43 protein-coding genes and 2 pseudogenes (2 of these 45 cut by a window edge) are annotated in these 57,671 nt (G+C 64.2%); 27 read left to right on the top strand and 18 right to left on the bottom strand.

Annotated features, from left to right (window positions below):
* The 5 genes from ACTRWB_RS02535 to ACTRWB_RS02515 form a co-directional block, all read left to right on the top strand.
* Window positions 1–893: the final stretch of an APC family permease gene (locus ACTRWB_RS02535; RefSeq protein ID WP_048248239.1), read on the top strand. The gene continues 1,078 nt to the left of window position 1, outside the view; the window shows 893 of its 1,971 coding nt (coding positions 1,079–1,971); its start codon lies off the left edge, out of view; the stop codon is at window positions 891–893.
* A gap of 158 nt (window positions 894–1,051) precedes the next feature.
* Entirely contained in the window at window positions 1,052–2,053 is a 1,002-nt protein-coding gene (locus ACTRWB_RS02530; protein ID WP_446900816.1) for a DUF4892 domain-containing protein, read from the top strand.
* A 61-nt stretch (window positions 2,054–2,114) separates the two neighbouring features.
* Entirely contained in the window at window positions 2,115–2,546 is a 432-nt protein-coding gene (locus ACTRWB_RS02525; protein WP_412025232.1) for a DUF3617 domain-containing protein, read from the top strand.
* Between the two features lie 191 nt (window positions 2,547–2,737).
* Window positions 2,738–4,636 (top strand): DUF3857 domain-containing transglutaminase family protein, encoded by a 1,899-nt coding sequence (locus tag ACTRWB_RS02520; protein ID WP_446900815.1) that lies wholly within the window; start codon window positions 2,738–2,740, stop codon window positions 4,634–4,636.
* A 56-nt stretch (window positions 4,637–4,692) separates the two neighbouring features.
* A complete protein-coding gene (locus ACTRWB_RS02515; protein ID WP_164992085.1) occupies window positions 4,693–4,860 on the top strand; it encodes a hypothetical protein in 168 nt (55 codons plus the stop codon).
* Between the two features lie 215 nt (window positions 4,861–5,075).
* Here the strand turns inward: ACTRWB_RS02515 and ACTRWB_RS02510 are convergent, their stop codons facing one another.
* Window positions 5,076–6,125: an AraC family transcriptional regulator gene (locus ACTRWB_RS02510; protein ID WP_446900814.1), complete on the bottom strand. Its 1,050-nt coding sequence runs from the start codon at window positions 6,123–6,125 to the stop codon at window positions 5,076–5,078.
* Window positions 6,126–6,197: 72 nt separating this feature from the next.
* On the opposite strand from ACTRWB_RS02510, the gene ACTRWB_RS02505 reads away from it, so the two are divergent.
* The 8 genes and pseudogenes from ACTRWB_RS02505 to ACTRWB_RS02470 all read left to right on the top strand — a co-directional run.
* A complete protein-coding gene (locus tag ACTRWB_RS02505) occupies window positions 6,198–7,400 on the top strand; it encodes an MFS transporter (RefSeq protein ID WP_446900813.1) in 1,203 nt (400 codons plus the stop codon).
* Between the two features lie 60 nt (window positions 7,401–7,460).
* A complete protein-coding gene (locus tag ACTRWB_RS02500) occupies window positions 7,461–7,607 on the top strand; it encodes a hypothetical protein (protein WP_446900812.1) in 147 nt (48 codons plus the stop codon).
* An 865-nt stretch (window positions 7,608–8,472) separates the two neighbouring features.
* Window positions 8,473–8,562 (top strand): annotated as a pseudogene (locus ACTRWB_RS02495) (transposase); the annotation flags it as partial.
* A gap of 292 nt (window positions 8,563–8,854) precedes the next feature.
* The gene (locus ACTRWB_RS02490) at window positions 8,855–10,057 is read left to right on the top strand and encodes a restriction endonuclease-related protein (RefSeq protein ID WP_446900811.1); all 1,203 of its coding nucleotides are present in this window, start codon (window positions 8,855–8,857) and stop codon (window positions 10,055–10,057) included.
* Window positions 10,050–13,385, top strand: a complete 3,336-nt coding sequence (locus ACTRWB_RS02485) for an ATP-binding protein (RefSeq protein ID WP_446900810.1) — start codon at window positions 10,050–10,052, stop codon at window positions 13,383–13,385. The genes ACTRWB_RS02490 and ACTRWB_RS02485 overlap by 8 nt, the downstream gene beginning before the upstream one ends.
* 1 nt (window position 13,386) lies before the next feature.
* Window positions 13,387–22,872, top strand: a complete 9,486-nt coding sequence (locus tag ACTRWB_RS02480) for an RNaseH domain-containing protein (protein WP_446900809.1) — start codon at window positions 13,387–13,389, stop codon at window positions 22,870–22,872.
* 100 nt (window positions 22,873–22,972) lie between these two features.
* Window positions 22,973–24,076 carry a hypothetical protein gene (locus tag ACTRWB_RS02475; RefSeq protein WP_446900808.1) on the top strand — a complete coding sequence of 368 codons (1,104 nt, stop codon included), beginning with the start codon at window positions 22,973–22,975 and terminating at the stop codon, window positions 24,074–24,076.
* A 110-nt stretch (window positions 24,077–24,186) separates the two neighbouring features.
* Window positions 24,187–24,285 (top strand): annotated as a pseudogene (locus ACTRWB_RS02470) (LysR family transcriptional regulator); the annotation flags it as partial.
* A 45-nt stretch (window positions 24,286–24,330) separates the two neighbouring features.
* Here the strand turns inward: ACTRWB_RS02470 and ACTRWB_RS02465 are convergent.
* The 4 genes from ACTRWB_RS02465 to ACTRWB_RS02450 form a co-directional block, all read right to left on the bottom strand.
* On the bottom strand, window positions 24,331–25,176 hold the full coding sequence (locus tag ACTRWB_RS02465) for a helix-turn-helix domain-containing protein (RefSeq protein WP_446900807.1): 846 nt from the start codon (window positions 25,174–25,176) through the stop codon (window positions 24,331–24,333).
* 48 nt (window positions 25,177–25,224) lie between these two features.
* Entirely contained in the window at window positions 25,225–25,782 is a 558-nt protein-coding gene (locus ACTRWB_RS02460) for a carboxymuconolactone decarboxylase family protein (RefSeq protein WP_193101279.1), read from the bottom strand.
* A 136-nt stretch (window positions 25,783–25,918) separates the two neighbouring features.
* Window positions 25,919–26,680: an isocitrate lyase/PEP mutase family protein gene (locus ACTRWB_RS02455; RefSeq protein WP_446900806.1), complete on the bottom strand. Its 762-nt coding sequence runs from the start codon at window positions 26,678–26,680 to the stop codon at window positions 25,919–25,921.
* Window positions 26,667–27,725: a saccharopine dehydrogenase family protein gene (locus ACTRWB_RS02450; RefSeq protein WP_446900805.1), complete on the bottom strand. Its 1,059-nt coding sequence runs from the start codon at window positions 27,723–27,725 to the stop codon at window positions 26,667–26,669. The genes ACTRWB_RS02455 and ACTRWB_RS02450 overlap by 14 nt, the downstream gene beginning before the upstream one ends.
* A 119-nt stretch (window positions 27,726–27,844) precedes the next feature.
* Here ACTRWB_RS02450 and ACTRWB_RS02445 point away from each other — a divergent pair, with 119 nt between their 5' ends.
* Window positions 27,845–28,438: a TetR/AcrR family transcriptional regulator gene (locus tag ACTRWB_RS02445; RefSeq protein ID WP_048248227.1), complete on the top strand. Its 594-nt coding sequence runs from the start codon at window positions 27,845–27,847 to the stop codon at window positions 28,436–28,438.
* Between the two features lie 31 nt (window positions 28,439–28,469).
* On the opposite strand, the gene ACTRWB_RS02440 is transcribed toward ACTRWB_RS02445, so the two are convergent.
* On the bottom strand, window positions 28,470–28,937 hold the full coding sequence (locus tag ACTRWB_RS02440) for a MarR family winged helix-turn-helix transcriptional regulator (protein WP_343490707.1): 468 nt from the start codon (window positions 28,935–28,937) through the stop codon (window positions 28,470–28,472).
* A gap of 81 nt (window positions 28,938–29,018) precedes the next feature.
* Here ACTRWB_RS02440 and ACTRWB_RS02435 point away from each other — a divergent pair, with 81 nt between their 5' ends.
* Together ACTRWB_RS02435 and ACTRWB_RS02430 are read left to right on the top strand one after the other, a co-directional pair.
* The gene (locus ACTRWB_RS02435) at window positions 29,019–29,387 is read left to right on the top strand and encodes a hypothetical protein (RefSeq protein WP_446900804.1); all 369 of its coding nucleotides are present in this window, start codon (window positions 29,019–29,021) and stop codon (window positions 29,385–29,387) included.
* Window positions 29,388–29,485: 98 nt separating this feature from the next.
* Window positions 29,486–30,103, top strand: a complete 618-nt coding sequence (locus ACTRWB_RS02430; RefSeq protein WP_193101273.1) for a glutathione S-transferase family protein — start codon at window positions 29,486–29,488, stop codon at window positions 30,101–30,103.
* A gap of 60 nt (window positions 30,104–30,163) precedes the next feature.
* On the opposite strand, the gene ACTRWB_RS02425 is transcribed toward ACTRWB_RS02430, so the two are convergent.
* The 5 genes from ACTRWB_RS02425 to ACTRWB_RS02405 form a co-directional block, all read right to left on the bottom strand.
* Complete coding sequence (locus tag ACTRWB_RS02425) at window positions 30,164–30,886, bottom strand: HAD family hydrolase (RefSeq protein WP_446901402.1); 723 nt, start codon at window positions 30,884–30,886, stop codon at window positions 30,164–30,166.
* A gap of 23 nt (window positions 30,887–30,909) precedes the next feature.
* Complete coding sequence (locus tag ACTRWB_RS02420) at window positions 30,910–31,881, bottom strand: ornithine cyclodeaminase family protein (protein ID WP_446900803.1); 972 nt, start codon at window positions 31,879–31,881, stop codon at window positions 30,910–30,912.
* A gap of 107 nt (window positions 31,882–31,988) precedes the next feature.
* Complete coding sequence (locus ACTRWB_RS02415; RefSeq protein ID WP_446900802.1) at window positions 31,989–33,119, bottom strand: DSD1 family PLP-dependent enzyme; 1,131 nt, start codon at window positions 33,117–33,119, stop codon at window positions 31,989–31,991.
* Between the two features lie 130 nt (window positions 33,120–33,249).
* Window positions 33,250–34,176 (bottom strand): LysR family transcriptional regulator, encoded by a 927-nt coding sequence (locus ACTRWB_RS02410; RefSeq protein ID WP_446900801.1) that lies wholly within the window; start codon window positions 34,174–34,176, stop codon window positions 33,250–33,252.
* An 87-nt stretch (window positions 34,177–34,263) separates the two neighbouring features.
* Window positions 34,264–35,178 carry an NAD(P)/FAD-dependent oxidoreductase gene (locus ACTRWB_RS02405; protein WP_446900800.1) on the bottom strand — a complete coding sequence of 305 codons (915 nt, stop codon included), beginning with the start codon at window positions 35,176–35,178 and terminating at the stop codon, window positions 34,264–34,266.
* Between the two features lie 140 nt (window positions 35,179–35,318).
* On the opposite strand from ACTRWB_RS02405, the gene ACTRWB_RS02400 reads away from it, so the two are divergent.
* The 7 genes from ACTRWB_RS02400 to ACTRWB_RS02370 all read left to right on the top strand — a co-directional run bounded on the left by ACTRWB_RS02400 (window position 35,319) and on the right by ACTRWB_RS02370 (window position 46,214).
* Window positions 35,319–35,759 (top strand): Rrf2 family transcriptional regulator, encoded by a 441-nt coding sequence (locus ACTRWB_RS02400; protein WP_048248218.1) that lies wholly within the window; start codon window positions 35,319–35,321, stop codon window positions 35,757–35,759.
* 260 nt (window positions 35,760–36,019) lie between these two features.
* The gene (locus tag ACTRWB_RS02395; protein WP_446900799.1) at window positions 36,020–36,598 is read left to right on the top strand and encodes a DUF2760 domain-containing protein; all 579 of its coding nucleotides are present in this window, start codon (window positions 36,020–36,022) and stop codon (window positions 36,596–36,598) included.
* Window positions 36,595–38,436: an Hsp70 family protein gene (locus ACTRWB_RS02390; RefSeq protein WP_446900798.1), complete on the top strand. Its 1,842-nt coding sequence runs from the start codon at window positions 36,595–36,597 to the stop codon at window positions 38,434–38,436. Before ACTRWB_RS02395 ends, ACTRWB_RS02390 begins: the two co-directional genes overlap by 4 nt.
* A gap of 5 nt (window positions 38,437–38,441) precedes the next feature.
* The gene (locus ACTRWB_RS02385) at window positions 38,442–41,198 is read left to right on the top strand and encodes an Hsp70 family protein (protein WP_446900797.1); all 2,757 of its coding nucleotides are present in this window, start codon (window positions 38,442–38,444) and stop codon (window positions 41,196–41,198) included.
* A 422-nt stretch (window positions 41,199–41,620) separates the two neighbouring features.
* Window positions 41,621–41,899 (top strand): hypothetical protein, encoded by a 279-nt coding sequence (locus tag ACTRWB_RS02380; RefSeq protein ID WP_446900796.1) that lies wholly within the window; start codon window positions 41,621–41,623, stop codon window positions 41,897–41,899.
* A gap of 455 nt (window positions 41,900–42,354) precedes the next feature.
* A complete protein-coding gene (locus tag ACTRWB_RS02375; RefSeq protein ID WP_446900795.1) occupies window positions 42,355–45,315 on the top strand; it encodes a KAP family NTPase in 2,961 nt (986 codons plus the stop codon).
* A gap of 83 nt (window positions 45,316–45,398) precedes the next feature.
* Window positions 45,399–46,214: a hypothetical protein gene (locus ACTRWB_RS02370; RefSeq protein ID WP_446900794.1), complete on the top strand. Its 816-nt coding sequence runs from the start codon at window positions 45,399–45,401 to the stop codon at window positions 46,212–46,214.
* Between the two features lie 102 nt (window positions 46,215–46,316).
* Here ACTRWB_RS02370 and ctlX read toward each other — a convergent pair whose 3' ends face one another.
* Together ctlX and ACTRWB_RS02360 are read right to left on the bottom strand one after the other, a co-directional pair.
* Entirely contained in the window at window positions 46,317–47,345 is a 1,029-nt protein-coding gene (gene ctlX / locus ACTRWB_RS02365; protein ID WP_446900793.1) for a citrulline utilization hydrolase CtlX, read from the bottom strand.
* Window positions 47,346–47,404: 59 nt separating this feature from the next.
* Entirely contained in the window at window positions 47,405–48,484 is a 1,080-nt protein-coding gene (locus tag ACTRWB_RS02360; RefSeq protein ID WP_446900792.1) for an ornithine cyclodeaminase, read from the bottom strand.
* A 294-nt stretch (window positions 48,485–48,778) separates the two neighbouring features.
* Here ACTRWB_RS02360 and ACTRWB_RS02355 point away from each other — a divergent pair, with 294 nt between their 5' ends.
* Window positions 48,779–49,210: an Lrp/AsnC family transcriptional regulator gene (locus tag ACTRWB_RS02355; protein ID WP_048248212.1), complete on the top strand. Its 432-nt coding sequence runs from the start codon at window positions 48,779–48,781 to the stop codon at window positions 49,208–49,210.
* Between the two features lie 46 nt (window positions 49,211–49,256).
* Here ACTRWB_RS02355 and ACTRWB_RS02350 read toward each other — a convergent pair whose 3' ends face one another.
* Window positions 49,257–50,180 (bottom strand): LysR family transcriptional regulator, encoded by a 924-nt coding sequence (locus ACTRWB_RS02350; RefSeq protein WP_446900791.1) that lies wholly within the window; start codon window positions 50,178–50,180, stop codon window positions 49,257–49,259.
* A gap of 146 nt (window positions 50,181–50,326) precedes the next feature.
* Here ACTRWB_RS02350 and ACTRWB_RS02345 point away from each other — a divergent pair, with 146 nt between their 5' ends.
* The gene (locus ACTRWB_RS02345; protein ID WP_446900790.1) at window positions 50,327–51,178 is read left to right on the top strand and encodes an NmrA family NAD(P)-binding protein; all 852 of its coding nucleotides are present in this window, start codon (window positions 50,327–50,329) and stop codon (window positions 51,176–51,178) included.
* Between the two features lie 149 nt (window positions 51,179–51,327).
* Here ACTRWB_RS02345 and ACTRWB_RS02340 read toward each other — a convergent pair whose 3' ends face one another.
* The 4 genes from ACTRWB_RS02340 to ACTRWB_RS02325 are packed head-to-tail and all read right to left on the bottom strand — an operon-like array spanning window position 51,328 to window position 54,936.
* Complete coding sequence (locus ACTRWB_RS02340; RefSeq protein WP_446900789.1) at window positions 51,328–51,921, bottom strand: peroxidase-related enzyme; 594 nt, start codon at window positions 51,919–51,921, stop codon at window positions 51,328–51,330.
* Complete coding sequence (locus ACTRWB_RS02335) at window positions 51,918–52,448, bottom strand: CMD domain-containing protein (RefSeq protein WP_446900788.1); 531 nt, start codon at window positions 52,446–52,448, stop codon at window positions 51,918–51,920. The genes ACTRWB_RS02340 and ACTRWB_RS02335 overlap by 4 nt, the downstream gene beginning before the upstream one ends.
* A gap of 44 nt (window positions 52,449–52,492) precedes the next feature.
* Window positions 52,493–53,935 carry an NAD(P)-binding domain-containing protein gene (locus ACTRWB_RS02330; RefSeq protein WP_446900787.1) on the bottom strand — a complete coding sequence of 481 codons (1,443 nt, stop codon included), beginning with the start codon at window positions 53,933–53,935 and terminating at the stop codon, window positions 52,493–52,495.
* Window positions 53,932–54,936: a LysR substrate-binding domain-containing protein gene (locus ACTRWB_RS02325; RefSeq protein ID WP_446900786.1), complete on the bottom strand. Its 1,005-nt coding sequence runs from the start codon at window positions 54,934–54,936 to the stop codon at window positions 53,932–53,934. The genes ACTRWB_RS02330 and ACTRWB_RS02325 overlap by 4 nt, the downstream gene beginning before the upstream one ends.
* A gap of 355 nt (window positions 54,937–55,291) precedes the next feature.
* On the opposite strand from ACTRWB_RS02325, the gene ACTRWB_RS02320 reads away from it, so the two are divergent.
* Entirely contained in the window at window positions 55,292–56,485 is a 1,194-nt protein-coding gene (locus ACTRWB_RS02320) for an ABC transporter substrate-binding protein (protein ID WP_446900785.1), read from the top strand.
* 22 nt (window positions 56,486–56,507) lie between these two features.
* Window positions 56,508–57,671 carry the 5' portion of an ABC transporter permease gene (locus ACTRWB_RS02315; protein WP_446901401.1) on the top strand. 648 nt of this gene lie beyond the right edge of the window, so 1,164 of the gene's 1,812 nt are visible here — the first part of the coding sequence; its start codon is at window positions 56,508–56,510; the stop codon falls past the right edge of the window.

Raw genomic sequence — 57,671 nt, 5'->3', positions numbered from 1 at the left:
CGCGTCTCGTGCGGCAGAACGGCATCATCGTCGTCGGCCTGTCGAGCCTGCTGATCCTGCTGTGGACGCACGGCAACGTCGACGTGCTCGTCGTGCTGTACAGCATCAACGTGTTCCTCACGTTCAGCATGTCGCTGCTCGGGCTGTGCACGTACTGGTGGCGCCATCGCAGCGAGAGCGGCTGGTTCAAGCACTTCTTCCTGTCCGCGCTCGGGCTGAGCGTGACGGCGACCGTGCTCGTCATCACGCTGATCGAGAAGTTCACGGCGGGCGGCTGGCTCACGGTGCTCGTGACGAGCGCGGTGATTGCGCTGTGCTTCATGATCAACCGCCACTACGCGTACACGCGCGCGCAGCTCGCGAAAGAGGATGCGCTGTTCTCGGGGCAGCCGCCCGTGGTCGACGAGGCTACCGCGCCGGGCAAGCCCGATCCGTCGCAGCCGACGGCCGTGCTGCTGGTCGGCAAGCATCGCGGCGCGAGCATGCATGCGCTGCTGTGGGTCAACCGGCTGTTCCCCGGGCACTTCCGCAACGTGATCTTCCTCGCGGTCGGCGAGGTCGACGCGAAGGCGTACGACGGGCACGAACATCTCGAACGGCTGCGTCACTCGATCACCGAAGCGCTCGACTACTATGTCGCGCACTGCCGCCGCAACGGCATCGCGGCCGACTACCGGATCGCGTTCGGCACGAATCCCGTCGTGGAGTTCATGAACCTCGCGTCGTCGACGCTCGACGTTTATCCGAACGCGGTGTGCTTCGCGAGCAAGCTGATCTTCCGGCGCGTGAATTTCCTGACCGCGTGGCTGCACAACCAGACGCCCGTCGAGCTGCAGGCGCGCCTGCATGTCGAGGGCAAGCAGATGGTGCTGCTGCCGATGAACGTCGGCTGACGGACGGGCGAAACGGCTCGCCCGCGCGATGAAAACGATTCAACCTGACGTGTCGCGTCAGATCTTAAGCAATAGAAAACAAATCGCTGGTTTACTCGGAAAGATTTGGTAAGATTCGCGCGCTTCGAATCAACAACAAATCCCTTCCGAGAGACTTCATGACGATCGCAGCCACGACCGCCACCCGTTTCCTGCGCCACGGCGCGCTCGCGCTGTCCGCCGCCGCGCTACTGTCGCTTTCCGCGCTCGCGTGTGCCGCCGGCGACGTGCCCGGCGCCAAGGACCATCCGCTGGTCTCGCGCTTTTCCGGCGCGACGATCAAGGCCTATTCGCAGACCGCATTCGACGAGGCATTCCTGCCGAACCAGCCGATCGACGACGAGAAGACCGCGAAGGGGTTGAACCTCGAAGGCAAGATCACGCGCGTCAGCTATACGATCGGCGGCGACAAGTCGACGCTCGAAGTCGAGCGCAACTATCTCGATGCGCTGCAGAAGGGCGGCTTCCAGATCCTGTTTCGTTGCGCGGCGGAACAGTGCGGCAAGAGCGGCGGCAGCGATTTCCAGAGTGTCGTGATCAACTCCGGGCGGGTGCGCAAGGCCGGTTTCGGTGACACGAATTTCGGCGACAAACACCGGACGATCCTTGCGAAGCTGCCGCGCGCGTCGGGCGATGCGTACGTGTTCTTGCACGTGATGGACGATTCGGCGTCGAACAAGCGCACGCTCGTCTACGAGGAGGTCGTCGAGGTGAAGCCGATGCAGACGGGGCAGGTGAAGGTGGTCGACGCCGGCGCGCTGCAGAAGGGGCTGGCCGCGACGGGCAAGATCGCGCTGTACGGCATCTACTTCGACACCGACAAGGCGCAGGTGAAGCCCGAGTCGAAGGCGCAGCTCGACGAGATGGCGAAGCTGCTGACGGCCAACCCGGCGCTGAAGGTCTACATCGTCGGACATACCGACAACCAGGGGCAGCTCGCGCACAACGTCGACCTGTCGCAGAAGCGTGCGGAGGCTGTCACGCAGGCGCTCGCGACGACGTACCGGATCGCGCCGGCACGCCTGGTCGCGAAGGGTGTCGCATCGCTGTCGCCGGTCGCGTCCAACGCCGACGACGCGGGCCGCGCGCAGAATCGCCGCGTCGAGCTCGTGCAGCAGTAATTCCATTCCAACCGGGCGCCCGCGTGACTACGCGGGCGTCGTCCACTCGAAGATCGATCTCATGAAACTGCTGATTGCCACCGTGCTTGCCGGCGCCGCCGCCTCGTCCTTTGCACAGACCGTATCGCCGGGCATCTGGCACGACGACACCGCGTACACGCTGAACGGCAAGCCGCTGCCGCAGGCGTCCGGCTCAATGCCGGACCAGTGCCTGACCGACGCGGATGCGAAGGACCTGCGCAAGACGATGGCGGCGCGCATGCAGCGCGACAACGTCAACTGCACGATCACCCACTGGGACTATGCGGGCACGACGCTGAAGGTCGCGCTGTCCTGCGCGAACGAACAGGGGCACGGCAACGGTACGGTGACGGGCGCGGTCACGCCGACGAGCTACGACCTGAAGGGGCAATTGCGCGGGCAGCATGCGCAGGCCGGCGCGTATACGCTCGCATGGACGTGGCGCGGCAAGCGTGTGGGAGACTGCAAGTAACGGGGCGCATCCGCCCGCATCGCGCGCAGGCTGGCTGCCGCGCGGCTTGACGCTCGCCGGCACGTCGCCCACACTGGTTTGCACGACGGGCACGCGGCGTGTGAGCCGTCATGTGCGCTTCATGCGGATCGAACCGTCCGCGCCGGCGCGCCGCCCTGGCGCCCGGCAACGAACGCGCGGAGAGTGTCGACGTGGTGCTTTTTCCTTCCGGACGGACCAGCCGCCTGCTCGCCTGCGCCATCGCGCTCGGCGCTGGTGCGGCCATGGCCGATGTGCGCGCCACCGGTGACACCGGCGACGAAGCGCCCGTCACGCTCGTCAGCGATGTCCACGAATTCGTGATCCAGCACGACGGTTCGCTCGACGAGCACGACGATTCGACGCTGCGCGCGAACAACGCGAACGGCATCGACGCGGTCGCGCAGCGCTACGTGTGGTTCGACAAGAATCTCGAGCAGGTCGACCTGCTCGCGGCCGAGACGATCGACCGCGACGGCGTCGCGCATCCGGTCGGCGCGGACGGTATCCGCGACGTGCAGGAGCCGCGCTCGGCCGGCGCGCCGACGTTCCAGGACGGGCTGTTGCGCACCGTCGTGTTTCCCGGCGTCGAAGCCGGGTCGAGCACGCGCGTGGCGTTCCGCAAGACGCGCACGAAGCCCGTCAATCGCGGCTACTTCGGCTATACCGTCGAGCCGTCGCGCGAGCCCGTCGACAGCCAGCGGCTGATCTTCGACGTGCCGGCCGACCTGCCGCTGTACGCGGACGCGCGCGGCTACGTCGCGCTGCCGCCGGTGACGGCGAACGGCCGCACGCGCTACGAGTTCGATTACCGGCACGGCCCGTACGACCGCATCGAGAACGGCTCGGTCGGCTACCCGACCTACGGCGACCGGCTCGTCGTGTCGACGCTGCCCGACTACGCGGCGTTCGCCGCGCGCTACCGCGACGCGGCCGTCGACCCGGGCGTGAACGATCCGGCCGTCGTGCAGCTGGCCCGCGCGCTCACCGCGGATGCCGCCGATCCGCGCGACAAGGCGCGCATCCTGTACGACTGGGTGCAGGCGAACATACGCTACGTCGGGTTGTTTCTGGGCGAAACGGCCGCCGCGCCGCACCGCGCGACGGACATCCTGCGCAACCGCTACGGCGACTGCAAGGACCATGTCGCGCTGTTCGGCGCGCTGCTCGCGGCGGTCGGCATCCGCAGCGAACCGGTGCTGATCAATCTCGGCGCCGTGTACACGCTGCCGTCGGTGCCCGGTTACGGCGGCGGCGCGATCAATCACGCGATCACGTGGCTGCCCGATCTCGCGCTCTACGCGGATACGACGACGGCCGGCATCGCGTTCGGCTACCTGCCGCCGATCGTGATGGATCGCCCCGCGCTGCTCGTCGACACGGGCGTGCTGTCTCGCACGCCGGCCACGCAGCCGCGCGGCCGTGTCGCGCGGGTCGAGATCGATGCCGCGCAGCCCGGCGCCGCGCGTTTTCATGCCTACGTCGAGGACGAAGGCTGGACGGCGGAGCTCGAACGCAACCTGTTTCGCCGCGCGACGCACGACGGCATCGAGCAGCTCGCGACCGCGCGCCTGCGACAAAGCGGCTTGCGCGGCCGCGCGCAACTGTCGACCAGCGACCGGCGCGCGACGGACGGGCCGTTCGACGTGACGCTGTCGGGCACGCTCGATCATTTCGTGTGGCCCGACGGCACGACCGCGTTGCCCGCGCTGTCGAGCCTCACGGGCGGCATCGCGACGCAGGTCGAAAGCTGGCTGGCCGAACCGGTGCGCACACAACCGTGGGGCTGCATCGGCGGCACGTTCGACGAGACTGGCCAGATTGTGCTGCCGGCCGACGTCGTCGTGACCGACCTGCCGACCGACGCGACCGTGCATACGCGCTTCGTCGATTTCACGTCGCATTACGTGTTCGATGCGGCCGCGCGCGTCGTGCAGGTCACGCGGCGCATGACGGCGGATTTCGGCCGGCAGGTGTGCACGCCCGACGAATTCGCGGCGCTGCGCGCGTCGCTCGAACGCATCGAACGCGACACGCAGGCGCAGATCGTCGTGCGGGCGAAAGGGCGTTGAACGGGCAGGGGCAGTGAACGCGTCGCCGCCAGCGGTCGATGCGCAGGAGAGACATCATGACGGAACGGGACTACGAGATCGCCGATCTCTCGAAGGAATTGCTGGGCCGGATCGTGCAGGGCACCGTCGCGAGCGGCGCGGCCGTGGATGCCGAGCAGTGCGCGGCGCTCGCTGTGCAGTGCGCGACGGCGCTGGTCGATAAGCTCGGGGCGCGTAGCGGTTGAACGCGGAAGGGCGTCACGCAGGGGGGCGGTGGCTTGAGCGACACCGGCGAGCGAGTTCGCGGCCGGCGTGCTGTGCGTGCGCGACGGCGCCCCGGCACCGGTCGCGGCGCCTGTGGCACCCGCACCCGTGAAGGCGCCGGCGAGCAAGCAAGCGACCCCGGAGCGACGCATAGCGGCCCCGACCCCGATCGGCGTCGCACGTCACGCGTCAGGCGTTACGCTTCGACGCGCGCGTCGCCGTCCGCGCGCACGGCCCCCGGCGGCTTCCCCACCACCCGCTTGAACGCGCGGCTGAACGCCGCCAGCGAGCCATAACCGAGCCGGTACGCCACCGCTTCGATGGCCTCGCGGTCGCGCGCGATCCACTGCGCGGCGAGCCGCATCCGCAGCTCGGTCAGGTAGCGCACGGGCGTCATCCCGGTTGCCGCGAGAAAGCGCTCGGCGAACACCGAGCGCGACACGCCCGCTTCGGCGGCCAGTTCCGCGACGCTCCAGTTGCGGCCCGGGTCGCGATGCAGCGCGACGATCGCGCGGCCGAGCTTCGGCTCGCGCAGCGCCTGCACCCAGCCCGTCGCGTCGCCGCATCCGCACTCGACCCAGCCGCGCACGATGAACGCCGCGACCACATCCGCGAGCCGCGCGAGGATGCCCGCGAAACCCGCGCGCGCCGAGCAGGCCTCGCGCTCCATCGCGTCGAGCATCGGGCGGATTTCCGGGTAGCGCGAGAGCAGCGTGCCGACGTGCATGAACTCGGGCATCGTGCCGACCAGCGGCTGCATGCCGCCGAGATCGAGCTCCATGCACGCGCTGAAGATCAGCGCATCGCCGGCACCGGGCTCCGTCGCCGCGCAGGCCGCCGGCGACGCGCCGGCCGATGCCACCGACGCGACCGTATCGCAGATCTTCGCGGCCTCGAAGCCGTGGATCTCGCGGCACGGTGCATCCGGATCGGACACCAGCGCATGCATGCCGCCATGCGGCAGCAGGATCGCGTCGCCGGCCTCGAGCCGCATCGTCGCGCCGGCCGCGTCGCGCAGCAGCACGGGCCCGCGCCCGACGAAATGGAACTGCGCGCGGCCCGGCGCCTCGCCGAAGCTCAGCCCGAACGGCCGCGCGACCTGGATGCGGCGGTACTGGACACCGCTCAGCCGCATCCCCAGCAGCAACTCGCTGACGAGGTCGTGCACGTCGGGGACGGGGGGAAGCAGGGGCTCGGACATATCGAGATTCGGACGATCGATCAACAAGAACGGATTGTATGTCATAGACCGTCCTGTTGCCGTTCCTTACGATACGCCGTCATTGGTACTTTTCCCTATACGGACACGGAACGACGCATGAATCCCGGAATTTCCCCGGCCGCCTCGATGGCGGCCCCCCGCGAACCGGCCTGGGGCGCGGTATTCGCGATGACGCTCGGCGTCTTCGGGCTCGTCACGGCCGAATTTCTTCCCGCCAGCCTGCTCACGCCGATGGCCGACAGCCTCGGCGTGACCGAAGGCGTGGCCGGGCAGGCCGTCACGGCCACCGCGACGGTGGCCCTCGTCACGAGCCTGCTGATCTCCGCGTTGACGCGCACGATCGACCGGCGGCGCGTGCTGCTCGTGTTCTCGGTGCTGCTCGTCGGATCGAATCTCGCGGTCGCGTTCGCGCCCAACCTGACGACGCTACTGATCGGCCGCGTGGTGCTCGGCATCGCGCTCGGCGGCTTCTGGACGATGGCGACGGCCACCGCGATGCGGCTCGTGCCGACGTCGATGGTGCCGCGTGCGCTGTCGATCATCTTCAGCGGCGTGGCGGTCGCGACGATCGCGTCCGCGCCGATGGGCAGCTACTTCGGCCACCTGATCGGCTGGCGCAATGTGTTCCTGATCGCGGCCGTGCTTGGCGGTGTCGCGTTCGTGTCGCAGGTGATGACGCTGCCGTCGATGCCGCCGAGCGGCACGACGCGGCTGCGCACGCTGATCGACGTGCTGCGCCGTCCGACTGTCGGCCTCGGCATGTTCGCGACGATCCTCGTGTTCACCGGGCACTTCGCGTTCTTCACGTATCTGCGGCCGTTCCTCGAACAGGTCGCGGGCGTCGGCGTGAACGGGCTGTCGGCGATCCTGCTCGGTTACGGCATCGCCAACTTCGTTGGCACGTCGCTCGCGGGCCGCGTGCTCGAACACCGGTTGCGGCCGATGCTGATCGCAATGCCCGCGCTGATGGTCGTGCTCGGCATCGCGCTCGTCGCGCTCGGCCGCGCGCCGATGATCGACGCTGTGCTCGTCGCGTTGTGGGGGATGGCGTTCGGCGGCGTGCCTGTTGCCTGGTCGACGTGGGTCACGCGCACCGTGCCCGACGAGGCCGAGAGCGCGGGCGGGCTGATCGTCGCGGCGATCCAGCTCGCGATTGCGACGGGTGCGGCGGCCGGTGGCGTCGTGTTCGATGCGAACGGCGCGGCTGGCGTGTTCGTGGGCGCAGCCATCGTGCTGGCGGTCGCGGTCGCGACGATCGTGACCGGCGTGCCGAAGCGGGTCGGTGTGGCGGTGTCCTGACCGGCCGGGCAGGGCCCGCGCTTCGCGGGCCTGCCGGCGGTCGTCGGTCCGTCAGGCGGCGTGGGTGTCCGCGATGCGGTCGAGTTCCGCGAGCGCATCTTCCGGCAGGTCGAGGTCGGCCGCCGCGAGAACATGACCGCGAAGACACTCGCCCTCTTCGTGGAGGTGCTGGCGCAGCTCGACGCGATTGGTCAAGCGCAGAAGTGAGCGTCTAGGCGGAGGTGCTGGAAATACGCCCGCGCGCGGGGATCCGCACAGTGGCCGCTGCTCACCAGCCTCCTGTGTTCCCTCCAGCTGATGGCTCCGTACCGAAGCCACCAGCGAGGGCGTCCCGCGAGCTTGATTTCCCGAGCCACCGCAGGTATTCCGTTTGACGCAGGGTCCAGCAGTTTGCCCCGATTGCCATATCGCTCTTTTTGAGCTTCTCTCGACGGTTCACGTCGGACGTTGCAAATATCCCAATGGCGACGGGAATCGCGACCTTCGGGTAGCGGTGGAAATGCCGCCCTTCCGCGGGGCACGGTCGCAGGAGAGGAGCGGGGAATAGGGTAGTGACGGCAATGGCTGCCCTCGCGCTGGCGGCAGGCAAACAGAGCGTACCGGAGCCAGTCGGGGAAGCTTGGCACGAGGGGTGTCAGAGCTCAAGGCCTTCAAGGTGAGACCTCGATGCGGAGCGCACGCGAGCTCATACGGTGCGACAACGGTGAGGGGGCATGCAATGGGACGGGCAGCATGGTATCGCGTTGAACTACATCCAGCCGTGCAAGCCGCCGCAGAATGCCTGCGTGGAGTGCTTCGACCGCACGGTACACTATGAATAGCTGTCACAGTACTACTGGGATGACCTGGGGCACATTCGCCACGGAATGGAGGTGACAATACAATCGCGAGCGCCTCAACATGGGCCTTGGTGGTGTAACGCCGAAACAGCGGCTGGCGATGGCCGCTTAGCCTCTACCTCTGACTCGCGTAAATGCGGGGATTACCATTCATAAACTGGCCCAGAAAACCGTTCCGTTTGAAACTGGAAAATTCCGGCATGTTGTTGACACCTCGACCAGGAGGTCGTGCCGTGAAGAAGACCAGATACACCGACGAACAGATCGCGTATGCGCTGAAGCAGGCAGAGCTAGGCACATCGGTTGCGCGAGTAGGACGCGAAGAACCGAAAACGAAATATATGCTGATTGCATATATTTAGATGCAGTGCAGAAAGCAGAGATTTCATGCAGAACGGGAGAGCGGGAGCATTGAAATTCGAACCAAAGACTTCGAGGCTGGGGGCGTGGGCCACGGAGGTCAGTAAACTAGATTCTTAGAAAAAACACGTCCTTGACTCGCTCGTTAGAGTCGGTATATTGATCGAGCAGAAAGCATCGACTGCTCAATGAACTATACGCGTGCCGTGTTTGCGTGCTGATATTTGTCAGGCACAAAACCACTGGCGCGTCTACATGACCATGCGCGAAGTCTCCGGGAGTGCTGCGAATGAGCAGCAGGCAATGCGTGAAAACGATTCAGAAGACGACAATTCCACGGAACTCAGAGATCCCGTAAGCGGCGATCTACTAATCCCAAGTTTGGCCGCGCTAGTGGTACGGTTGGCCAGAATGTCGCTGTTCGAAGGCAAGATGGTGTCGGGTACCACCCGCACTCACGGGTCGCCAGTCGGCTTGGGGCCCGATGATCGTCGTGCAATGAGTGCGATTTCGCGAGCCTGCCTTGTTCATGGTCTTCCCGATTACGGTGCGGAAGTTCACGAACTCCTTTCCCTTTGCACCCGTCCGTTGGGGGACTGGCTGCCAATTCCGGCGGTGAACCGCGCTGGTCTCGGGTACACCGTGCTGATTCATGCCGAAGACGGTATTCCAAGTGCCGAAGCCGAAGAGCTGGCAGCTGGATTCACAGGCATGACGGCGGCGATTGAGGAGCAGTTGTTTGCAAAATTTGTGGACGTTCTCAATAGACACCCGGAACCGCACGCGAGCACCTACTATACGAAGGTTCGCGAGTTCGTCATTCGCCGTCCAGTTTGCGACCTTGATGATTTCAAGGCGGGACTGACAGAGGAGGTGCCTGCTCGAGTGTGGATGCTGATCCAGCGCGAATTCTACGAAGCAATGCCTACAGGATGGTGCATCGACGGAGCGGTGGCGATATGCGACCACTGTGGCAACGCGATGAAGAAGGGGCGCGCCGGTTTGGTGTGCCGTACATTGGCTTGCGCGGCACTCAATCCTGCCCAGTCATCCAAGTCGGTATCGGCCTCTTCGGTTATGCGTGTTGCTCGTGGGATTCGTCAGTACTGGGTTGAACCTGGAATCGACGAACTCCGTCTCTACGATGCACTGCTGGCGAGTGGCGTAACTGCCGAACTTTACCCGTTGCGCGATCGAGTCGATATCGCCGTCGGTCAGATTGGGATTGATCTAAAGACGTACGTTAGCCCAGAGACTCTCGGGCAAAAATTCAGACGCAGTATTGGGGGGTTGGAATTATATCCACGGCGGCTGCTTGTCATACCTGACTGGCACGCCAAGACTGTCCCGTCCTATATCGACCGCCTGAAGCGGGCGATGGGACGGGACGATGTCACCTGCCTGACCGTCAGCGAAGCGTTGGCAATGCTCGTCTCGAAGGAGGCTGGCCATGCGTGAGCCCTTACAGCCTTACGCGGGTGTCAGTCGTCTTAACTATTTGTGCATCATCGCAACTGAGCTTCTTGGGGCTTCCAGCCTTGCCGCGATACCAGCGCTGGCGGCAGGCTTTGATAGTGTGAACAACACGCTGAGCGCAGAAGCGTCGCTCGCGTTCAAGAACGTGCGCCTTGCCGGTATTGCACCTGGCACGTTGAGTGAACTACATCTGATGGCAGATGCGTACAGGCAGCACTATCGCCAGGTCGACGCCCGTAAATCTCGCGGCGATGAGTTCGTGAAAAACGAGCTGCCGCAGCGGTATCACATAGATGAGAATCTCAACATCAGCCGAACATGGACCCATCTTGTTCCTGATGACATTGAGGTGGCCAAGGCTTGCTTGACATCAGTACGTCCTCTGCGACTTCGCTCCCTTCCTGCGGTCCATGACCCTGACAAGAGAGCTGAGCTTGACCTGGAGCAAGGTTACTCCGGGTTAATCGCTCCACTCGGGTTTACACCACCGCCTCCGCCGACATACGACCTTGAGCGAATCGGAAGAGCGCCAGGCATGGTCCTGTGGGAGCAGCTAATCACGATTGCACGTCGCTTCGACGAAATCGATGTTGCGGCGGGTCGCCAGTCTCCGTCGGAATGTCATTGGTTCGGTCGTTTGCACGACGCGCAAGGTAGCCCGACGGCCGTGCTGATGGAGCCCGGGACGGAAGGGCTCGTGAATGCCAAAGGCATTGATCTCAAAGGGCTCAAGCACCTGATTGGGCTCCCCGGTGCCGGGAAGACCACATTGTTGTACCTGCTCGCCGGCCATCTTTCATCCGAAGGCTATTCGGCCTGCTTTCTCTTTCCTTCCATTGAAGTCGCGAGCGGCTTTATCGAAACCCTCGCACGCTACGAAGTTCCTGCTGGGCTTCTCTCGGGGCAGAGCGAGACTGCGCGTACTAAACACGTCCTCAATTTCGCGACAGCATTGGCCACGCAGAATCGTGGGTATGGAGTGACGCGCGAAATTGCTCCATTCTTCGCGACGAACTGCGCTCTTGCGGGGTTTGCAAGCGACGAGGATGTCGAATTTCCCCATGCGAATCCTCCTTGTCTTCAACTGATGCAGCACCCAGAAGCTGGCAGGCGTGCGCGGCGACACAGATGTGCGCTTTCTTCAGTGTGCGGCTTGCAGCATGGTGAGCGCATGCTTGGCAGTGCGACGATCTGGGCGGGGCACATCCTCTCGACCGATCGTCGCGTCTCCGCACTCTATACGGACGCTGAGGTCCGCCACTTCGAGTATTTGGCGCGGACGTTCGACGTGCTTGTGGTCGACGAGTGTGACGGAGCGCAGACTAATCTTGACGGTCGCGGCACGCCGACCCTCAAGCTATCTGGTGACTATGACTCGCTGTGGAGTACGCTAATCCGTGATCTCCATGACCCTGCGGCCAAAGGGAACAACGCGTTTGTGGCCGGCGTTACCGTACCCTCGCTTTTGGAGATGACAGGCCGATTCGGTCGTGCGACAGAACGGCTGGTGTCTCATTTGCTCCATTTGCCGCAGCAATTTCGTAACGCCCATGCGAATGTGTTGCTAACGTCCTTGTCGATTATCTCGGACATGTTTCCGGTTGACGATGAGTGGGATGAGTTCGATAGGCAACGGTTTTCGGAGTCGCGCAGGGCATTTGAAGGCATTTTCGACGCGGCCGTCAAGGTCGTCGCCTTTCGCCATACGCCAATGCATGGCGACGACGACGAGGGCACGAGCGACCTCGCAAGAAACCTTTCGGAGGCGGCAAAAGCCTGCGATACAGGCATCGATGTAATACAGGAACTATACGACCGAATCCTGGCGTCGATAGAGATATGGGAGCGTGATGGAAACGATGCGGCTGCGCGTGGGGTTGCGAAAGTCCTTCGAACGGTACCGAGTCTAACGAGCAGCCACGACGAAGAGACGTTCTTCTGCTATACGACCCTGCTCGTATCGGTCACGCTCCTCGTGCTTCAGCATTTTGGACTCGCCCCGCATCTCCGATTGATGAATACGATGGGACTCGTCAGTGACAATGTCTTCCAGACACGTTGCTCACGCGATCAACTTGGGGTCTTACCAGAGTCCCTGATTGGGCGTCTTAGCGGAATCCGTTACACCGTAAGCGAAGAAGGTAACGTCGACGTTTCCCACGTAGGCTTCGCCGGCACACCGCGCCTGTTGCCTCACCGGATGATCGAGATTGGCAAGGAGCGCGGCGAGGGGATGGCCGTGCTCATGACGAGTGCGACGTCGCTGCTTGAACAAAGCCCGAGCTTCCATGTTTCAGTTGGCCCGCACTACATTCTGAGGCGTCCGCATGCAGGAACCGGGTGGGAAAAGTCGAGGTATCGTTTCTTGCCCAAGACGGATCCACAAACACAGTTGCCATTGCGCTTCAGCGGGGCGAAGTTGCTCCAGCGTGAACGCATCCTGAAGACGATCGTGGACCAGTTGTTGCGGCATGGCGTGCTGTCCGACGTTGAACAAGCCATCCAGAACAACGACGTCGTGGATGGGGTGGGCAGAAAGGCCGCCTTTGTCGTGAATTCGTACGAGCAGTGCGAGCAACTGTTTGATCACATTTACGCTAACCATCCGTCGTGGCGCGGCCGCGTGCGATATCTCGTACAGCCAAAAATACACGGAACATTGCACGAAGCGGCCGTTACGGCGTCCGAAGTGGAGACGCTCGGGGCAGACGAGAACTGGGACCTGCTTATCTTCCCAATGAACGCAATCGGACGGGGCGTCAACATCGTCTACAGATTCGGCTCGCGTGTAGATAAAGCGATGATTGGGTCACTGTTCTTCCTCACCCGTCCGCATCCTCGCGGCGATAGTCTGCAACTCATTCAGGGGCTTGTGGGAAGTGCTTCTGAAGCATTTGACCAGCGAGTCTTCGAGACTACCGATGATGCACTACGCTCCCTGCGAGAGGAGCGTCGGAAGACATCTTCAACCATTGAATATTTGTTGCGTATGCAGCTTGTTGCTCAAAGGCTCGGGCAATACGCGGAGCCGTTTGTCGCTGATCAGATGATCATGATCTTGCAGACGATTGGACGTGCGATGCGCGGCGATTGCCCAGCCTTTGCCTATTTTGTGGACGCTGCCTGGGCGCCGAATTCCGCGAAGGGAACGCCCGACACCAACAGAACTTCGATGCTTGTGATGATCCAGGAGATCCTCGAGAAGTGTTTGTCGCATCCGGACGCTGCTGTACGCGAGAGCTACGAGAACCTCTACAAGTCTTTCTCCGTGCCCATGAGGGCAATCGAAAACCTATTGAACGACCGCTAGCATGTTTGAAGAGAAAACGTTTACATGGACCCGCGTTGGCGGCCGTACCGTGCGTGTACCGATGCTCGTCGGTCGAAAAATTTCCCCTGAATGGCTGACTCAAGAGATTCCGCTCATTGAGTTCTCCTTTTCAGGTGAGCTGTTGGCGAGCTTTTCCTCGGTTTTTGCGGCTGCCAAGCAAGAAAAGAAGAATCTGCCAATCACGTCTCTACGCCTAGCACTCACGGCGGGGATTGACAAAATTGTACGTCTCGACCGGGATCTAGGTCTCGCGCCCGACAACTTCGGCAGGCGGGGCAGCGCGATCACAATGCTCTCGGATCTCACTGACGACAATAACTATGGCACTACGCGTCAGCGCATCGCTCGTTATGTCAGTCGTTGGTTGATGAACGAAGTTGAGCCGTGGGCTGAGCGACACAAATTGGGTGAGCTCGTAGCCGCCCTAAAGGCAGCAGTACGGCCTGAGTTGATCGTACCGACCGAAGTGAACGCGCCACTCATTCGGGACGGTCAACCGGACTTCTCCCTGATTGCGCGCATTATCGGCGGAAGTCTCATGGGGGAAGAGCTCTTCGATGGGCTCGGTCCTTGTGAACTCGTGGCGAGCCCAGAATATAGGTCCAATTCTGCCGAGCTGATGTCTATGCCGCATCGCGCCCATCGTGGTGACGATGTATTTTCGATGGTGGCTCGGCTGACCGTTAGCACGATGCCGTACAGCCGAGACCTGTACCTCGGCGTTTCGGCTGCCAAAAGGGTGTGGGCAAAGAGGGTGCCCTTTGCAAATAGCAAGATGCCGCGACGGGTCATGGGCTATGTCATGGCGTCCGGAAGGCCGGCTGTCATGGTTCCTGTTGAGCGATCGAAAGCTGGTTGGGAGTTTGGCGATGGCTACGCAGCTGTACAGGTCGAGTCGGGCGCACTTTTGCCAAATGCGCTCGAAGACGCGGTGCGCAATCGTCAATTTGATGAATCGGTTGGCTGGTGGGCCGGACTGCCTGAACTCCCCACGCTCTTCAAGTTTGTCTCGCCGCGCACGGTATTTGAAGGCGACGAGGCTACGCTACTTGACACCATCAGCACAATTCTGGGTAACGCTCTTGTAACGCGCGCGATCTCTCTCAGCGAGATAGCAATCAATCGCAAGAAGAAGCCCCTGCAAGAGATGTTGCGTTTGACGGACCTCGAGTTCGGTGCAGCTGGCGATTCGCTTGTTTCCGGTTCGGATGCCGAAGAGGCGGACGTTGGCGACGATGATTCTGGAGACGAAGGTGACGCCGGCCGAACTGCATCAATCGCACATTATAGGGAGCAGAACGTACGCGCCCTGCGGTTATCGCATGGGGAAAACAAGCCGATACTGTGGGTGCTGTGTGATTTGCCGCGAGAGCAGGAGATCATCAGAACCTCGGTGCAGACTCTCTTCGGAGACGCCGTCGAGATAAATACTGAGGCTCTGCCAGTGGGAACTCACGGCCTGCGGAGTGACCTTGATGGCGCGAATCTACCCGCGCGGGCTCGCTTCGAAGAGCGAGTTAAGCGTTGGGAGGCGGCTTCGGCGACTATACGGAAGGTCAGTGGCGACCGCCCCGTTATCGCTCTGATTTGTGCGCCCGACAAGTTCAACCAGCGCAGCGAGGACCCGGTCAACTACTATGCTGGCATCCACGCCATGTCGGCGATAGGTGCAAATGTCCACCACCTCTTGCCAATAGAGACGGCCGATGACACGTCTGCTGAGCAGGCGTTTCTTCACAGAACCCAAAGCGCGCTCCTTGACGTATTCCTTGCGCATTCGGGGATCATCTTTGGCACGAAGGAGTTTGCGGCCCAGTTGCTACCAGGGGAGGACACCCCTACGTGCATCTACGGGCTGCAGGCCGTGAGATCGCGAGCTCGGATAGGCAGTGGGCAAACGGGATTCACGTTCTTGTTGAATACGCGCCTTGTCATTGAGACAGGTGTCACCGAGGTCCAGTTCGTCTACAAGGGCAGTAAAGAAACCCAACGCTCTGAATGGAAGCCGCTCTCAAAAGGTCTTCAATGGTTAGGTAGCCAACGCCAGATGCACGCGGGGGATGATCGGTGGTTGAAGAGCATCTTCGAAGATGAAACGAAGGCGACGCTGCTTGCAATTCATGAGACCGACCCGCGTGCTGTGGTGATGATTGACTGGCAGAGCGTGGCTGGCTTGTGGCGAGGTATTCGCGACGTTGATCTCGCAGACGGAAAGTCAGTCAAGTTGGGCAACATCGACCTGTCAAATCTGAAGAGTCTCAGCTTCGTGAGGTTGCGTCGTGGTTCGGATACGCTTTCTTTGCGATCGGAAGTGAAAGTCACGTATGCGGGCTGGCTGAGCGGGGCTGAGCGTACGCACTCGGGCGAGACTTTCATCGACGCGTACTACAGCACGGGAAAGTCGTTGGTGGAGTTGTCCGACGATAGCGACGTAAGCGAGCGCAGCTATGGTCACTTCGTCGCCACGATGGGGTACGCCAAGACAGTTCAGGTCAAGCGAGGACTTTCGTGTTTCCGCTCTACACCCCGCATGCAGCAGATTGGGAAGGGAGCGAGAGAGTACACGCTAAAGATGATGGAGCCCGCATCCTGGGATGCGGCGCTACCCGCCAGTATGGAGATAACTGTACTTCATGCGCCAGGTGGTGTACTCGCGCGCAACATTGCGATGCTTGTGATGGGGCTAAGAATCGGCTACGCGCATTACGACGATTGGACAGCGTTGCCAGCGCCGCTGTTCTTCCGCCGCAAGATAGAGGACTATGTAATCCGCTTTCCTGAAGACGACGATGAGGATCCGCCGCCGTCAAATGAGGCTTCACCACCTGAGTCTGGCGACTCACCTGAGGACAGGAGCGCGTTATCGGGAGCGAAGACGTTTGTCTCGCGGCTGATCGAAAGTGCAACTGGCTCCAATAGCCTCGCCGTTGCCGATGAAGAGCTTCCGGAGGTCAACAAGCCGCCTTGTTTGAGCAGTGATGAAGGAGACTTGCTCGCTCAAGTGAAGCGGACGCCTATGCCGACGTTGCATGGGGCGAAGGATTTGAAGATCCGTCGTCTCGGCCAGCGGATGATGTATCAGGACTCAGGTGTCAGAGTCAGGGTTGACTTGCCGTATTGGATCAAGACGAAAGGAATCTTCGGCGAATTCAACACGACCATCCGGAGAAAGGCGTCTTCATATTGGAAGGCTCTACGAGACATGGGCGTGGTTAGAGAGCAGGCGCCTATGCCGCGCGAGAGCGAATTGCTCGACTGGATGGCCGCGTTGCTCCAGGTTCCACAGTCAGCAATGGCGCTCGCACCTGCCTCGGATTTGATTGGTGGTCTTTCTTTCAAGCGCCTGCACGAGATTATTGAAGAAAACTACAACTCCACGTGTGCCACTGAGGACCAGGTACTCGGTCATTCACTCGGCGTGGACCGATTGAAGAAGCTGACTCAGTGGGCACAGGAAAATCGTCACGACGAGTTGCTAGGCTGGCTGATATTTCAGGTCGCTCAGTATCCGATAAGTGGTTGGCCGGAAGCGGTGGTCGAGAATACCCAGGAGATACTTGGGCCGCTCACCGAAGAGGCACTCCGATACTACATCGACGTCGCTTCGGCTGTTAGTGATGCCATCGCGCAGCGTGACCACCTGAATAAGTTCCAAACCATTTTAAGACGCCGGCCCATTCCAGTCATGGCGGAAGTTGAGGCCTGCGCGACGAGCGAACAGAGCTCAACTCCCGCCGAGTCCCAAGCGGTTGTTCCTGACACTGACATATCTCGGAATGCATCGTCGGGAGTAGGGGAGATTGAGTCCGAAAACCAGTTCGCTTCGCCGAAGGAAGCGGATTCGATGCCGATCGACCTCCGGATAGTTGACAAAATGGACATGGAAAAGATGACGCTGGGGGTAAGTGAAGATATCCAGGCAGATGAAACTAGTTTCCGGGCGCTGAAGGCACAAATGGCCAGCGAGCTTGACAAACTCGAGTTGGGTGTCCACGAGTTTGACAAGTTCGTGTCGGAGATGAATGGGCATATTGCTACGCTGCGGACACTGCATCAAAAGGCGCTGGAGCGACACGCAGCAGCCCATCAAGTTCGCGAGCGTCGCATCGCAATCTTGGAGCGCTGCAAGCTGCTGGTCGCGAGGATCAAGCCATTTGAAGTAGAGCTCGAACTCGGGGAAATCGGCCTGGCGGAGGACTATAGCGATTTGGACGCTGCAGAGGAAAGCATCGCGCGTATCGATGTACTTGTCGGCGATATTGTTGCCCTCGATTCCCAGATGAAAAAAATTGAGAGCATGCCGCAGTCACCAGTACTAGCCGAGCGTCACAAGCGCAATCGCATTCTTTCGGAAACCACCGATTCGATGTTGAGCAGTGCAGCTGATCTCAGGAATCTCGTCCAGCGCAGTCCTTGCTTTACGATGGCCGAATCGGCTCTTGTGAGCGACGATGGAGTCGTAGATGAAGCTGTAACCGAAGCTGCAGCGGTAATTGAGCAAATCATGGCGCGTCCTTCGGACGGTGCTGCTGTTTCGCTGGAAGCAGCGCCACCTCCGCAAACTACCGCTGTGTTGGACGCGATAGTGCGTTCGAGTGAACCGCCGGACGCGGAACCGGCTGACGATGTGGCCGCAGTGCCTAAGGATGAAGCTCGGGTTGAGACCGAGCAGGCGGGAGAGGTAGAGGCTTCGCAAGCGGAGGTCGCCGCGCCGTCGTTGCGTTCGGATGAGTTCGAAACTGCGATGGAACCGGCTACGCTGGAATCGGCTAGCAAGGTGATTGAGGGCGAGGCAGAACGGGGTGGCTTGGGGTGTGACGACACGCCGGAAAATCTCAGTGAGACGGATGTTGAATTGCCTCTGGATTCCTCTGAAGAGGAATTCGAGTCTGCGAGTCAGGCTGTGAACCGTCATGCAGGTAAGTTGCATCAACTGGTGAATAAAAGACTGTACGGGCTGGCAGGTGTTCATGTCGCAGCACTTGAGCAATCTCTCGCAGACTTGGCGCCGTCAGAGACAAACGTTCACTATGTGGTACTGCATGCGCTCGTCGATTCGCTATATCGCATGGATTGCCAGTTTGAGTTCGAAGCACGCCTCGACCCGGCGCTCAAGGAGATGTTGGCCACGCAATCGCTGAGTGGTTGTGGACTCACAGATTCGGCCTCGGTGGCCCTTGGTGTCTTGGCGGCAGGCCTCTCTAGCATGCTATTTGATAGTTCCGATATTCAATGGAACATCGGTAACGCTATCAGCGCGCCGCTCACAGGTCACACCAAACTGAGAAGCTTAATCGAGCACATTGATACGATTCGTCAGCGCGGATTGCAGCTCACACGCGACATGTTTCTCGTGTCCCAGATCGGCGACCAGGAAGCACTGAAGCATGAGCTTGAGCGATTCCGTCTGCGTGCTGATGCTTGGAAGCTCGCGCCTGAGATTTATTCGAGCTGGAATCATCGTGGCTTCAAGGCGATGCACGAGGAGATGTTCAGCCCTAAGAGTCCTATTGGGGCTTGCCTCGATGGCATCGCAAAAGGTGCCTTCGACAAAGTTGCCACGAGCTATGAGGATATTCGTAGAAAACTGGACAAACCAGCGACAGTCGTGGACGAGATTTTCCGCAAGATCGGGGAGCGAACTCGACCCGATGGCCTGTTCAGGGTGCGTGCGATCGAGAATGTCGAGGTTACCAAGCGATTTATTGAGAGCTATCTCGAGCATTCGCGGCGGCAGAAGAATCCGAATGTTGAACTCGTCAAGAGTACACTTGCATTTTTGACAACGTTACACGCGCATCTCGAAGACTCCTTGGAGGAGATTAGCGCGATCCAGTCTCGAAACAGCTTGGAGAATTTATATCGCGAGGCATCTATCCATGCAATTAGATGTGCCTTGCGGCTGTACGACAATAATCAAGCTCCTGCATGCATTCCTCAGGACAAGCAGAAGCTCCTCGTTCAAGCTCCACTGAATCGTGATTTGATGCCGGTCTTGGCGGGTGTCGATGAGTTCACACCTGCGCTGTGTGCACCTTCGGCGGTTCTTGAGGAGACCGGGCGGTGGACCGACGAAGGGCTCTCAATTTCAGGAGCCGGCGAGAGTATTGACGAGGCGCTGAAGGAGGCTCTGAGACAGCACTTGACTGGGCAGCGCTTCATTCCTGCTTTCCACATTGACGCATGCTTGCCCCGCTCGATGCTCTCCACGGGAGACGCATCAGTCTCGCAGCTCTACAACCAGCGTAAGGCCTCTTTTGGGGCCGAGCTGCAGAGGGCGCGTCAGCGGGTCACGCACGCGATGACGCTGTCAGCGCTAACGCAGAATGAAGCCAACAGCATGCAGCGCGTCATTGAAGCGATGCAGGACTCGTTGCGTCCAGAGAAGGGGATTGGACATCCTGCAGCAGAAGGTGTTGCCTATGCTGACTTCCCGCAGGCAGCGGCAGTTCTGCGACATCGTGTACTTATGCCGCTGGAGGCTCGGCTTGATGAGGTCGCAAGCAAGCTCGAAAGCGATCTGAACGCGTACGCTGAGGCGAACCGAGGCGTTGCGTCCTCGCAGGATATTCAGCGTATCCGCATCATGCTGAAGTCGGATAACGCGGCAAATCTACGAACAGCATACGACGCACTTGCGCTCCTGAAAGCCACGCATCGGCTGCCTAGCCATTTGACCGGAGGGTCAAACGTAGCGGAAGACTATGATGCGTTCATGGTGCGTGTGCACCAGTCCGTTCATAGCAATAAGACGCCACTTGAGGCGTTGTGCCTGGCATTGGAGCAGCCTGTTTCTGAGTCCGATCCTGATTGGATGATCACACTTTCGGCGGAGGAAAGGGCTGACGCGGTGAGTCTGATTCGAGAGTGGATCGAGCTTTTCACATCTCCTCGTCAGAAGCTGTCGTCCGATAACAAGCAATTGGAGAATGTCTTCCATCTGCTGGGTATCAATCACACCCCAGCCACTATTCCGGAGCACGGTCGGGGCAGTCGGCTGAAGTTTATGTTGCCGGAAAGGGCGTTCACATTCCCGACTGCTGCTGCTGATGAGATGTTCATCCCACCAGTCTTAGGGTCGAGGGCTGTACACATCCAGGGCTTCATGATGTTTGGCCAAACGAGTGATAACGATCTGCGTCAGTTGATGAGTGAGCTAAGTGGCTCGCCCACGGTCGTTCTCGCCCGCGCCCGACTGAATATGACACGTCGCGCACGCGTTTGCGGAGCGGCGCCTGTCCTCCTGATCGACGATGAACTGGTGGCCTACGTAGCGCTCCATCCCAATGAGCGCCTGCAGGCGCTCATGCGTGTGGCGATGTTGAGCTTTAACACGAATCCGTACGATGACTACGGTGGTCGCCCTGTGCCCACCGAGATGTTCTTCGGTCGTCAGGTTGAGCTCGCGAAGCTCCGGGATGTGAAGAGCCTTGGTGTTCTCTACGGTGGGCGCCGGCTTGGTAAATCGTCTCTGCTTGCGCAGGTTGAACTTGAGACGCAGAACACGCCAGGGATGGCGGCAGCGTACATCTCGATGGATACGATTGACTCGTCGACGAACCACGTGCACGCAGCTTGGGGTTTTGTATACCGAAATCTGCTTTCGCGGAAAGTCGTCGGGCCGATGTCGGGTCAACCTACGCAGTGGCAACAATTCCGGGACTGGATCGAGAAAGAGGTGCAGGCACGCTCGGACTTGAAGTCCATCTACCTCCTGATCGACGAAGCTGATTCGTTGATGGGGCGAGAACTGAGGCTTGCGAAGGGGGAGATTGGCTTCGTGCGCAGCCTCCAGCAGATGGTGGAAAACCTGCACCATGTATGTCACATCCGCTATGTGATCGCAGGGCTTCATAACATGACGCGGATGACATCGGAAGAGAATTCCGTGCTGGGCAAGGCGGAAACAATCGCCCTGGAGCCTTTTAGTTCGGCGTCGGACATCCAGCGTGGTATCCGGCTGATTACGAAGCCGTTGGCTGCGATGGGGTTCCTCTTCGCAAAGAGCGAGGCCGATCTACCGCTGCGTATTCTGTCCGTATGTAACTTTTATCCTGCATTCATACAGCTCTATTGCAGAAGTCTCGTGGACCGGTTGATGAATCGGCGTCAAGACGGCAAGCCGCCTTTGCACATTACTGCGGATGATCTCGATGCGGTCGAGAATAATAGTTCGCTACTTAGCGAACTACGACACAAGTTCGAGCTCAACTTGAATCTGGACAAGCGATACAAAGCGATTGCGCTGTTGCTTGCCGATGCGTACTACTCCCAAAGTGCATCGGGCCAGTACGTTGGGCTGACAATCTCAGACATCAGCGAGCTATGTGAGACGCTCGTGCCTAAGCATTTCGCCAACGCTGGGCCCGGCGTCTATGAGGCTCTTCTCGAAGAGATGATCAAGCTCAACGTGCTTGAGCGTGTCAACACGCGCTATGTCCTCCGAAATCCGAACATCGCGATGATGATGGGCGACGCGGATCGGGTCAGTCACAAGCTGGACGAGTTGGCGAAGGAGCCGCCCGAGGAAACGCGCAATCGTGGCGAAAGACGAGTCACGATGGACCACGGAACAAGCACGATCCCATTCCCGCTGCCGGTCGCATGGGTGCGTCGTTACATGGATTCGTCCGACGGGGAATTGCTTATTCTTACTGGGAACGAATTGAGTGGGATAGTCGAACTTAGCAAGCCCGCTGGTCGCGAAGAGTGGAAAATTGGGCAAGACGGGGTGTATACCATGATGCCCGGTCAAGGGCCGATCTCTGCCAACGACTATCTGGCCGCGATTAGGCGAACGAGGGGGGCGCAAGCAGTCCGTCGCATTGTTGCGGTGCGCCCGGCGGCGTGGAATATCAACCATATCGCTTCATTCGTCCAGTCCGCCCAGAAGGCGGCCAAACAGAATCTGGATGTGCGTTTTGTCTTGCTGGCGCCTCCGGAACGAGCACTCGAGCTAGCGCAAGCGGTCGAAGCGAATAAAGTGGATCGTGCTGGCTGGCGGGTGGTTCCTCTGCCACAGTGGACTCAGGATGCGGTCTATTTCCGTCTCCAGGAGAACTCCGAGGTTTCCGAGAATTCGAACGCACTGGAAGCGATCATCAAGGCAACTTGCGGCTTTGATCGAGAGGTTTACCGGCTTTGCAACTCGACGATGAGTGCCGACGATGCCTTGCAACTGCCCGCACAAGTGAGGCGCAGTCTAGGCGGGAAGATTGAGGAGTTCTACCGTCGCATTAATCTGCCCGCAACTTTCGCGCCGAATCGACTTGACGTTATGAACGAGTTCCTCGAGACAATTCGGGGTGCGCTGCGGTTGTCGGCAGAAGTCGACGACGTGCGTGAGATGCTTGGCGTCAGTCGTGCTGAGATGGATTTCCTGCACTGGATGGGGATTCTTCAAGAAGGCGAGGGCGGGACGTGGACCGTCCCCGACATCTACTTTAATCTCCTCGTTGCCAAATAAGATGGAAAACTCGATTTTTGTACCAGAGCTCTACTGGAGTCTCCCCGGTCCACGACACTTCGTCACACGAATTGAGGAGTCAGCGGTCGCGGCGCGCCTAATGTGGATCAACCTGCCCATCGCTACACTCCCGGGTACGTGGGAGGGCGTCCGACGAGGGCTTTGCCACGGACATATCGAGCGCATCGTTACGCTAAAGATCGGAGGAGGTACCGATATATCCGCTGAAGTTGGCGCCCATTTCGGACGAAAACATCTCACGGCCGCAGAGCTGATGGCGGTTGAGGCGGATGCTCGAACCGGCGTCATTCTTCTGCCGGACGGAGCGCTCGGCACGGAGAATATCGAGCGATACGGACATGAGTTTCTTCGGGCCATCGGTACCGGAGCGGGGAACGTACATCTTGTGCTCGGTGTTCACGAGGAGGTGCTTAAGCAGGACGAACGAGAGGGGGGCGTGCAGGTCATTACCTTTGACGGTGGCTTATCCCCCGACGAAATGCACGCGTACGTAGCCATTCGTATGCTCTCTCGGCCTGGACCTGGGACTACTCGACTATCCCGAGCGATCGTCGCAGAGTTCGCCGGCTTTGATGTGGAGTTCGCCGAGAGGATTATGGAGTTGAGCGAGTCGCAAATTGCTAACGTCATCAACAATCTGCCAATGTTGTCTAATGAGACATCCTCTCGGTGGCGTAATCGGTCGTGGTTGATGCGAACGACGTCGAATGCTGCAAAAGCTACAAATCACGTTCTCTTCGATGCCCACCTTGCTGAGCATGGTAAGGCTAACGAACGTGCCGATGCGGACAATCGAATCAAGCAACGTTACTGGCGTGCATGCGTAAAAACGCTAACTCCATGGCTGGAGGAGCGTCGGCTGCTGGTCATTCGAAAATTTGCTGCGCAGCTGGAACGGGAGGCGGCACAGAGCAACGGAAAGATTGTCCGTCAAATTGACGAGAACCGCTCGATCAAGAGAGACCCAGACGAGCTCGAGTACAACAATATCGTAGGTCTGTGTAGGGTAGGGAAGCTTGTTGCGGTGACTGCAGATGAGCTTGGAGCGGAACGCGTCTGTCGGTTGGCGAAGAGTGTTAGAGATGAGATTGCTCATCTTCGAATGCCTGATCCGAGTCTCGTTGGTGAGTTAATCCGTGAAATGGATTGTCTTCTTGCGGGGCACGAATTCAGCAGCGTTTGAGGCGCAAGAATTAACCAACCCTCATGAAAGTCGCTAGAAAGCAGATCGCCGAGGGGGCGCCGGAACACTCGCTCTAGGTCTGGTCCGGAAATCCCAAGCGGACCAAACCATGGTGGCGGCCGTTTTCGGGGCCGTTCCTCTATTACCCCGGGCGCCGTCTCGTGCCACCGGCACTGCGCGCATTCATCGATTTCATCAAGGCATCCTGAGCGTTGCAACCGAACGAGCGGGCGGGCGCCGCACCGGCCCGCCGCTCAGCGCACCGGCGCGTGCGCGTCGAGCAACTGCCGGTGACGCGCTTCGGTCGCATCGTCGGCGGGAAACATGCACTCCATGCGCAGCTCCTGCGCAGCGGCGCTTTGCGGCGTGCCGACCGTCGTGACCAGCGAGAAGTAACGCAGCACGACACCTTCGTGGACGAAGCCGATCGGAATGACCGGCAGCGCGGGCGCGGCGGCCGGTGCCGGCGGCGTTTTCCAGTCGCGCGGCGCATCGGGGCACGCGAGCAGGTCGTCGAGCAGTTGCCGCGTGTCGTCGTCGATCACGCGGCCGACCGATTCGCGATACACGCGCTGCAGCAGGCTGCGCGACACGCTGTCCCAGTCGGCCACGAACGGCCGCATGCCGAGCGGATCGAACATCAGGCGCAGCAGGTTGCGCGGGCCGTCGCGCGCAGCCATGTCGATGAAGCAGTTGAAAAAGCGCGGCGCCGCGTCGTTGGTCATCAGCACGTTCCAGTGGCGGTCCATCACGATTGCCGGAAACGGATCGTGCTGGCGGACGACCCGTTCGAGCGCGCGGATCACGCCGTGCATTTCCTGCGCGTCCCACGGCGCTTCCGAATACACGGGCGCATACCCGGCCGCGAGCAGCAGCGCGTTGCGTTCGCGCAGCGGCACGTCCAGCGTCTGCGCGAGCGTCAGCAGCGTGTCGCGGCCCGGCACGCTGCGCCCGCTTTCGATGAAGCTGATCTGGCGCTGCGAGATGCCCGCGTCGAGCGACAGGTCGAGTTGGCTCACGCCGCGCACGTCGCGCCAGTAGCGCAACAGCTGCCCCAGTTCGCGTGGCGGCGCGTTCGGATCGCGACGGCTGGCGTTCATCGGATTTCCCTGATCGTGACGTGATCGACGCGAACGACTATATCGGACTCACGCGGCGCCCGCCTGCCACGCGAACGCGTCGAACGGCGCTTCGAGCGTTGGCCGCGCCACGCTGCCGACGTAGTTCGTGATCGTCGACGCGGCGACCACCGCGATCACTTCGAGCAACTGTTCGGCGCTGAATCCGGCTGCGGCGAACGACTGCCGGTCCGCGTCGGCGAGACGGCCGCGGGTTTCGATCAGCGCGCGCGCCGTGGCCGACAGCGCGGCCAGTTTCGCGTCGCCGGGCAGGCCGCCGCGCCGGATCGCGTCGACGTCGGCGGCGGGCACACCCTGTTTCAGCGCGAGCGCGGAATGGAACGCGACCGGCCACTCGCTCGCGTTCGTGACCGCGTTGGTGAGCAGGAGCGTCTGGATCTGCGGTTCGGTGAGGCTGCTGGCGTGCACGCGCTCGAACAGGCCGATGAACCCGTTGATCAGCACCGGCGATGCGGCCATGGCCGCCGCGATGTTCGGGATCAGGCCGAAGGTTTGCTGGAGCTGCCGGAGCACCGGCTGCGATTCGGCCGGCGCCGAGTCGATGGTATGAAGCGGATAGGCGGACATGATGTCTCCCGGGCGAGGAGCGCCGCCGGAATGGCGGCGCGACACCCGAAGCGTAGGGACGGGCGTGCCGCGCGCCAATTACATGGGATGTAATCGTTTGTCGTGCACGCGGCGTGTCGGCCGTCCCGCGAATCCGTTAACCGCCTTGCTTGACCAACCCCGCCAGCGTCTTCATTGCCTGCAGATACGGATACGGCCCGTGGCTGATGCGGGCCACGCCGTAGTCCGCGAGTTCGGCGAGCGTCGGCGTGTCCGACACGCGCATCACGTTCACCGGCAGCGGAGACGCGGCCGTCAACTGGCGAATGAGCGCCGGCGAGCGCAGGCCCGGCACGAACAGGCCGTCGGCGCCGGCTGCCGCATAAGCGCGTGCGCGTTTCAGCGTTTCGTCGAGCAACCGTTCGTCGTGCGTATCGGCCGGCGCCTTGAAGAACACGTCGGTCCGCGCGTTGATGAAGTAGTCGGCGCCCGCGCGATCGGCCTCCTGCCGTGCCGCCGCGAGACGCGCCGCCGCTGCTTCGACGTCGCGCAATTCGCCCGTCGCCGGAAAACTGTCCTCGAGGTTGCAGCCGATCGCGCCGGCCTCGATGCTGAGCGCGATCGTTTCGGCGACATCCTTGGGCCGCTCGCCGTAGCCGCTTTCGAGGTCGACGGTGACCGGCAGGTCCGTCGCGCGTGCGATTCGCGCAAGCACTTCCATCATCAACGCGCGCGGCATCTGCTCGCCATCGACGAAGCCATTGGCCACGGCGACCGACCAGCTTCCGGTGGCCAGCGCGACCGCACCCGCGTCGGCCACCGCGCGTGCGCTGCCGGCGTCCCACACGTTGAACAGCGTCAGCGGCTGGCCCGCGCGGTGAAGCGACCGGAAAACCGCGCCTTTCTCATTGCTGCTCATGTTCACTGCTCCTTGTAAAAACCGGATCGGTGGTGGTGCCGAACGAGACTGCCACCGTATCGAGCGCCGCGAGGAAGTCGCGTGCGTTGAACAATTCGCCGAGGCTGCGCACGCCGCCCGACGTCATGGTGTTGCCGGTCACCAGGCGCACGGCCGCCTCGACGATGATCGGCGCGCTGACCGCGTAGATGTCGCGTCCCGATGCCGTCGCGCGGTGCGTCGTGCCGCGCTGTACGACGATGGCGTCCATCGCGAACTGCTGCGCCGACCGGCCCAGCGCATCGGTCGGCTCGGGCGGCGGCGTGGCCGCATCGCGCACGTCGCGCAGCGCCAGCGTTGCGAGCCACGATTCGATCGTATCGATGCGCAGATGACGCGACAGTGTCATCACTTCCGAAAACGGCACCAGCGTCACGTCGACGCTGCCGATCGGCGACGGGAACGGCCAAACGCGTTCGCGTGGCGTCGACGGCACCGGCGTCGGCTTGCCGTCCCGCTGGACGAGCCGCACCGCGCGATTGCGTTCGCCCGTCACGCGCGTGCCGCGCGTCGGGTGCCAGCGGTCGAGCCCGGTCGCGATATCGACGCGGTCGATCGGCTCATTCTGGTTGACGACGGCCGTCACGAGCAGGTCGGCCAGGCCGCCGTAGAACGCCGCGGCGGGCACGATGGTGACGCCCGCGGCGCGCGCACGGGCATCGACCCGTTCGGCCAGCGCCAGCACCGACGGCTGTTCGGCCGTCAGGTCGAGATAGGGGATGCCGGCCCGCAGTGCGGCTTCGGCCAGCGGCAGTGCGGTATCGAGGTACGGGCCCGCGCAGTTGATCACCGCAGCCGCGCCGCGCAACGCGGCGTCGAGCGCGGCCGGATCGTCGATTGCGGCGACGCGCGCAGGCGCGGCGTCGCTTGTGCCGCCTTCCGCGAGCCGCGCGGCATCGCGGCCGATGCGGATCGCGCCGAGGCCGCGCCGGGCCAGTTCAGCGACGACAAACCGCCCGGTGTGACCCGTGGCGCCATAGACTGCAACCGTCATCCGATCTTCCATGATCATCTCCGCTACAGAACGGTCTGTTTTATAGTACAGACCTGTAGCGTCGTCAAGCTCGCGGTGCTATGATCGGGTCCATTGTTGCGGTACGGGCGGCCGTTGGCGGCCGAGCTTGGATGAAAAAGGGAACGGATACACAAGGGGGCGCGCTCGATACGCGCGAGCGCATTCTGCAAACGGCCAGCGAGCTGTTCTATCGGGAAGGCACGCGCGCGGTTGGCGTGGACCTGATCGTCGCGCAGGCGGGCGTCGCGAAGACGAGCCTCTATCGTCACTTCACGACGAAGGACGACCTGATCGAGGCATTCCTGCTGCGCGAGGACGCGGATTTCTGGGCGCACTGGGACGCGGTGGCCGGGCAATACCGGCGCACGCCGCGCGAGGAACTGGACGCGCAGCTGCAATGGATCGGCGAGCGCATTGCGCGGCCCGGTTATCGCGGCTGCCCGCAGATCAACATCGCCGCCGAATATGCGGACGGCAACCATCCGGCCCGCAAGGTCGCCGTCGCGCACAAGCAGGAGCTACGGCGCCGGCTGACCGAACTGGCGAGCGCGATGCGGATCGACGAACCGGAAACCTTCGCGCTGCGGCTCGCGACGGTCATCGACGGCGCGCTGAGCAGCGGGCAGGCGCTGCATGCGCACGGGCCCGTGCACTTCCTGCAGGAATTCGCGCAACTGCTGCTGCCGAAGAAGGGCAGGAAGTAGGGCGGCATAGGGCCGCGATCCGCGCGCCGGTTCAGTCGCGCGCCGCCGGCTCCACCGACAGCGCGCGCAACTGGCCACGCAACAGATCGACTTCTCCCGGCGCGAATTGCCGTTCGATCTCGGCATGGGTCTGCTGCCACAGCGGAAACGCGTCGGCCAGCAGGTCGTGGCCAGCCGGCGTCAGTTCGAGCAGGCGGCTGCGCCCGTCGTCCGGGTCCTGCATGATCGTCACGAGCCCGCGCCGCTCGAGCGGCTTGAGCGCGGCCGTCAGCGTGGTGCGGTCCATCGCGAGCAGCGACGCGACCGATTTCATCGGAGCCGGTTGCGGCCGGTTCAACGACATCAGCAACGAAAACTGCCCGTTGGTGAGATCCAGCGGACGCAGCACATCGTCGAAGATGCGCGCAAGGTTGCGCGCCGCGCGCTGCATGTGCAGGCACAGGCAGCAATCGCGCACCATCAGCGTCGTTTCGAAAGGGAGCTTTTCTTTTCGTGCCATGTTGCAATTGTGTTGATATCAACCTATCTTGTCAAGGTCGAGGCGCGGCAGCCCGTCGCGCCCGTCACCGGAGGAGAAAGCATGAGTGCTCAACAGCAGTTGTATCTCGCCGTATTCCTCGGCAGCAAGGACAGCCCGGCGATGCGGGCGTGGGTCGCGCTTCCGGAGCAGGAGCGGCACGCGCGCGAGCGGGACGGTATGGCCGCGTGGCACGCGTGGGTCGACCGTCATCAGGATGCGATCGTCGAGATGGGCGGGCCGCTCGGCAAGACCAAGACCATCGATGCCGGCGGCATCCGGGACACGTCCAACGCGTTGAGCGGCTTCACCGTCGTGCGGGCGGCGTCACACGAGGCGGCGGCCGCGCTGTTCGAAGGCCATCCGCATTTCACGATTTTCCCGGGCGAGTCGATCGACGTGATGCCGGTGCTGGCGATTCCCGGCGCGTGAACGATCGCGGCCGCCGCTTCGCGTTGATGCGTTGATGGGTCGACGCGCCGTGGCCGGCTTGCGGACATTTTCCCGACATTTCTGGATGGAGATTTGCGATGAAGCTTTACGGATTCGCCGGCACCCGCTCGCAACGCGCGCTGTGGGGGCTGAAGGAACTGGATGCGGATTTCGAGTTCGTGTCGGTCAACCTGCTCGCGGGCGAGCACAAGCGGCCGGAATTCCTGCGCATCAATCCGGCCGGCAAGGTGCCGGTGCTGGTGGACGGCGACCGCGTGATTCCCGAGTCGGCCGCGATCGTGCTGTATCTCGCGGACAAGTACCCGGAGAAGGCGTTGCTGCCGGTCGATCCGGCGGTGCGTGCGCAGGTGTATCGGTGGGTCATGTTCGCGGTGACGGAGCTCGAGCAGCCGCTGTGGCGGATCACGCGGCACACGTTCCTCTATCCGCCGGAGAAGCGCTCGCCGGCCGACATCGAGCTGGCGCGCGAGGATTTCGCGACGATGGCCGTGATCCTCGACAAGCATCTCGAAGGGCGCGAATTCATCGTCGGCGACACGCTGACGGTGGCCGATTGCGTGACGGCCTACCTGATCGACTGGGCCAGCGAATGCCACCTGATCGAACCGTTCCCGCAACTGCGTGCGTATCTCGAACGGCTGTATGCGCGGCCCAAGGCACCGCAGCGAATCGCGGAGGCGCGCAAGGCGGCGTGACGAAGGGCGGTCGATCGCGCTGGACGGCATGATCGGCCGCGCCATTCCGCTCGCCTGCGGTCACGGCAGCTTGTCGGGCCCGCCGAGCGCGCGACACAGCATCGACAGGTCGCTCAGGGTGAGGTGCGCCGACGCGGGATGCTGCGTCTCGCGTGCCACTTCCGGTTGAGGGTCGCGCACCACCCAGGCCGCCTGAAGCCCCGCGTTCAAAGCACCGACGATATCGAGGTGGTAGTCGTCCCCGACGTGCAGCAGTTCTGCTGGACTCACACCGAGCGCCTTCGCCGCCGCATGGAAGATTTCGGGTTCCGGCTTCGCGATCCCGAACACACGCGCGCTGAGCGTTTCCCGAAAGAATTCGCCGCCGCCGGTCAGCCGGAGATCCGCGTTGCCATTGGTCACCGCAATCAACGGAAACCGGGCGCTCAACCACGCCAGTGCCGGCAACGCGTCGTCGTAGAACTCGACCCGGTTGCGCGCGGCATAGAAGACTTCGTACGCAGGGTCGGCCAGCGCGATATCCGCGTTCGCGCGCGCCAGCGCAAGCCGGATCGATCCGAGTCTCAGCGCGCGAAAGTCGTTGGCGAGGTCCGGGCGAGAACGTTCGTATTCCTCACGTAACTCGCTCATCGTCTGCTGCGTGGGCAGGATGCTCGCGGTATCGGGCGCATGCTCGATCAGCCACGCGCGAAGCGTCGCTTCGGCGCGTGCGACGGACGGACCGAACGGCCACAGGGTGTCGTCCAGGTCGAACGAGAGGGCGGATACTTTGGCGAGACGCATGCGGTTGAAGTGAGGGAGGTCGTTTACCAGGGCCACGGAATGGAGATTCCGGTGCCGTTTTCGAGAGCCTGCGCGTACAGGAAGCGCGCGACGGTCAGGTCCTGCAGCGCGAGCCCGGTCATGTCGAATACGGTGATCTCGTTCGGCGCGCGGCTGATCGACATCGTTCCGGCGAGCAGGTCGCCGATTTCCGTGCGCGGCAGGTCCGGCGCCCACTGGCATTCGCCGATGCTGCGCGCCTGCTCGTGATCGTCGACGAAAATGCGCGCACGTTCCAGCACGCAGGCCGGAAGCTCGCGCTTGCCGGCCGTGTCGGCGCCGACGCAGGTCAGATGGGTGCCCGGCTGAACCGCGTCCGCATCGAACAACGCGCCGCCGCCGGGCGTTGCCGTGATGACGACATCGCTATCGGCCACCGCGTCGTTCCGGTCGCGCGCCACGCGGATCGTACATCGTTCCCGGAAAGCGGATTCGAACAGCGGATCCGGCTCGCCGCCGACGTTCACGTACTGCACCGTGCAACGTTGCGGCAGCAGCCGGAGCGCGTAGTCGAGCTGGACGCGCGCCTGCACGCCGGTGCCGAACACGCAGATCCGCGTGCTGTCGCGCCGGGCGAGCAGCTGCAGCCCGAGGCCGCCGGCGGCGCCGGTTCGCGCGGTGGTGATCGCGTTGCCGTCCATGATGCACAGCGGGCGGCCCGTGGCCGGATCGAACAGCGCGACGGTTGCCTGATGCGGCTCGCCGCCGAGGCCCCGGTTGCCGGGCCAGAATCCGGCCGCCTTGAAACCGAGGAGATCCTGGCTCGCGACGTCGCCCGACTTGATGCCGAACACGCCGCCCGTATGCAGCTTCTCGCGGACCACCGGGAACACTCGTCCGGCCCTCTGGCTGTGCAGCACAAAGGCTTCGCGAACCGCTGCCAGCACTTGCTCGGCTTGAAGGGCGGGCCCGACGGCATCGCGGTCGAGAAGAAGGAGTCGGGCGTCTGTCGGCATGTCGGGTGAGTTTTCCGGAGCGGGGCGATTCGGGAAGGTTTAAAGTGTGTCCAGATTTAGACAAATAGTCAATGTCTGGGCGGGACGGCGCGAATACGCGGTGCTGTTCACCACCCGTAGAAGCGCGGCCACGCGTGGACGACGCCGTCTTCGTCGATCGCCTGGTATTCAGGGTGTTGCGCGCCGGTCGCGCACGCGTGATTCGGCAGGATGCGCAGGCGGGTGCCGATCGGAAACCGCTGCGCGATGCCCGAGTCGGGCGAGCCCGCGCGCGACACGATGCCGTGTTCCTGGTTGGCCGCGCTCACGACGTAATCACCGAGCACATCGCCGTCTTCGGTGCAGACCTGCCCGTAGCCGAAATCGTGGCCCAGGCGCTGCGTGCCGCGGTCGCGGCTCATGGCCATCCAGCCCGCGTCGACGATCGCCCAGCCTTTCTCTTCCTGGTGTCCGATCACGGTGGTCAGCACTGACAGTGCGATATCGGACAGTTCGCACACGCCGATGTTGTGCATCACGAGGTCGAACATCACGTACACGCCGGCGCGAACCTCGGTGACGCCGTCGAGGCGTTCCGCCGCGAGGGCGGTGGGCGTCGAACCGATACTGACGACCGGGCAGGGCAATCCGGCGGCCCGCAGGCGCTCGGCGGCGCGCACGGTGCGGCTGCGCTCCTGTTCGGCGATCGCCGCCAGCGCTTCGCGCGTGTCGTAGTCGTAGCTGGAGCCCGCGTGGGCCAGCAACCCGCCGAGCGTCATCCCGCCGTCGACCAGCGCGCGGCCCACGTCGATCAGCAGGTCGGCCTCGGGCGGGACGCCCGAGCGATGGCCGTCGACGTCGACCTCGATCCACACCTCGAAGCGCTCGCCGTGCTCGCGCCCGAATGCCGCGATGGCGTGCGCGGCGGGCAGGCTGTCGGCGACGATCTTCAGGTCGCAGCCCTGCCGGCGCAGCGCCAGCGCCTGGCCCAGCTTGGCGGGCACGATGCCGACCGCGTAGACGATGTCGCGGATGCCGCCCGCGAAGAACTGTTCGGCTTCCTTGAGCGTCGACACCGTGATGCCCTGCGCGCCCGCCGCGATCTGCGCGTCGACCACGTGCCGGCATTTGGTGGTCTTGACGTGCGGCCGGAACCGGACGCCGAGTGCGTCCAGGTGCGCCTGCATGCGGTCGATGTTGCGGCGCATGCGGCCGGCATCGATCAATGCGGCCGGGGTGTTGAGGGTTTGAATGTTCACGCTGCGTTGCCTCGGAGGGTTGCCGATGCGAACACTGTAGGGCCGTCGCCGCGCGCCGTGTTTAACGCACACCTAATCCGTCATTAAATGCCGTTTAATCGGTCGAATCGCACGGGCCGTGGCGCGGCGCTCATGGCTTGCCGCGCCACGGCGGCGGGCTGAGAAACCGCGTTGCGGCTTCGAGAAAAACGCGTTGTCGCGCGGAGCGGCCGGTGCGCGACGGCAGCAGCGCCGTCACCGGCGCGGGCGGCAGGTTCCAGCCGGGCAGCAACCGCACGAGCTTGCCGTTCGCCAGCAGCGGGGCGACGTCCCACTCGGAGCGCTCGACGATCCCGAGCCCGGCCAGCGCCCAATCCGTGATGACGGTGCCGTCGTTGGAGGACAGCGCGCCGGTGACGCGGATCACCGTGGCGCGTCGCGGCTCGCCTTTCGCGTCGCCGCTTGGCGAGAAGCGCCAGCGCGGGATGTCCTCGTCGTTCTCGCGCAGGCACAGGCAGTCGTATCGGGCCAGGTCGGACGGATGATTCAGCGCCGTGATGCGACGTGCGTAAGCGGGGCTCGCGCACAGGAAGCGCTCGTTGGGCGCGAGCGGATACCCGATCCACGACGACGACTTGAGGCTGCCGACGTGGACGACCACGTCGGCCCCCGGCGCGCTGGTTAACGGGCTCTCCGACAGGTGGAGCGAGATTTCCAGCTTCGGATGCGCGCGCTGCACGTCGCGCACGATCCGGGCGACGTACTTGCGCCCGAAGCCGAGCGGAGCGACGACGCGCAGCGTGCCTTGCACGTCGCCGTGGTCGCCCGCGATGTTGACCGGCAGCGCTTCCACGCGCTCGAGAATGTCGACGGCTTCCTGGTACAGCCGTTGCCCTTCGTCGGTCAGCGCAATGCCTTTCGGTTGCCGCACGGCGAGCCGCGCGTTCAAGCGCGCTTCCATCCGCTGCAGGCGAATCGTGACCGCGGGCGGTGTGAGATCGAGCAACCGGGCAGCGGAAGCCAACGAGCGCGACGTGCCGATCGCGCGAACGAGGCGCAGGTCATCGAGGTCGAGCATTTCATGTTCCTTAATGCTGGCGTTGCCGGGCATTAAACCGCACATCACGCGATGAATCCATCGCCGCGGCTGCACGCCTCCTTGCGCTTACGCGTGCGGCCCGAAAATCAGCGACCGGTGCACCCCCACCCCCGCCGCGACCCCCGACGCCGACGCGAACGTCGCGTTGGTCATCAGGCTCGACGCGTCGCCGGCCACAAATACGCCCGTGACACTCGTCTGCTTCATCGCGTCGACCCGGACGACCGGGCCGAGCGGCCCTTCGTCGAACGCACAGCCGAGTTGTTGCGCGAGATCGCTGGCCATCACCGTGCGCGCGCCGACGAACAGCGCATCGATCGGCACGATCTGCCCGTCGGCGAGCCGCAACGCGTTGATCCGCGGCGCATCGCCGAGGATCTCGACGACCGGCGAGCGCTCGATGCGCACGCCGCGCGCGTCGAGCAACGCGGCTTCTTCTTCATTCGCGTCGACCACGCCCTGCGTGAACCACGTCGTCGGGCCCCAGTCCGGAATCAGGATCGCCTGATGCACCGATAACGGATGCGTGGCCAGCACGCCGAGCTGCCGGCCGCTCACCTCGAAGCCATGGCAATACGGACAGTGCAGCACGCTGATGCCCCAGCGTTCCGCGAGCCCCGGCAGCGCGGGCAGTTCGTCGCGGATGCCGGTCGCGAGTATCAGCCGGTCGGCGCTCGCGCGGCTGCCGTCCGACAGCGTCACGTGGAAACGGCCGTCCGCATCGCGCTCGGCCGTGCGCGCCTCGCCTTCGATCCGCTGCACGGTCGGATACGCGGCAAGCTGCGCGGCGGCTTCGGCAACGATCTGCGCGGGCGGCTTGCCGTCCTGCCCGAAAAAACCGTGCGCGTGTTCGGCAAAGCGATTGCGCGGCCGGCCGGCGTCGATCACGAGCACGCGGCGTCGCGCCCGCGCAAGCTGCATCGCGGCCGACAGCCCCGCAAAGCTGCCGCCGATCACGATCACTTCATGATGGGTATGCATGCACCAACTCCTTTCCTGAATGTGCGTGGATGACGACGTGTCCCGCTGGCGGCCAACTCATGAAACACGTGAAGTTGCATGATAGGACGATGGTATCATTCATGCAACTTCAGAAGTTTCGAGAGAGGGGAGGCCCGCCCGTGAGAACCGACAGCCGTTTGTCGCGCATGCTGCATGCGCTGATCCACATGGACCAGGCCGACGGCCCGCTGACGTCGGAGGCGATCGCGACGATGCTGTGCACGAATCCGGTCGTCGTGCGGCGCCTGCTGGGCGGCTTGCGCGACTGCGGCTACGTGCAGTCGGAGAAAGGGCATGGCGGCGGCTGGGTGCTGAGCGTCGCGCTCGACGACATCACGCTGCTCGACGTCTATCGCGCGGTGGGCGCACCGCCGCTGTTTTCCGATCTGGTGCCCGAGGACGAGCCCGAATGCCTGGTCGAACAGGCGGTCAACGCGCATCTGTCGGCCACGCTTAAGGACGCCGAAGCGTCGCTGCTGGCGCGCTTCGGCGAAGTCACGCTGGGCATGCTGTCGCGCGATTTCGAAACGAAGGCCGCGCTGCGGGGCTATACGCGCTGACGCGCCGCAGCATCGCGATCGATCGCACCTGACGTGCAATCCGGTACGATCCGCCGCGGCCGAAACCGCCGTGCGGCGATGTTCTGTCCCCCAACTTCTGCCCGGTTCGCCCGCCACAGGGCAAAATACGGGTTTTCCGCACCCGCGAGGGCGCGACCGAATCACGCGCCGGGCGGCGCCAGTGCGCATCGCGTACGCCGCCGCCCGGCGCCCAGGCAAGATCGCTCGCCGTGACGCGAGCCCACAGGAGTCCAGACCCCATGCCCGAATCCAACCTGTCCTTCTTCGGCCGGCTGTCGCTTGCCGTCGGCACGTTCTTCTCCGTGCTCGGCAACCGCGAGTTCGCGGCCGGCGTGCTGCGCGTGCGCGACGGCGCCCCGGCACCGGTCGCACCGGCACCGGTCGCGGCGCCCGTGGCACCCGCGCCCGTGAAGGCGCCGGCGCCCGAGCTGCGTGAAGCGAGCCCGCAGGCCGCGCTGCAACTGCTCGGCTTGCTGCAGCGCGATGCGCGCTTCATCGACTTCGTCGAGGAAGACATCGCCGGCTACGCGGACGCCGAGATCGGCGCGGCCGCACGCCTCGTGCATGACGGCTGCCGCGCCGCGCTGCGCGAACACTTCACGATCGTGCCGGTGCGCGATGAAGCCGAAGGCAGCCGCGTGACGCTGCCGGCCGGCTTCGACGCGACGGCCGTGCGCGTGACGGGCAACGTGGTCGGCTCGGCGCCGTTCACGGGCACCGTCAGCCATCGCGGCTGGCGTGTGGCCGACGTGCGCCTGCCGAAGCTGACGGGCAGCCACGACGCATCGGTGGTCGCACCGGCGGAGGTGGAACTGTGAGCGATCCGCGCTATTCGATCGGTATCGACCTCGGTACGACCCATTGCGCGCTGTCGTATGTCGACAGCGCCGCGAGCGACGGCGAAAAGATCACGCAGCAGGTGCTGCCGATCGCGCAGCTCACCGCGCCCGGCGCGCTGGAATCGCGCGACCTGCTGCCGTCGTTCCTCTACCTGCCGCATGAAAGCGAACTGACGCAGGGCGACCTGACGTTGCCGTGGACGGCATCGCGCGCATTTGCGGTCGGCGAGATGGCGCGCACCCGCGGCGCGGGCACGCCGATCCGCCTCGTATCGAGCGCGAAAAGCTGGCTGTGCCATGCGGGCGTCGACCGCCGCGCGGCGATCCTGCCGAGCGATGCGCCACCCGAGGTGGCGCGCGTGTCGCCGCTGGAAAGCTCAATCCGCTACCTGACGCACCTGCGCGAAGCGTGGGACCACGCGCATCCCGACGCGCCGTTCGCCGACCAGGACGTGACGGTCACGATCCCCGCGTCGTTCGACCCGGCCGCGCGCGAACTGACCGCCGAGGCCGCACGCGCCGCCGGCTATTCGCGGATGACGCTGCTCGAGGAGCCGCAGGCCGCGCTCTACAGCTGGATCCAGAAGAGCCAGGGCGGCTGGCGCAAGCAGGTGCAGGTCGGCGACCTGATCCTGTGCGTCGACGTCGGCGGTGGCACGACCGACCTGTCGCTGATCGCGGTGGTCGAGCGCGACGGCAATCTCGAACTCCATCGCGTGGCGGTCGGCGAGCACATCCTGCTCGGCGGCGACAACATGGATCTCGCGCTGGCGCACATCGTCGCGCGCAAGCTCGCGCAGCAGGGCACGCAGGCCGATCCGTGGCAATTGCGCGCACTCACGTACGCGTGCCGCGCCGCGAAGGAAACGCTGCTGTCCGACCCGTCGACCGACGCGGTGCCGCTCGTCGTGCCGAGCCGCGGTTCGAAGCTGATCGGCGGGTCGATCCGCACCGAGCTCACGCGCGCGGAACTCACGCAGACGATCCTCGAAGGCTTCTTCCCGCAGGTCGACGCGGCCGCGCGCCCGGTGAGCCGCGCGCGCGTCGGCCTGACGCAGCTCGGCCTGCCGTATGCGCAGGACGCGGGCATCACGCGCCACCTCGCGGCGTTCCTCGGCCGTCAGGTCGCGGCGCTCGACTCGCTCGAAGGCGTGCAGCGCACGCTGCCGCAGGGCGCGACGTTCCTGCATCCGACGGCCGTGCTGTTCAACGGCGGCGTGTTCAAGTCGACGCTGCTCACGCAGCGCGTGCTCGATACGCTCAATAGCTGGCTCGCCGCCGAAGGCGCGCCGCCCGCGCGCCTGCTCGAAGGCGCGGATCTCGATCTCGCGGTCGCGCGCGGCGCGGCTTACTACGGTTACGTGAAGCGCGGCCGCGGCGTGCGGATTCGCGGCGGCACGGCGCGCGCGTACTACGTCGCGATCGAATCGGCGATGCCGGCGGTGCCGGGGCTCGAACCGCCGGTGCAGGCGCTGTGCGTCGCGCCGTTCGGGATGGAGGAAGGCTCGGACGCGGCGCTGCCGCCGCAGGAGTTCGGCCTCGTCGTCGGCGAACCGGTGCAGTTCCGCTTCTTCGGTTCGTCGGTGCGCCGTCAGGACCAGGTCGGCACGCTGCTCGACTACTGGTCGGCGGAAGAGCTGCAGGAGCTCGAGGAAATCCAGGCCACGCTGCCCGCCGAAGGGCGCACGGTCGGCGAGATCGTGCCGGTGAAGCTACATGCGCGCGTGACCGAAGCCGGCACGCTCGAACTTGAAGCGATCCCGAGTGGCACGAACGAGCGCTGGAAGGTCGAGTTCGACGTGCGCGGCGCCGCCTGAGCACGATGAAGCGCTATACGGTCGGCATCGACCTCGGCACGAGCAATACGGTCGTCGCATACGTCGAGGCCGGGTCCGATGCGATCCGCGTATTCGACGTCGAGCAACTGGTCGGCCCCGGCGCGGTGGCCGCGCAGCCGCTGCTGCCGTCGGTGCGTTATCACCCGGCGGCGGGCGAACTGCCGCCGGACGCGCTGCGGTTGCCGTGGGCGGGTGGCGAGCACGCGAAAGCGAAGGCAAACGCGGTTGAAGCGCCGCCGGCCGTGATCGGCCGTTACGCGCGCACGCTCGGCGCGCAGGTGCCGGGCCGCCTCGTGTCGAGCGCGAAAAGCTGGCTGTCGCACGCGTCGGTCGACCGGCTCGCGGCGATCCTGCCGTGGGGCGCGGCCGACGGCGTCGACAAGGTGTCGCCGGTCGACGCGAGCGCGAGTTATCTCGCGCACGTGCGCGATGCATGGGACGCACGTTTTCCCGACGCGCCGCTCGCGAAGCAGGACGTGATCCTGACGGTGCCCGCGTCGTTCGACGACGGTGCGCGCGCATTGACGGTCGAAGCCGCGCGGCGTGCGAAGCTGCCCGCGCTGCGGCTGCTGGAAGAGCCGCAGGCCGCGTTCTACGACTGGCTGTACGGGCAGCGCGAGTCGTTGCGCGACACGTTCGCCGATGCGCGGCGCGTGCTGATCTGCGACGTCGGCGGCGGCACGACCGACCTCACGCTCGTCGATGTCGCGCCGGGCGACGACGGCGAGCCGACCTTCACGCGCGTCGGCGTCGGCAACCACCTGATGCTCGGCGGCGACAACATGGACCTCGCGCTCGCGCGCCTGGTCGAGACGCGGCTGACCGAGCCCGGCACGCGGCTGTCGGCCGCGAGCCTGTCGCAGCTCGTCGAACGCTGCCGCGCGGCGAAGGAGCGGCTGCTCGGCGACGACGCGCCGGCGTCCGTCACCGTCACGCTGCTCGGCGCGGGCAGCAAGCTTGTCGGCGGCGCTCGCTCGGCCGAGTTGACGCGGCAGGAAGTCGAGCAGATCGTCGTCGACGGTTTCTTTCCGCAGGTCGAGGCCGGCGAGCTGCCGCGCCGCGCGCGGGCCGCGATCGTCGAATTCGGCTTGCCTTATGCGAGCGACCCGGCCGTCACGCGGCACGTCGCCGCGTTCCTGAATCGTCATGCGGAAGGCCCGCTGCCCGACACGCTGCTGCTCAACGGCGGCGTGTTCCGCGCGGGCGCGCTTGCCGGCCGTCTCGCGCAGACGCTCGGCGCGTGGCGCGGCGCGCCGCTCGACGTGCTGCACAACGCGCATCCGGACGTGGCGGTCGCGCGCGGCGCGGTGGCCTACGGGCTCGCGCGCGCCGGGCATGCACCGCGCATCGGCGGCGGTTCCGCGCGCAGTTATTTCCTCGTGCTCGACGACGGCGCCGCCGATTCGGCCGCGCGCGGCGTCTGCCTGCTGCCGCGCGGCGCGGAAGAGGGCCGCGAGATCCGGCTCGAGGATCGTACCTTCGCGCTGCAGCTCGGGCAGCCGGTGCGTTTCCACCTCGTGTCGACGGTGGCCGAGACCGCGTACCGGCCCGGCGATCTCGTCGAACTCGACGGTGGCGATTTCGTGCGCTTGCCGCCGATCGCGACGGTCGTCGACCGGCAGGCGGGCAGCGATGCGCGCGAAACGCCGGTGAAGCTCACCGCGTCGCTGACCGAGGTCGGCACGCTCGAAATGCATTGCATCGCGACCGACGACGCGGCACGCCGCTGGCGGCTCGAATTCCAGTTGCGCGGCGACGCGCCGGCGCATGACGGCGACGCTGCGCTCGCGCGGCATCCGCGGCTCGATCAAGCCATCGAGCTGATCGAGCGCTCGTTCGGCAGCAAGGCCGCGGACGTCACGCCGAAGGACACGCGCCGGTTGCGCGCGCAGCTCGAACACGTGCTCGGCGCGCGCGAAGAGTGGGACGTCGCGCTCGCACGCGAACTGTTCGATGCGTTGCTCGCGCGTGCACGGCGACGCCGGCGCTCGGCCGATCACGAGCGTGCATGGCTGAATCTCGCCGGCTATTGCCTGCGTCCGGGTTTCGGCCATCCGCTTGACGCATGGCGCATCGAGCAGCTGTGGCCGCTGTTCGACGACGGGATTCAATACGTGAACGACGCGCAGGTGTGGTCCGAGTGGTGGACGCTGTGGCGGCGCGTGGCCGGCGGCCTCGACGACGACGCGCAGACGCAGGTGCGCGACGCGATCGCGTTTCTCGAACCGTCCGACGACAAGCGGCGCAAGCTGCCGTTCGATCCGGGCAAGGTCGGCCCGGCCGACATGACGCGCTTGTCCGCATCGCTCGAACGGCTGCCCGTCGAGCGCAAGGTCGAGCTGGCCGAGCGCCTGATCGCGCAATTGCAGAAGCCGGCCGAGCGTGCGCTGTGCGCATGGGCGCTCGGGCGCATCGGTGCGCGCCGGCCGTTCTACGGCAGCGCGCATAGTGTCGTGCCTGCGGAAGTCGCCAATGGCTGGCTCGACGCGCTGTTCGCGCTCGACTGGAAGCAGGTCGAGCCGGCCGCGTTCGCGGCTGCGCAGATGGCGCGGATGACCGGCGACCGTTCGCGCGACCTGCCGGACGAGATGCGCGACGCGGTGATCAAGCGTCTGTCGGCTGCGAATGCGTCGGCGGCCTGGATCGACATGGTGCGCGAAGCGATCGCGTTCGACGAAGCCGACACGGTGCGCGTGTTCGGCGAAACGCTGCCGGCGGGGTTGAAGCTGCTGGCTGGGTGAGCGACGCGCGTCACGCTTCGGCATTGTTTGCGTATGAGCGGGAGCGCAAGCAACTAGGTCGGCTAGTACGGTCAGCCACGCTGTCGAACAGGTAAGGCTTGCGTCCGAAGCTGCCGAGCAACGGGATGTGGCGCGGTTGCTTTCTCAAACTCCTATTGACAGCCGACAATGTCTATGGGATTGTGCCCTTAAACCCCGGTGATCTTCCCTTAGCTGTGAGTCCCCGGGGTGTCCGAGTGGCTTAAAGAGCCGGTTTGCCAAACCGGTATAGGCGAAAGTCTATCGCGGGTTCGAATCCCGCCCCCTCCGAAAGAGCCCTGCTTGCAGGGCTCTTTCCGGTTTACGGCCTTTTTTCAAGGTCAAACGACAACGCTTGGTGACAAGGCGTAATAACAGCAGGTAATTCCGAGAAGACCACTACAATGAAAACGTTGACGATCAAAAGCGGTTCGAACCAAACCGCGTCCTACAAGGCCGAGATCATGGAGGGCACACCTCCAGAGATGGGTACGCTTTATACCCTCTACGACGACGACGGCAAGAAACAGCAGCCAAGATCGGTGACAATCACCGAGGGAAAGAACATAAGCATCGTGTTTTATTCCGGCATCGAGGTTCAAGACGGTAAAGCGTATGGCTACGATTACATGGTGAAGCGTGCTCGGACGTGCGAACTGGGTGAGTTTGTTTCGTACGCGTGATCGTACGGACGGGTTGCTAATGTGCTCGACGAACCGGCTGCGGCCGGTTTTTTGTTGAGGTGCTTTAATGCCGCTAATTCTTATTAACGGCATGCGATTTAATTCCATCGAATCTCCATCGTGCGGTTTCGCCCGACCGGCAAGGCAGAAAATAAGGATTTGCCCTTATTCCGGTGATTTTTTGCGAAATGACCTCGAAAACCCGTGGCGCTTGGCTATACGGTTCACAGGAGCGATGCGCAGCCTGCCTCGAGACCGGTCTGCAGCCGACCCGGACGGACACAGCGTCTAAAGGGGCACTATGGCGCTCACGGACTTGCACGCAATACGTCCGGTGATTCACCGCAGCAGTCATACACGAGCGGAGCATTGACGTTGGCAGTTCAACGAGTACAAGTGTGCGAGGCAATCTCGCTGCGTTACGGGGGATAGTGAGAATGGCGACCAGGCCTGCGATGAAGGAATCCGACGTGATGAAGATGCCCGAGCTACCCGTGTTTGCACGGTTTCTCGCCATCGGCTTCTTGAGCGCGGAAGTTTTCCGGGTAGCCTTCTACCTCGGCGCGAACTCTATCCAGAAGCTGCCGGGCGTGCCGGACTGGGCGAAGGTGGGTGTGGTACTGGTCGCGCTATTGGTGTGCTTGGACTATTGCATCAAGCGGGGGGCGCACACCGTTGCAGCACGGATGGCCTGCAGTTTCCGCGTGGATTTGCTGGCGGTGATCGGCGTCGGCGCTTGGGCGAACGAGCTGGTCGCACCTTGGTTGATCGGATTCCATGTGCTCTTGGTGAAAGCTAATCCGCTTTGGGCACCCGCAGTCCTGCTGTTCCTCTGTATCGTGTTGGCGTCGCCGCTGGTGCGACGTTCAGGATCCAGGCGAACGCCTCCACTACCGTACTTCCTTCCAGAGGAGGAAATACGGGACGAGAATGACGACTTGCTTGCAAGCAAGGCACAGGCCGCGTCATTCGCACAGACGGTTCTCTCTAGCGGTGCGCACGCCGGGCTCGTGTTCGGGGTTGACGGACCATGGGGCGTAGGCAAGACAAGCTTCATCAATCTCGCGGCGCATCACTGGGAACAGGCGGAAGATCGGGTGATCGTCTGTCGGTTCGAACCCCTGCGCTATGCGTCAGAGCCTGACCTTGCGGACCGCTTGATCCGCGATCTGTCCGCGGCAATCCAGCGAAAGGTCTTCGCTCCGGAATTTCGGCCTGCCGTGTCACGGTACGCACGGTTGATCAGAGGCAAGGCCGATTTCTCGTTCCTTGGCTTCAAGCTGTCCCTCGAGCCATCGCAGGAGACGATCGAGGACCTGCTCGAGGACATCGACGATGTCCTCAGGCGCATTGACCGTCGAGTCATCGTCATCATCGACGATCTAGACCGACTGGATTTAAAGACTGCGAATAGCCTGTTGTTTGCGACTCGGCGGACGTTCAGCCTCTCGCAGGCAACCTATGTCCTCTGCTACGACACGGAGGTACTTGTCGGCAGCGGCGAAGAGGGCACGAGAGCGCGCGAGTTTCTCGAAAAGTTCGTGACCGTCAAGTTGAGTCTGTTCGTGGACAGTTCGAGCCTTCGGGACTTCTTGCGGCGCGACTGGCAACAGGCAGACACATTTGGCTCGATTCCTGCCGATACGATGCTCAAACTTGGCGCCGTGCTCAGCGAGCTGGCGGACATTCTCGACGGCGACCTTGCCGCAGAATACTGGACCGTTCTCGGTGACCTGCGTAAGGTCAAGCGTTTTGTCAACGCCATGCTGATGATGCAGATGGAGAAGACCAAACTGGGCCGGACAGATTTCAATAGGCGCGACCTCATCAATTTGATGCTCCTGCATCTGAACTATCCCGGGGTATTCCGGCGCATTTACGCTGAGGAGACGGAGGGGCGAAGCGGAGTCTTCTCGGTGCAGCGGCGTCCTGGAGAAAAGGGATTCGCCAACGACAAGGGGTTCCAGGCACTGCTTGATGATCTGGACAAAAGCAACCAGAAGACCGCGCGATTCCTGTTGAACCAGCTTTTCGAAGTGACGAGCCTGAATCTTGTCGACCGGAGTGAAATCGACGAGGCAGAATTCCGGTCGCGCGCATGTTTCAACGATGGCCGGTTGAGGAATCTGGAGAGTTACCTCAAGCTGATTGTGCGTTTCGCCACGCCTGTGCCACAGGACACCTATGTTTTGTACCAGAAGGCCGTCGAGCGGGTCGAATCGGGCGAGCCGGTTTCCGCGATTCTGACGTCCGCTGACTTACGGCTGGAACACGGAGATCCAGTGCATGACCAGTTCTGGAGTGTCCTTGTCAATCAGTGCCGTACCTTTCCTCGTGAAGTGGTAAACGATGCGATCGACACGCTTGTTGATTACCTACCGCACTATTCGGCGGTCGGCATGTACGATCGGTCATTGAGACAGCGGTCGATCTACTCCCTGCTGCAACTCCTGGATCGGGCGGGCTGGGTGGATTCGTCGGGACGCCGTCGGGACAACCGGTCGGAATACATCATCGAGATCGCGCAGCGGATTTTCGGCACGAAGTCGTACACAGGTAAGGGACTGTTGGAACGTCTCGCTGCTGGCGATCGCGGTGCCCTCGGCTGGAACGATCTGATGCTGTTCAGACTCCAGTGCTCTGAGGATCGCCAGGGACAGTTGTACAACCTCTATCGTGCGCTCATTGTCGATCAGGACAGCAACGCGTCGACAGATGGGGTAGTGAGCGGTCTTGCCCAGGTGGGGATGAGAAAGCTGTCTCAAGAGGTGTTCGCGCTGTTCAAGCGGACCTACATTGATCCGCAGAGAAATTTTTACGCGGACGTCGATAGCACGCAAGTGGATGTATTTTTCGGTGGGGCTAAGTCTCAGTCTGCTCCGGAGGATTCTGCGGGCGGACAATCCGCCCCAGCTATTACTTCATCTGACAAGGAACTTTCCGCCACGCGCTCTGGTGTCAAGTCTTTCGTGATTTACCAGTTGAGCAATTCACGGCCTCCGAGTCGGGAAGGTGTGGGCTGTGGGTACTATGACGAAGGTGGGGTAGGCGATCAGGGCGGTATAGCAAGGCAGATGAATAGGTACGTATTCGGGGTGTGTTTCAATCCCGACTTCCACGCAGATAATCTCTTTCATTTCGTCGACCACTGCCTGGCGCAACTGAGTAATCCGATCTTTTCGGGCGTGGACGCAGATAGGTTCGTCGCGACTAAGACCGGACTTCCAGGGGGCCTAGATCCCAAGGAAATGGGACTGTACTGGAGTCGGTTCCAAGAACTCATACGCCAGCGGGTCCGCGATAGCGAAGACCGGCATGTCATGACGTTGAACTACGGTGCTTCGTATGGAGAGGATCTGGCAGGCGTCTTCAAGGTACTTGACGAACTGGCCGCTGAAGCGGCATCGAATGGTTAAATTCATTCGGACAGATCGCGCGCGTGAGTGGAGCAAACGATACCCTGGACAGGGTACGGATACTATTGAGAGGAACACCGCGCATGACTTCATCGAAGTGGCGACACCGTCGAACAACTGGTGTGGCGGAGCTGGGCTCGAGCGAGTCAGGGCGTGTCAGTGGGATCGCTATCGCCATCCTAACGACGCTCGGCGCGGCCCTGCCGGCGGGCCTCTTGTACTGCGCGGGGCGCGCTACACGCAACGCGATGCTGATTGCCTGGGGCCTTGATCCCGAGTTGCTGCCGCTCGGTCGGTTCGAAACGATCTACGCGGGTCTCGGCGCTGGCCTAAGTGCGAGGCTCGCGGCGGTAGCCACGCTGGTCCTGCTTTCGCTGTACGTTGTGCCTGCCTACGGGCTGAACCGCCTGATAGCTGCCAAATTGCAACAGCGCCGGGAAAGTAAAGGGGTCGTTGTACGTAAGCGTGCGGCGGCGGCAAACAGCCTGCCTGAATGGCTTGAGCGCGGCGTCACGAAAATGCTGATGACCGCCGCTGCGTCAGCGCTCAGTGTGCTCGCCTTTCTCCTATTGCAAAAATATGCGGAATCGAATGGCGACGACTTTGCACGAGAGCAGCGCCAAACCATGACGTTGTGTGATCCGGCCCAGTTGCCGATGCCGAAATACAAGCCGGTCCTGATCGAGTGCTCGACCGGTAGCGCGCCCGTGCACTATTCCGGGTTCTCGATCGCGTGCGCCAGTACCGGCTGTGCGGTCTATGACCCGGTTCGCCAGGTCGCTCAGTTTGTACCCCGCGACGGCATCATTCGGTTCGAGACGACTACGGTCGATGGTGTCTGCAAACCGGCTACCGCCAACGCGGCGCAGAACCATTCAAGATCAGGAGCCACGCACTAGGCCGCTTCACCGAAGCTCACCCTTGACCGCAAAACGTTCTCAGAAAATTCCGCCGCCGCAACGTGTCGATGACATTGTGTTTTACTGCGCGCGGCAGGAAGATCATCGGGCAGAAACAATCGGTGTCGCGTTCGAGCATCGCGCTACCAGTTCGGCCGGTTCGATCGATGGCATGTCCTGTGCGTCCAGCGCCGTCGAGCGCCGCGCAAGGTGAATCCCCGCGAGCATGCAGCGCACCGATCCGCCGGCCAGTTCGATCGTCGGCACGTTGAGCGGCAGCAGCCGCGCGGAGCGTTCGATCGTCGCGCGCTGGTCGGCTGTGAGGCAATCGAACGCACGCCGCGACAGCGCGAGCACGCGCCCACCTTTGCCCGACAATTCCAGCGTATTGCCCGCGAAGTTCGCGATCTGCGATTGATCGAGCGCGATCACCGTGCGACCCGTTTCGGTCAGGCGGCGCGCGATCTCGTCGCGGCGCCGGCGGTCGGCGATCAGGTCGAGGCCGACCATCGCGAACTCGGTCGCGACGCTCATCATCACGTTCGTGTGATAGATCGGGCGCCCGTCGGCATCGGCCGTATCGAAGCAGATCGGCTCGAAATTGAAGTGCGTGCAGAAGCGTTCCAGTGCGACCGGATCGGCGCGGCGCGAACGCGCGGTGTACGCGATCCGCGCGACGTGATCGAGCACCATCGCGCCCGTGCCTTCCAGGAACACATCGTCGTATTCGAGGCCCGAATAGTCGATCACGTCCTGCACGCGATATTCGGCTTTCAACATTTCGACGACGTCCGCGCGCCGCTCGCGGCGGCGGTTCGGGCTGTGCATCGGATACAGCGCGACGTGGCCGCCCGGATGCGTCGAGAACCAGTTGTTCGGGAACACGGAGTCGGGCGTGTCGCGCTCGCCGTGGTCGTCGAACACATGCACGCGCACGCCCGCATCGGCGAGCGTCTGCGCGGCTGCCGTGACTTCGTCGCGTGCGGCGGCGGACACCGATGACGTGTCGGCTGCGCCGCCCGCGGCCGTGCGCTGGAACGCGTTGTCGGCCGCGGTCTGCGGGTTCGGCAGGAAGCGGTGCGGCCGGATCATCACGACGGCGGCCGGCGCCTGGATCGATACGAGATTCATGGAAGACAGGAGCGAAAGGCAGGGAGCCGGGCGGCGCGCAGGCCGCCCGGGGATGACGGTCAGCGCGCGAACGCGGCGACGGCTTCGGTCACGAACGTCGCGTGACCCTGCGCGATCGCGGCCGGGTCGTCGATCAGCGCGAACAGGTTCTTCGGGTCGACGGCCGGCGGAATCAGCGCGATCTCGACACCTGCGTTGTGCTGCTGCGCGAGCGCATACAGGTAGCGCAGCGCCGAGTAATCCTCGAGCGCGAAGCCGACCGAATCGAACACCGTGACCTCGTCCGCGCGTTCGCGGCCGGTCGTTTCGCGCTGCAGCACGCGCCACAGCTCGGTGACGGGGAAATCGGCCGGCATCTGCTGGATCTCGCCCTCGATGCGCGACTGCGGCTCGAATTCGACGAACACGCGGCCCGCGTGCAGCACACCCGCTTCGAGTTCGGTCTTGCCGGGGCAATCGCCGCCGACCGCGTTCACATGCATGCCGGGCTCGATCATGTCGGCCGTGACGATCGTCGCGTAGGCCTTGTCGGCGGTGACGGTCGTCACGATGTCGGCGCCGCGCACGGCGTCGGCGGTCGACGCGGCACGCACGACGCGCAGCGCCGGGTACGCGGCCAGGTTCTGCACGAGCTTGTCGGTCGCGAGCGGATCGACGTCGAACACGCGGATTTCGTCGATGCCGAGCAGCGTGTGGAACGCGATCGCCTGGAATTCGCTCTGCGCACCGTTGCCGATCAGCGCCATCGTGCGCGAGTCGGGCCGTGCCAGCGCCTGCGCGGCGAGCACCGACGTGGCGGCCGTGCGCAGCGCGGTCGTCAGCGTGAGTTCCGCGAGCAGCAGCGGGTAGCCGGTATCGACTTCGGCGAGCGCGCCGAACGCCATCACGGTGTGCATCCCGCGCGCCGCGTTGACGGGGTGGCCGTTCACATACTTGAACGCGAACAGCGACGCGTTCGCGACGGGCATCAGTTCGATCACGCCGTCGCGCGAGTGGCATGCGACGCGCGGCGACTTGTCGAAATCGGCCCAGTGCAGGTAATCGGCGCGCAGCGTGTCGACGAGTTCGCGCAGGAACGTCGTGACGCCGGTCTTGGCGATCAGTCGGGCGGTGGCGGGAACGTCGAGGAAGCGAGTCATCGGTCTGTCTCCATTATCTGTGCCGGTACGGGTGTCCTGGCATTCCGGTCGACCGGGCGATGCTTCGGCACGGGCGCGGGCTTGCTGAAAGCGGCGGTGCGGCCTATTCGGCCGGTCGATGGAGTCATTATTTCCGTGAGTCGAGCCAACAAAAAGACAGCAAAAGTGGCAGATTTCTCGATAGACTTGGCAGAATGCTGGCCGATTCCGGCACTTTGTCAGATTCACGCTGGCCGGAATGCGTAGTCTCCGGCACGCTGGCGGCCGGCTCATGCTCAACAGGAAGGCCCGTTCATGATCACGCTCGACGACGTCGACCGGCAGCTCATCGCACTGCTGCGCGACAACGCGCGACTGCCCGTCGTCGCGCTGGCGAAGGAATTGCGCGTCGCACGCGCGACCGTGCAGAACCGGCTGACGCGGCTGGAGAAAAACGGCGTGATCGTCGGTTACACGGTGCGGCTCAAGCCGGCGGCCGAGCGGCACCGGATCCGCGCGCTGATGTCGATCGCGGTGCAGGGCAATCGCGGTGCCGAGATGGTGAAGGTGCTGCGCGGGCATCCGAACGTCGCGTCGATCCACAGCACCAACGGGCGCTGGGATCTCGTCGCCGAGCTGCATGCCGATTCGCTCGAGCATTTCGATCGCGTGCTCGGCGCGATCCGGCTGATCGACGGCATCGCGAGTACCGAGACGAGCATTCTGTTGTCGACGCACAAGGCGTAACGCGCGGCGGCCCCGCGTCGGGAAGCCACCCGCCTGTCGATCTCCGTCAACCGAACGTATCGACGCGCGCCCGCCAGTCGCTGCGCGAAAACGACTCCGTCAGAAACTCGACGAACGCACGCACCTTCGGCGGCGTGAGGCGCGCATGCGCGTAGTACACGTAGATCGTGCCGGCCATCGCCGGATAGCGCGTGAGCACGCGCACGAGCCGGCCTTCGTCCAGGTGCGGCAGCACATGATGTGCGCCGAGCCGCGCGAGCCCCATGCCTGCCACGGCCGCATCGCAGATGGCGTCCAGATCGGTCAGCACGATGCGCCCGTCGATCGGGACCGTCACCGTTTCGCCATTCATCGTGAATGCCCAGTCGCGCATCCGGCCCGTCGTCGCGGAGCGCAAGCGGATGCAGTCGTGGCGCGACAGGTCGGCGAGCGTCGCCGGTTCGCCGTGCTTCGCCAGATACGCGGGGGAGGCGACCGTCAGCAACCTGATCGGCACCAGCTCGCGCGCGACGACGTTCGCGTTGTCCTCGACGCCCGAGCCGATCGCGGCGTCGAAGCCTTCCTTGACCAGATCGACGTGGCGGTTCTCGAGGCTCCAGTCGAGCCGGAGGTCCGGATAGCGTTCGAGAAACGCCGGCATCAGCGGCAACACGTATTGGCGCCCGAACCCCGGCGCGATGCTGATGCGCAGCGTGCCGGCGGGACGCGCGTCGCGCTCGGTGAGCGTCGCCATCGCCTGGCTCAGCGCGCTGGCCGCCGCCGACGTTTCCGCGTACAGCCGTTCGCCGGCCTCCGTCAGCGTGAGGCTGCGCGTCGTGCGGCGGAACAGCCGCGTGCCGAGGCTGCGCTCCAGTTTCGCGACATGCTTGCTGACGGCCGCCGGCGTGACACCCAGCCTGCTGGCCGCCGCGGAGAAGCTGCCGGCTTCCACGGTCCGGAGAAAGCTTTCCAGCACGCGCAGATCGTTCATGGCAATTCGATCGAAAACGTTGAAATTAATTCGACGCATTATGGACTATTCGGCATGAATGGGCGCGACTAGGATGAAGCCGGTCGTGTCGTGTTCCGCGGTCCGGCACTACGGCGCGCATTCCATTTGCGATCAGGAGGCACATCATGTCCCACACCATTCTCGTGACCGGCGCGACCGGGAACATCGGGCGCGAACTCGTCGCGCAACTGAAGGCGGCCGGCGCGCACGTGATCGCCAGCTCGAACAGCGGCAGGGCGGTCGAAGGCGTCGAAACGCGTCGCGCGGATCTTGCCGACGTCGCGAGCCTGACGCGTGCGTTCCAGGGCGTCGACACGCTGTTCGTGTTGCTGCCGTTGCAGGCCGACATGGTGACGCTGGCGGGTAATGCCGTTGCGGCGGCCAGGGCGGCCGGCGTCACGCACATCGTCCGCTCGTCGGGCGCGGGTGCCGATGCCGCGTCGTCGATCGCGATCGGTCGCGTGCAAGGCGAGATCGACCGGCTCGTGATGGAGTCGGGTATCGCGTACACGATCACGCGGCCCAACTGCTTCATGCAGAACTTCGTGACGTACTACGCGGGCATGATTCGCGGGGGCGCGCTGTATCTGCCGCTGGGCAACGGGAGGGTGTCGTTCGTCGACGTGCGCGACATCGCCGCCGTCGATGCGACGATCCTGCGGCACCCGGCCGATCATGCGGGACGGATCTACGAGCTGACGGGCGGCGAAGCACTGTCGAGCGCCGACGTGGCCGCACGGATCGGCACGGCGCTCGGGCGCGAGGTCGCGTATGTGCCGGTGACGGACGATGCGGCGATCGAATCCATGCGCGCAGCGGGTGCCGACGCATGGTCGATCGATGTGCTGATGAGCCTGAACCGGATGATCGCGGCCGGCCAGGCGGCGGCCGTCAGCGCCGACGTGCAGGCGCTGCTCGGCCGGGCGCCGATCGTGTTCGAGCGGTTCGTTGCGGATTACGTCGAAAGCTGGCGCTGAGCGGAGCAGACGCCGCTTTTTGCTGCGTCTTCCGCGGCGGTACGCGCGATGTTCGTTGAGGTCGCGCGTTTTGCATCGTCGACGCATTGCATGATCGATGTGTCGGGCGACACCCGGGCAGCGTATGCCGCCCGGTGTACGTCGCCGTGTCAGGCGTCGATTGCCGGCGCTGGAAACACCGGCTCGCCCAGCGTCAGCATCAACCGGTTCGCCCACGCGAAGATCGCGACCGCGTGCGACAGGTCGAGGATTTCCTCGTGTGTCAGCCCTTCGGCTTCAAGCGTGGCGATGTCGTCCGCGTCGACCGTGTCGGGCCGCTCGGTCAGTGCAATCGCATAGCGCACGATCGCGCGTTCGCGTGCCGTCGTGCCGGCCGTTGCCGGATCGTCGAACACCTGTTCGATCGCATCGGTGCGTTTCGCGAGCTGCGCGAAGCGTTGCGCGTGCACCGACGCGCAATACACGCAACCGTTCACGCGCGACACAGCCGTGCTGGCCAGTTCGCGCTCGGCACGCGACAGCCCGCCGGGGCCGTACATGATCGCGTTGAACACGCCCGAGCGCTGCCGCAGGATCTCGGGCAGGTGGACGAGCAGCAGGTAATAGTCGGAGGTCTTCGCGTGCGGGTGGCTCGCTTCGAGCACGGTCAGCTGATCGGGCGTCGCGGCATCGAGCGATACGGTGTCGAGCCACGCGCGCCAGCCGAGCGTGTCGGACGTGAAGCCATGCGTGGTCGTCGTCATGCGGCCTCCTTGGCGGCGCGCGCCTGAAGCGCTCGCGCGGCTGCCGCGACGCGCAACTGGTACGCGACGAACGCAACGAGCTGCGATAGCGCGACGATCGCGGGTGTCGTGAGGCCGGCCGATTTCAGCGCGTCGAGATTGGACGGGCGCGCATCGACGGGTGCCTGTGCCAACAGCCGCGCATGCGCGAGGATCGCGCCGAGGCGCGGGGGAAGCGCGTCGAATGCGTCGGTGTCCGCGCGTGCGATGTCCTCGGCGGTGCCGCCCGCATCGAGCAGCCGTGTGCGGTATGTCGAGGCCAATGCATCGGCGTTCGACTTCAACGCGACATACCGCGCCGCATGCAGTCTTTCGATCAGCGAAAGATCGGGCAACGCGGGATCGAACAGCGCGGCCTCGCTCAGCCGCGTATGGAGCAGTACCTTGTCGCGCGCGCGGCGCAGTGCGGCCACCGCATCGCCGTCGCGCAGGCCGGCCACCGCGTCGATCGTATCCGGCGCACCAGCCGGAATGATGGATTCAGTCATCGTTTCGATTTCCCTTCGTCGTTATGTGATCGATGGACGCGCGCTCACGCATCCGCGTCGCGCCATTCGTCGCCTTGCAGCTCGGCGTTCGCGTATGCAACGAGCGCGTCGTAGTGGCGGTCGCGATCGGCGTCGAACAGCCGGCTCGCGATGCCGCGCGCGAGCCGCTTCGCGCCCGCGCTGATGGCCGGAATATCGCCGGACAGCTTGCCGTGGCTCAGGCTTGCCGCATGGTTGAAGCAATGGATCCGCGTGACGGCTTCGCACGCGCCGGGCTCGCGCTCCTGGAACGCGAACGCGGGGCCGAGATCGGGCGACTCGGCGAGTTCGTCGAGCCACGTGCCCGGCTCCGGGCGATAGCGATCCTTCCAGCGCCGCACGTGTGCGCCGAACGACGCGAATTCCGCGCGTGTCGTCCAGTCCGAATGAAAACCGGTCGCGAAGATCAGGAAGTCGACGGGGTAGCGCCCGCGCGGCGTCGTCACGTCGAGGCCGTCCGGATGATCGGCGAGCGTCTCGATCGGGCTGCCCGCGTGAAAGTGCGCGTGCGCGTGGCGCGACACGCGCAGCACGCTGTCGCGCGGCGGCGGCGTTTGCGACGTCAACGCGTAGTGCATGAAGCGCCACTTCGTCGCGTCGTCGAGATCGGCGTAACCGTGCACGAGGCCCGGGCTGCCGATGCCCGTCAGCTTGTTGATGCGCGGAATGTCCGCGCGGCGGAAGAACAGGTCGACGCGCGCCGCGCCGGCTTCGAGCGCGGTGCCCGCGTTGTCGAACGCGGAGGCGCCCGCGCCGACCACGCCGACCCGTTTGCCCACGAGCGCCGCGAAGTTGATCGGCTCGGACGAGTGCGCCCAGCGCGTGCGCGGTGCGCGTTGCGCGACGGGCGGCAAGTACGGGCCGCCGAGCCCGTCGCGGCCGGTTGCGAGCACGACGTGCCGGGCGAGCAGCGTCTGCGCTTCGCCGTTGTCGCGCACGTCGAGTGCGAGCAACCCGTCGTCGCGCGGACGCAGCGCGACGAGCGTGGTGTCGTTGCGCACCTGCAGGTCGAGCACGCGCCGATACCAGCGCAGGTAATCCATCCATTGCGTGCGCGGGATCTTGTAGAGCGCGTCCCATGCGTCGCGGCCGTATTGCGCTTCGAACCACGCGCGGAACGTCAGCGCGGGCAGCCCGAGCGCGGGGCCCGCGAGCTGCTTCGGCGAGCGCAGCGTGTCCATTCGCGCGAACGTGACCCACGGCCCCTCGTAGCCGGCCGGCGCACGGTCGATCACGCACTGGTTGTCGATGCCGAGCAGGCGCAGTTCGGCGGATGCCGCGAGCCCCGCCATGCCGCCGCCGACGATCGCGACGTCGAGCACGCGCGCGCCGTCGGCGTCGCGCGGCGGCACCCACGACGGCGCGGGCAGGTCGAGCCAGCGCAGGTCCTGCGCGAGCCGCGCTTCGAGGGCGTCGAGTGCGTTGAGTGTATTGAGCGGTGTCGTCATGCGGCCTCCGGGCGCGTGCGGCGCGCGCGCGTCGTGCGAGCCGGACGATCGCTGCGCAGCCGGTCGCCGCGCAACAGCGCATCGTGCGCGGCGGCTTCGTGAAAGACCACGTCGTCGAGCAGCGCGCGCGTCGTGCGGTGCAGTGCATCGAGCAGCGCATCGACGGCGGCGGTGCGCGCCTTGCCGGCCGGCGTCAAGACGCCGAACGCGAACGGGATGTCGACGTCGAGCGGGCGCGCGACGACGCCGTCCACCGGCAGCGCGACGCCCGTGGCCGGATCGACGATGCCGATCCCGATACCCGCGCGCGCGGCCATCACCGCGTTCAGCGATGCATTGGTTTCGATGAACACGCGCGCGTCGACGCGCGCGGCCGCGAACGCCGCGTCGATCCGCTGGCGCAGCCGGTGCCGGTTTGCGACTGTCACGATGCGGCGGCGCGCGAGATCGCGCAGCGCGATGCGCGGCTTCGCCGCGAGCGGGTCACCGGCGGGCAAAACGGCGACGCACGGTGTTTGCGCGATCCAGTGCACGTCGAGCCCCGCGTGTGCCATCGGCAGCGTGACGACGCCGACGTCGGCCGTGCCGGCCAGCACCTCGTGCACGACATGCTCGGCCGATTCGCTGCGCAACTGGTAGTGCGGCGCATGCGCGCCGTCGGGCAACGCGGCGAGCGCGGCCGGCACGAGCGTCGCAGCGAGCGAAGGCGTCGCCGCGATGCGCACGGGTTCGGCCGCTTCGTTGCCAAGTGCGCGTGCCCTCGCCTCGATCGCGCGCAGGCCGACCAGCGAGCGCTCGACTTCCTCGTACAGCAGGAACGCGCGCCGCGTCGGCGTGACGCGCGGGCCGTGCCGGTCGAACAGCGCGTAGCCGAGATCGGCTTCGAGTTCCTGGATCTGACGTGTGACGGCAGGCTGCGAGCGGCCGAGCAGTTCGCCCGCGCCGGTCACGCTGCCGGCCGACATGACCGCGGAAAAGGCTTCGAGTTGATGCAGCTCCATGACGCGTTCCGATGATGCGATTTGCGCATTGTAGGAGTGCGAGCATGCGCGATTCATATAATGATTTTTGCTATCGACAGCGCGAAAACTGCGAAGCGTGCGGGTGTCGCGGCGGCGTGCTGTGCGCGCATGCGCCTCGGATGCGATTGGCATCGTGCGGGAAACGCCAATCGAATCAACGTGATGCGACGCACGCTTGCACACCGCGCGATACACGACATACGGGTGACCGTTCGCGAGCGTGATCCGCTTCGCGCCGCGCACGATATCGATATGCGCAAAACTTCGTTGGATCGCCCTGAACCGGATGGTTACATGCCCTCACTCTTTTCGACTGACTGAAGGTGGGGGCGGCATGAACGTTTCGGGGAACGACGCACGCGGCGCATGGCGGCGCGTGCTGGGCACGGTGGCGGCGCTTGCCGCCGCATGGGGCTTGTCGACGGGCGGCGCGCTCGCGGCGGGCGTGTCCGGCGAGCCGGTGGTGGTCGGTGTGAGCGGGCCGCTCACGGGCCAGGACGCGCAATACGGCGAGCAATGGAAGCGCGGCTTCGATCTCGCGCTCGACGAGATCAACGGCAGCGGCGGCATTCATGGCCGGCCGCTCGCGATCGACTTCCAGGACAGCCGCAGCGACCCGCGCCAGGCGGTGGCGATCGCACAGAAGTTCGTCGCCGATCCGCGCATCGCGATCGAGCTCGGCGATTTCTCCAGCGCGACGTCGATGGCCGCTTCGCCGATCTATCAGCGCGGGCAACTGGTCCAGTTCGGCTTCACGAACTCGCATCCGGATTTCACGAAGGGCGGCGATTACCTGTGGAGCACCGCGCTGAGCCAGGCCGAGGAGCAGCCGCTGCTCGCGCGCTACGCGGTGAAGGAACTCGGCTTCAAGCGGATCGCGGTGCTGTACCTGAACACCGACTGGGGCCGTACCAGCAAGGACATCTTCGCGAAGGCGGTGGCCGGGCTCGGTGCGCAGGTCGTCGCGGCCGAGGGCTACCAGCCGGCGGAGAAGGATTTCCGCTCGACGCTCGTGCGGATCGGCGCGTCGAAGCCCGATTCGATCGTGCTGATCTCGTACTACGCGGACGGCGCGCAGATCGTGCGGCAGGCGCGCACGTCGGGCGTCACGCTGCCGATCGCGGCGGTCGGCTCCGTGTATTCGCCGAAATTCCTCGAACTGGGCGGCGCGGCCGTCGACGGCGTCTATACGGAATCGAACTTCTTCCCGGCCGAGCCGCGCCCCGAGGTGCAGGCGTTCGTGCAGCGTTATCGCGCGAAATTCCACACCGATCCCGATTCGTTCGTTGCGCGCGCATACGATGCGCTGATCCTGTCGGCCGAGGTGCTGCGCCGCTACGGCACGACGCGGCAGGCCGCGCACGACGGCTTCGCGAAGGTCAGCGACGTGCCGAGCGTGATCTTCGGCAAGGTGCGCTTCGATCCGCAGACGCGCCGCGTCGCGGGCGCACGCACCGTGTATCTCGTCGTGAAGCAGGGGCAGTGGGCGCTGTGGGACGGCGCGAAGCCGCAGCTCGCCGCGCGCTGATTCGGCACCCGGACGCATCATGATGGCTTCCTGGCTCGACTACACGCTCAACGGCCTCATCGTCGGCAACATCTACGCGCTGCTCGCGGTCGGGCTCGCGCTGATCTTCGGCGTGTCGCACCTGATCAACTTCGCGCACGGCTCGGTCTACATGGTCGGCGCGTTCATCGGCTGGCTGTGCCTGACGCGCTTCGGGCTGCCGCTGCCGGTCGCGCTCGCGGCGGTCGTCGTCGGTTGCGGCGCGCTCGGCGTCGCGATCGAGCGGATCGGGCTGCGGCCGCTGCGCCACGCGGCACGCATCGCGCCGCTGCTCGCGACGATCGGCATCAGCTTCATCCTCGACCAGCTCGCGCAGCTCGCGTTCGGCGCGGACCCGCGCGCGGTACCAACGCCGTTGCCCGACTGGCACGTGCGGATCGCCGGCGCGACGCTCGGTTCGCTCGACCTGCTGATCGCGGGCATCGGTATCACGGCGGCCGCGCTGCTGTACGGCTTCCTGCGCTTCACGCGGCTCGGCTGGGCCGTGCGCGCGACCGCGCAGGATCGCGATGCGGCGCTGCAGATGGGCGTCGACGTGGATCGCGTGAACCAGACCGTGTTCGCGATCGCGTGCGCGCTCGGCGGCGTGAGCGGGCTGCTGGTCGGCATGTACTACAACAGCATCGATCCGGCGATGGGCTTCCAGGCGACGCTGAAGGGCGTGGTCGCGCTGCTGATCGGCGGGCTCGGCAACGTGCCGGGCGCGATCGCCGGCAGCCTGCTGCTCGGCCTCGTCGAAAGCTACGGCGTCGCGCTGTTCGGCACGAGCTATCGTGACCTGTTCGCGTTCGGGCTGCTGATCGTGTTCCTCGTGTGGCGGCCGAACGGCTTGTTCAGCGCGAAGCGCGCGCTGCCCGCCGAGCCGATGACGGGCACCTTCCTCGCGGCCGCGAAGGCCGTGCGCGTGCCGCGTCCGGTGCTCGTCGCGCTGGTCGCGCTGGCGGCCGTGCTGCCGTGGCTCGGCGCGTCGCCGTACGTGCTGCAGACGCTGACCAACGCCTGGTTGTACGGCCTGCTCGCGCTGAGCCTCACGCTCGTCGCGGGCACGGTCGGGCAGATCTCGCTCGGCCACGCGGCGCTGCTCGTGATCGGCGCGTATGCGTCGGCGCTGCTGTCGTCGGATCTCGGCTGGTCGCCGGCCGTGACG

Source organism: Burkholderia sp. YIM B11467 (assembly GCF_052952715.1).
Note: the sequence above shows the minus strand (reverse complement) of the source record. Positions and strands in the feature narration are given on the sequence as shown.

Coding starts and splice junctions, on each gene's coding strand:
- ACTRWB_RS02335 (WP_446900788.1), bottom strand. CDS start 52,448: ATGACTGAATCCATCATTCCGGCTGGTGCGCCGGATACGATCGACGCG.
- ACTRWB_RS02485 (WP_446900810.1), top strand. CDS start 10,050: ATGCGTGAGCCCTTACAGCCTTACGCGGGTGTCAGTCGTCTTAACTAT.
- ctlX (WP_446900793.1), bottom strand. CDS start 47,345: ATGAATCTCGTATCGATCCAGGCGCCGGCCGCCGTCGTGATGATCCGG.
- ACTRWB_RS02475 (WP_446900808.1), top strand. CDS start 22,973: ATGTGGATCAACCTGCCCATCGCTACACTCCCGGGTACGTGGGAGGGC.
- ACTRWB_RS02430 (WP_193101273.1), top strand. CDS start 29,486: ATGAAGCTTTACGGATTCGCCGGCACCCGCTCGCAACGCGCGCTGTGG.
- ACTRWB_RS02445 (WP_048248227.1), top strand. CDS start 27,845: ATGAAAAAGGGAACGGATACACAAGGGGGCGCGCTCGATACGCGCGAG.
- ACTRWB_RS02325 (WP_446900786.1), bottom strand. CDS start 54,936: ATGGAGCTGCATCAACTCGAAGCCTTTTCCGCGGTCATGTCGGCCGGC.
- ACTRWB_RS02405 (WP_446900800.1), bottom strand. CDS start 35,178: ATGCATACCCATCATGAAGTGATCGTGATCGGCGGCAGCTTTGCGGGG.
- ACTRWB_RS02460 (WP_193101279.1), bottom strand. CDS start 25,782: ATGTCCGCCTATCCGCTTCATACCATCGACTCGGCGCCGGCCGAATCG.
- ACTRWB_RS02505 (WP_446900813.1), top strand. CDS start 6,198: ATGAATCCCGGAATTTCCCCGGCCGCCTCGATGGCGGCCCCCCGCGAA.
- ACTRWB_RS02345 (WP_446900790.1), top strand. CDS start 50,327: ATGTCCCACACCATTCTCGTGACCGGCGCGACCGGGAACATCGGGCGC.
- ACTRWB_RS02525 (WP_412025232.1), top strand. CDS start 2,115: ATGAAACTGCTGATTGCCACCGTGCTTGCCGGCGCCGCCGCCTCGTCC.
- ACTRWB_RS02395 (WP_446900799.1), top strand. CDS start 36,020: ATGCCCGAATCCAACCTGTCCTTCTTCGGCCGGCTGTCGCTTGCCGTC.
- ACTRWB_RS02490 (WP_446900811.1), top strand. CDS start 8,855: ATGACCATGCGCGAAGTCTCCGGGAGTGCTGCGAATGAGCAGCAGGCA.
- ACTRWB_RS02330 (WP_446900787.1), bottom strand. CDS start 53,935: ATGACGACACCGCTCAATACACTCAACGCACTCGACGCCCTCGAAGCG.
- ACTRWB_RS02320 (WP_446900785.1), top strand. CDS start 55,292: ATGAACGTTTCGGGGAACGACGCACGCGGCGCATGGCGGCGCGTGCTG.
- ACTRWB_RS02370 (WP_446900794.1), top strand. CDS start 45,399: ATGACTTCATCGAAGTGGCGACACCGTCGAACAACTGGTGTGGCGGAG.
- ACTRWB_RS02420 (WP_446900803.1), bottom strand. CDS start 31,881: ATGCCGACAGACGCCCGACTCCTTCTTCTCGACCGCGATGCCGTCGGG.
- ACTRWB_RS02450 (WP_446900805.1), bottom strand. CDS start 27,725: ATGGAAGATCGGATGACGGTTGCAGTCTATGGCGCCACGGGTCACACC.
- ACTRWB_RS02385 (WP_446900797.1), top strand. CDS start 38,442: ATGAAGCGCTATACGGTCGGCATCGACCTCGGCACGAGCAATACGGTC.
- ACTRWB_RS02375 (WP_446900795.1), top strand. CDS start 42,355: ATGAAGGAATCCGACGTGATGAAGATGCCCGAGCTACCCGTGTTTGCA.
- ACTRWB_RS02340 (WP_446900789.1), bottom strand. CDS start 51,921: ATGACGACGACCACGCATGGCTTCACGTCCGACACGCTCGGCTGGCGC.
- ACTRWB_RS02380 (WP_446900796.1), top strand. CDS start 41,621: ATGAAAACGTTGACGATCAAAAGCGGTTCGAACCAAACCGCGTCCTAC.
- ACTRWB_RS02455 (WP_446900806.1), bottom strand. CDS start 26,680: ATGAGCAGCAATGAGAAAGGCGCGGTTTTCCGGTCGCTTCACCGCGCG.
- ACTRWB_RS02465 (WP_446900807.1), bottom strand. CDS start 25,176: ATGAACGCCAGCCGTCGCGATCCGAACGCGCCGCCACGCGAACTGGGG.
- ACTRWB_RS02360 (WP_446900792.1), bottom strand. CDS start 48,484: ATGACTCGCTTCCTCGACGTTCCCGCCACCGCCCGACTGATCGCCAAG.
- ACTRWB_RS02440 (WP_343490707.1), bottom strand. CDS start 28,937: ATGGCACGAAAAGAAAAGCTCCCTTTCGAAACGACGCTGATGGTGCGC.
- ACTRWB_RS02355 (WP_048248212.1), top strand. CDS start 48,779: ATGATCACGCTCGACGACGTCGACCGGCAGCTCATCGCACTGCTGCGC.
- ACTRWB_RS02350 (WP_446900791.1), bottom strand. CDS start 50,180: ATGAACGATCTGCGCGTGCTGGAAAGCTTTCTCCGGACCGTGGAAGCC.
- ACTRWB_RS02480 (WP_446900809.1), top strand. CDS start 13,387: ATGTTTGAAGAGAAAACGTTTACATGGACCCGCGTTGGCGGCCGTACC.
- ACTRWB_RS02515 (WP_164992085.1), top strand. CDS start 4,693: ATGACGGAACGGGACTACGAGATCGCCGATCTCTCGAAGGAATTGCTG.
- ACTRWB_RS02435 (WP_446900804.1), top strand. CDS start 29,019: ATGAGTGCTCAACAGCAGTTGTATCTCGCCGTATTCCTCGGCAGCAAG.
- ACTRWB_RS02410 (WP_446900801.1), bottom strand. CDS start 34,176: ATGCTCGACCTCGATGACCTGCGCCTCGTTCGCGCGATCGGCACGTCG.
- ACTRWB_RS02425 (WP_446901402.1), bottom strand. CDS start 30,886: ATGCGTCTCGCCAAAGTATCCGCCCTCTCGTTCGACCTGGACGACACC.
- ACTRWB_RS02530 (WP_446900816.1), top strand. CDS start 1,052: ATGACGATCGCAGCCACGACCGCCACCCGTTTCCTGCGCCACGGCGCG.
- ACTRWB_RS02510 (WP_446900814.1), bottom strand. CDS start 6,125: ATGACATACAATCCGTTCTTGTTGATCGATCGTCCGAATCTCGATATG.